Raw genomic sequence first — 57,671 nt, forward strand, 5'->3', positions numbered from 1 at the left:
ATCCGTTAACTGTACTAAATATTAATGATTCAAACTTCATTTATGTACATTTAGTGAAGTGTGGATATCAAAGTGAATAAAACGGGGAAAATCACGCCGAAACGAGTGGGTAATCTCTTTTTTCTCAAATTTTATTTCAAAATGAGTAATAATCATTCTAAATAAGAATGGTTTTTCGTCATTCATGACAAGAAATAGACATTTCATTACATTTTTGGTTATACATTCTATTTTCATGTTACACTTTTTTTGTTCGAAAAAGTTGATAAAAGCCATGATTTACTACGGGAAAATGATGGGTGATAGTGTCAGCTAAAAGTGAGGTGAATACAAAAAAGGGGTAGCTTTTCTAAGAGAATTATTTACTTTATCACAATATGTTTACGGTTTCACTTTATTATTTACAAAGAGGGGGAAGACAGAATGAAGAAGATTGTATCATTTGTAATCGCATTTGTATGTTTGTGGAGCGTTTTACTTCCAGGACAAGAAGCGAGTGCAACAGCAAAAATCAATAGCTGGGATTTGGTAGATTCTAGTAAACACCTAGATTATTCAGGGAATTCAAAGTATATGTCATTTATCCGATCTGGGGCTAATACTTGGAATGCTTATAAAAAAGGAGTTATTAGACCAGCTTCAGGAGCAAACAAATCAGACGTATATTGTAGTGATATTTCAGCAAATAATAATATCAACGCGACAACTTACAGTAACGGAAAAATCACTTTTAACAAGAAAAATATGGATAAAAAAAATAATGCTGGGAAACAAAATGTTGCTACACATGAGCTAGGACATGGTTTGCGATTAGGTCATAATGCATCTAGTGACGTAATGTACCAATATAGCACTTCTAAAACAACTTTATCTACGAATGATAAACAATCATATGATGCAGCATATAAAAAATATTAAAAAGGGGTACTTAAATTGAAAAAAACAACTATTGGCATTATCGCTTCAATAATTAGTATTTTAGGTATCGGCAGTATTTTAACAGTAAACACCCATGCCGAGAAGACTAAACCAGAGAAAAAAGAAGTACCAACATATGCTATTCATTCCGATTATACACTCGATGTAGACAATCCAAATGAAGTTGTTGGCGATGCGGATCATGTATTTGTAGGAAAAGTAACGAAAGAAACAGGAACAGATTACAAAAATAAAACACCAATGGAACAAGAAGATGGTTCAATCGAATATATTGGCGAAGCATATACAAATTATAAAGTAGAAGTCATTTCGAATTTAAAGAATGAATTAGCAATGGATAAAGAAATTGCACTTCAAAAACAAGGTGGAATTCGGGAAGATGGGTCGGCTTATGACGTTTTTGAAGATGATCAACTTCCAGAAGTAGGCAAAATCTACCTATTCAATGCTTACATACAAGATGATGGCTCTTTACTTGTAGCAGGAGGAAATTCTACTATTTCTTTCGATGAAAAAACAAAAAATATTGATACAGAAAAAGAAGTGAGCAAAACAGAGGAGTTTGAATTATATGAAGAGGCTGTTGAAAATCAAGTCACTTCAGAAGAAAATTAAATATTCTAATGATAAAGCATAACAATTCTTGGATATATTGTTATGCTTTTTTATATAACCAATTGATCCCGAGAGCAAGTATAATAAAAATAATTTTTAAACAATTTGCAATTATTTGTTGCGCTTTCAAAAAAAATCGGTTAAACTAATAACGTTGCATAATAAAACAAAGGAGGAATGGACGATGAATAATTATATGAAGGCTTCAAACAAGGCATTATTGCGCTTAAAAATAGAATTTATTTCACCGGACCATTTCAAAAACAAGGGAGCTCTCCTTTAATTTGGTTTTATTTTATACAAAGTGGTGACAAATAAATATATTTTTTCGGGTAATAATGGGCAGAAATAGGTCCATTATTTTTATTTGTCCAATTTTAAGGAGAAAAGGGAGGGATTGTTGTTTGAAAATTTATAAAGCATTAGGTTGGTTTTTTAAAGAAAATTGGAAACCTTATGCATTTGGGGTAACCATTTTGTTTACGATTGCGCTTTTACAGTTAGTTCCGCCACAAATTATTGGCTATACGGTTGATGCTGTAACGAATGACTCACTGACAAAAGACAAATTGATTAAATGGATGGTTATTCTAGTTGTAGCAGCAATTCTTGCATACGCTGGTCGCTATGTGTGGCGAATGTTAATTTTTGGTTCTGATAATAAATTACAACGAACTTTACGCTTGCGATTATTTGAACATTTTACAAAGATGTCGCCATTTTTCTTTCAACGTTATCGTACTGGGGATTTAATGGCCCATGCGACGAATGATATTACAGCCATTCAACAAGTAGCAGGAATTGGTGTTTTGACCCTATCAGATTCTGTTCTAACAGGCGGAACGGTTATTGCAACAATGGCGATTACAATTGATTGGCGCTTAACTTTGATTGCATTACTTCCAATGCCGTTTATGGTGCTCGGAAGTTCGATTCTAGGTAAAAAGTTACATGATCGCTTTCACGGGGCGCAAGCAGCTTTTTCGATGCTAAATGATAAAACGCAAGAAAGTATTTCTGGAATTAAAGTAACTCGGACATTTGGGCAAGAGAAAGAGGATATTCAAGATTTTGCGAAACAAACGAAAGAAGTTGTTCAAAAAAATATTTCTGTCGCTAAAGTGGATGCAATGTTCGATCCGATGATTTCTATTATTGTGGGGATTTCATTTGTTCTTTCATTAGGGTTTGGAGCGAAATTCGTTGTAGACGGAGAATTAACTATTGGGCAAGTAATTGCTTTTTCAAATTATTTATTCTTATTAATTTGGCCGATGTTAGCATTTGGGTTCTTATACAATATTATCCAGCGCGGGAATGCTTCTTATGATCGAGTGCAACATTTGCTCGCCGAAAAAGAAGATGTTGTTGACCATGAAGGTGCAGTAGATACGGTTCCAGTTGGGAACTTACAAGTAGCAATAGATAAATTTATTTATCCAGATGAAAGTGTTCCAGTTTTATCAGATATTCATTTTAATTTAAAAGCCGGGGAAACACTGGGGATAGTTGGTCGAACTGGTTCTGGGAAAACCTCCTTATTAAAACTGTTAATGCGGGAATATGATACGTATGAAGGTAAGATTGCTTTCGCTAACATGAAAATTCAAGACTACACAGTTCGAGCTTTACGAGAAGCAATTGGTTATGTGCCGCAAGATCAGTTTTTATTCTCAACAACGGTGCGAGATAATATTCGTTTTGGAAAACCAGAAGCATCACAAGAAGAAGTGAGTAATATTGCAAAACTTGTGTCTGTAGATGAAGACATTCTTGGTTTTGAAAATGGTTATGATACGATTGTCGGCGAGCGTGGAGTCTCACTTTCTGGTGGACAGAAGCAGCGTCTTGCCATCGCACGTGCGCTAATTATGAACCCTGAATTGCTTATATTAGATGATGCACTTTCGGCGGTAGATGCGAAAACAGAAGAACAAATTTTAGCTAATTTAAAAGAGAATCGTTCAGATAAAACGACGATTATCAGCGCACACAGATTAAGCTCTGTTGAACATGCGAATTTAATTATTGTCATTGATAAAGGCAGAATTGTGGAACGTGGAACCCATATGGAGCTAATGGATTTAGATGGCTGGTATAGAGAAATGTTTCAGGAGCAACAGCTGGAAGAAGCATTAGAAGAAGGGGGTGCAGCAGATGGAAGCGATGAATGAGCAAGATGAAATGTTAGTGATGTCCGGCAAAGAACATCGTGAGGTTTTAAAACGAATGCTTAGTTATACCAAATACCATATTCCAAGTTTGATTTGGACAGGTGTGCTTGTTCTTCTTGTGACACTTGCGGATGTGTTTGCGCCAATCTTGATTAAAATATTTTTGGATGATTATTTGACACCGATGAATTTGGAAATGCAAGCTTTGTTAATTCTTGGTGCGGGCTATTTGGGACTTACGATTGGGAAATCGGTTGTTTGGTATTTCCAACTGTTGTTCTTTCAAAAAATCGCGCTTGAAATTGTTCAACAAATGCGGATTGATATTTTTACAAAACTTCATTCACTAGGAATGCGTTACTTTGACAAAACGCCTGCAGGAAGTATTGTTTCGCGCGTGACAAATGATACCGAAGCTGTGAAAGATATGTTTATTAATGTGCTTTCAACAGCAATTCAAAGTTTGTTTATGCTTGTCGGGATTTATGCTGCAATGTTTGCGCTCAATGTTCAATTAGCGCTATATAGTTTACTGTTATTCCCACTTATTGTCTTTATTATTTTTGTTTACCGAAAATATAGTTCCCAATTTTACCGGGCGAGACGAGAAAAATTAAGCCAATTAAATGCGAAAATCGCTGAGTCGATTTCGGGGATGTCAATTGTTCAACAATTTAATCAAGAGCGTCGTTTAGTAAAAGAATTTGAGAAAATTAACAAAGATTACTATGACGTTGGGATGAAAAATATCAAATTTAATGCACTATTACTTGGACCAGCGATTGATTTAATTTATGCGTTAGCGGTTGTGATTATTCTTAGTTTCTTTGGGGCTGAATCATTAATTGGACCAGTAGCAATTGGGACGATTTATGCGTTTATTAGTTACTTTGACCGTTTTTTAGAGGCGATTTATAACGTAATGGAACGGCTGGCAATGTACCAAGAAGCAATTACAGCGGCTTCACGAGTATTTCGTATTATGGATGAAACAGAAGAAGTCCCAGCTCAATTAAATGATCCAGAAGCGAAAATCACGCGCGCCAAAATTGAATTTAAAGATGTTTCGTTTGCTTATGAAGGTGGACGAGATGTGCTTAAAAACATTAGCTTTACGGCAGAACCTGGGCAAACAGTGGCACTTGTTGGTCATACAGGGAGCGGGAAAAGTTCTATTATTAATTTAATGATGCGTTTTTATGAATTTGAACGTGGAGATATTTTAATTGATGGTAAGTCAATTAAGTCTCATGAAATTACTGAATTACGGAAGAAAACCGGGCTTGTCCTGCAAGATAGTTTTATGTTTTATGGCGATATTAATACAAATATTCGCTTGTATGATAAAAACATTACAGATGAACAAATTATAGATGCTGCGAAATTTGTTCAAGCGGACAGCTTTATTCAAACATTATCCGATGAGTACAAGCATAAAGTAATTGAGCGAGGTGCTTCATTTTCAAGTGGACAAAGACAATTGATTTCATTTGCAAGAACGGTCGTGACAAACCCACAAATTCTCGTTTTAGACGAAGCAACAGCGAATATTGATACCGAGACAGAAAGCTTAATTCAAACGGGATTAAAACGAATGAGAGAAGGACGTACAACAATTGCGATTGCGCATCGACTTTCGACAATTAAGGATGCCGATTTAATTTTAGTTTTATCCAAAGGAAGAATTATTGAACGTGGTACCCATGATACGTTAATTGCAGAACAAGGTGTATATCACTCGATGTATCAATTACAAAATAGCGGAATGGATTTAGACGAAGCGCTTTAAGCAGAGAAGTTTATTTCAGACGGTAAAAGGAATATAATGAGGAGCGAAGTGTTACAGCAGATTAGTAGGGGGAATTAAAAGTGTCATTAATCATTTCAATTATCATTACACTTGTTTTTGGGGCTGGAATTATCATGATAAGAATGAAAGCATCAAAGCGTCCAGCAAGTGTGAAAGGGATTATCATACCACCAATTATGATGTCAACAGGCGCTCTCATGTTTGTAATTCCTTTTTTCCGTGTTTCGTGGGTAGATATTTTAGAAGCTATAGCAATGGGGCTGGTGTTTTCTGTTATTTTAATTTGGACAACGAAATTTGAAGTTCGTCATAAATACGTATTTATTAAACGTACAAAAGCTTTTCCGGTTATTTTGATGGGACTGTTACTCATTCGGATCTTCATTAAGTACTGGATTAGTGGTAGTTTAGAAGTGGGCGAGTTGTCTGGTATGTTCTGGATAATGGCGTTTGCGATGATTGTGCCTTGGCGAATTGTGATGTATTTTCAATATAAAAATACCGAAAAAGAGCTTAATAAAGTAGAAGTTAGCGGAGAGTACGAATAATAGTGAAAGCATTTTCTAAAACAGCTTGAAAAATGCCGTTCGAATAGCTTATAATGAATAATGTTACATCGTGAGTAATGTTACTTGCCGGATGGGTGAAGCATATCCGAGACTGACGCGGCCAGTTACAAAAGGGCTTCCGAGTTTGGCTTGAAAAAAAGGAGGACATCATCTTGAAGAAATGGTTATTAGTAGTTTTAACTTTAGCACTAGGATTGTCGCTTGCGGCTTGTTCTGGTTCTAACAGTTCTGACAAAAAAGAAGACACAAAAAAAGAAACAACAAGTGATAAAGACAAAGTATTAAATTATTACATGGACTTAGTAGACGTTGTTAATGAAAACAATGGCGATTACAACGCTTATGTAGGAGCAGTTGGCGCAGATCCTAAACCATCTGAAGCAGAACTTGCATCTCTTGCAAAACCAGCTAGTGAATCAGCACTAAAAGTATCTGAAGCACTTGCGAGTGAAAAAACACCAGACCTTGGTAAATCCACAGATGATTTTAAAGCAGCTGTGAAACAATTAAGTGACGCTTACAAATTAGAAGCAGACGCACTTAAAGCTAGTGGTCGCGATACAACAAAAGCAGACGAAGCGATGGCAAAAGCGGACGAAGCAATTGCTGGCGTATTAAAAGATGCTGGACTTAATCCTTCAAGCATTACAACAGATACAGCTTCCTGATAATAAAGAAACCGAAATAAAAGACTATCAATTGAAAAGATAAAAGCGAAACATAATGTGTACGATATAACATTTGCTTGCTATTTTTCAGTTAAAAGCCCTTTTATTTCGGTTTTTTTGTTTAAGAAATGTCGCTTAATAGGAAAAATAAAGTAATATAGAGGTGAATTGCAATGGGCGCTTGGGGTTTTAATCCTTGGGATAGTGATGAAGCGGCAGATTGGTTTGGGGAGTTTATGAAACATGTGGATATCGATTTTATCATCCAGACTGTAGAAGAAGTTGAAAATAATGAATATGATTATGAACGCATTAGAGCGGTCTCATACATAGTAGAAATGCTTGGAAAATCATATATTTGGCCAGTTGACTATTATGAAGATCTAGATAAAATGGTGGAGAAACTAATTAATTTGTTAACGTTAATGATTGAACCAGATTCTGATTTTTTAGATATGTGGGGAAATGATCCTGAAATTATAATAGCTGTACAAAAACAAATAGATGTACTAAAAAAAAGACAGCAAGGAAAATAAATGTTACTTTCCTTGCTGTCTGAGACGGTTTCTAAAAAGAAGCTGTCTTTTTTATTATTTGTTTTTTGTTTGGTTAATTTCATTTTGAAGTTGTTCAAAAGTCGCCATTAATTCTTGAGACTTAACTTCTAGTAGCTCTTTTTGGTCAAGTTCGGTATCATTGAATAATACCGGATCGCCAAAACGAATAATGATTTTTTTGCGTTTCAAAATCTCTCCAAATGTTTTTGGTCCATCGTAAACGGCAGGTAGCATGGGAACTTTTGCTTTATGGGCAATCGTTACGGCACCACGTTTTAAATGAAGATTCGTTGTTTTTCTAGTACCACTCGGGAAAATACCAACTACTTTGCCAGATTTTAGCATTCGGATGGGCGCTTTAATGGCACTCGGTCCAGGGTTATCACGATTGACTGGAAAGGCATTAAGGTGCGTCATTAGCCAGTTAAGAAATTTACCTTTGAATAGCTCTTGTTTTGCCATATAATGTACTGGTGTTGGCGATAGGGCAAAACCCAGATATAAGATTTCAATCCAAGACGTGTGAGTGGAAACTACAACATAAGGCGCTTCGATAATTTTGTCTTTGTTTTGTACTTGAAATCGTCCACCAATAATAATTAAAATAAAATGAACGAGGTTTTTTGCGAAATGATAAAACAACTTCTTCACTCCCAATATTGCTAGTTATTTTTTTAAACTATATCTAGTATACTTAAAATTGACGAGTTTTGCATTAAAAATAAATAATCTCTGAGAAAAAGAAATGAGGTAACCGATGAAATTTTTACATACAGCTGATTTGCATTTAGGAAAAATTGTATCAGGCGTATCGATGCTTGCAGAACAAGAGTATATTTTGGCCCAAATAACAAAGATTGCAGAAGAAGAACAGGTCGACGCACTTATTTTAGCGGGAGACTTATATGATCGTGCTGTGCCACCTGCTGATGCGGTGAAAGTATTAAATGATATTTTAGTCAAGTGGAATGTAGAGCTTGGTATTCCGATATTTGCGATTAGTGGAAATCATGATAGCGCCGAACGGCTAGCATTTGGTAGCCAGTGGTATGAAAGCAGTAAATTATATATGAAAGGTAAATGCACTTCGGAGTTTGAAGGCATTCCTTTTATGGATGCGGAAGTGTGGCTTGTACCATATCACGAACCAGCAATTATTCGAGAAGCTTTGGCAGATAATTCGATTCGGAGTTTTGAAGATGCTATGCAAGCTGTGACGAAACAAATTCGGTCCAAATGGGATAAAAGTAAGGCGCAGATTTTGGTTGGACATGCCTTCGTTTCTGGTGGGATTCCAAGTGATTCTGAACGACAATTAGCAATCGGGAATGTAGACCGTGTTTCTACGGATTGTTTTGATGGTTTTACGTATACCGCCCTTGGGCATTTGCACCATCCGCATGCAATTCGCCACCCGTCTATCTTTTACAGTGGATCTCCGTTAAAGTATTCATTTTCAGAAGCAAATGATCATAAGAGTGTGCGAATTGTGGAGTTGGAGGGAAAAGAACTGCTTAGCGTGACTGAGCGCTTTCTAACGCCAAAACATGATATGCGCATTATTTCTGGAACACTAGCGGAACTGACGGAAAACTTAGTAGAAAAGCCAAACGACTTTTTTCAAGTGAATTTAATGGATGAAGGGGCTTTGATTGATCCAATGGGAAAATTGCGCCAATTTTATCCGAACATTTTACATTTAGAACGAAAAAAACAAACTTTAAAAGAAACACAAGATAGCTTTGAAGAGATAATGAAAAAAGATGATTTAGAGCTATTTGGCCAGTTTTTTGAATATGTCAATGGAACGGAATTAACGGAAACACAAAAACAAAAGTTGGCGGATGTTTTTGAACAAGCGAGAAAGGAGGAAGTGGAATGAGACCGATTAAATTAACGATGCAAGCTTTCGGAGCCTATGCAAAAAAAGAAGTTATCGATTTTGAAAAATTGGGAACGGAGCAGATTTTTGTGATTTCTGGTAAAACTGGGGCTGGGAAATCGACTATTTTTGATGCAATTAGTTTTGCGATTTTTGGGAAAGCGAACACATTTGACCGTGAGAGTTTTTCGATGCGAAGTCATTTTGCAACGGATAAAGAAATAACGGAAGTAACGCTTGTGTTTAGATTGAAAGACAAAATTTATCAGATTAGTCGCATTCCGCAACAAGAAATTGCTAAACAACGTGGAAATGGAACGACAACTTCCCCACAAAAAGCAGAATTATATGAGCTAGTTGGTAATGAAATGAAGTTACTCGCGAGTTCCGTTCGCGATGTCAATACAAAAATGGAAGAATTAATTCAACTTAATGTGGACCAATTTAGACAAATTTTGATGATTCCTCAAGGCGAATTTAGAGAGCTCCTCGTATCGGATAGTAAAGAAAAGGAAGTCATATTGCAAAGGTTAGCACATACCGTTTACTATGAAAAAGTGGAAAATTTGCTATGGGAAAAGCAAAAACAAGCAGAAGTTTTGGTCATAGAAGCGCGCAAAAAAGTGGCAGAACTTGCTGAACTTAGTTTGCCAGGAGTGGAAGTTTTGGGAAAGACAACGAGTGAAATTAGCGCTCTACAAACCGAGGCAATTCAAAAAGAACAAGTGATTTTAACAGAATTAGAAAGTGAATTAAGTGTTGTTCGCAAAAAAACAAGTGAAGCTGTCGAAAAAGTGACACTAGCTAAAGAACAACTGCTTGATTGGCAAAATTTAGATTTATATATAGAAGAAGTAGCTAAATTAGATGCTGAAAAAGACTTTTATCAAGTGATAGCAGACCGAATTGAAGCAGCTAAAAGAGCCAGTAATTTGCGTTCTCAGGATGCACTTTGTATCCGTTTAAAAGAACAATTAGAAACAGCGGTAAATACTGAAAAACAAGTAGCACATGAAGTAGAGTTAATAACAAATCAATTTTCAAATGCCAAAAAACAAAAAGAAGCACTCGCTGAACAAGAAGCAGCACTAGAAGCTAATAAACGCACACTTTTTCAATTAGAAGAAATGGAACCAAAAATCATTGAATTAGAAACAGTAACGATTCAACAAAGAGTGGCTGAAATTAATTGGAAAGAAGCAGCAGATTGTTTGGAAAAAGTGATGAAAACAGAGCAGGAAAACGTAGCAGAACTACAGTTAATGGAAACTCGTTTAGGAGAAATTAACCAAGCAGAACTAGCGATTTTAGAGGCTGTTAATAAACGAACAACTGCCGAAGCTCTCATTGAAAAAAATCAAGAACTTGTTAATAAACGAATGAAAATGGATCTATGGAATAAACAAAAACAAACAGAAGAACAAACACTAGCACAACTTTTAACAGAAAAATTAGCTATAGAAACAACTATTAAACAAGAAGAATCAAATTTACAACAAGAACAAGCTGCAACACTCGCAGCTCATTTGCACGAGGGGGACGCTTGTCCTGTCTGTGGTTCTGTGTCACATCCACTATTAGCAGAATACGGGGAGTCGGCCAGCCTCACAACTCTAGAAGAGGCAAAAGCCAAACTACGCGAAAAACAATTAGCGATTAATGAGGCTGAAAAATCAGTCAGTCAACTTGAATGGCAATTAGCTGAATGGGCAGATATAGCAGATGTGAATCTAGTTGCAGTAGAAAATTTATTAGTAGAAAATCGCCAATTAGCTAAAAACCTATCGGATCAAATAAATCAATTGCAAACTAATGTGGCGCAAAAAGAAAATATTCAAGGCGCACTTGAAACATTAAAAAACAAACAAAAAGAGCTAGAAACAGAAAAAAATAATACGGCTCTTCAAGTAGAAAGTTTTCACCAAGAAGTTCAACTTGCATCAGGAAAATTAAGCTATCTGGAACAAGCAATTCCAGCTGATTTACGAGATAAAACTATTTTTGATAAGCAAAAGAATGAATTAAGTAGCAGCATTAAAACACATCTGGAACAAGTCGAACAAGTGGATAAGGTGTTTAGAGAAGCTGAAAAAGAAACAACTAAGCTAGAATCAACATTGCAATCTGCCAAGAAAACAGCACTGGACGCTAAAGAAGCATTACAAGTCCAACGCGAAGTTTTTAAAGAGGCAATGAAACAAAATGATTTTCCTACTTATGAGGCTTATAAACAAGCTTTAATGTCAGTAGAAGAACTAAAAAGTAAAGAAGAACAACTAGCTGATTTTGAGCGGAAACGCCATTTAGCTATATCACGCCAAGCTGATTTGACAGAAAAACTGAAAAACAAACAAAAACCAAATATCGAACAACTAGAATCACTTATGAACGAAAAACAATTTGAACTTGCTCAGTCAGAAGAAAACACAATTAAGCAACGTGACTTTGTTTTGAAACGAAAAGAACTTGCCGAAAACTATCAAAACAGTATTCAAGCAGTAGAAAAAGCAGAAGAAAATTATGCTGACATTGGTTTATTAGCAGACTCAGCTCGTGGTAAAAATGCTAGACGGCTAACCTTTGAACGATATATTTTAGCGATGTTTTTAGACACGATTATCCACCGCGCCAACCACCGTTTATCCAAAATGACAAGCGGTCGTTTTGAACTCCAGCGAAAAATCGAAAAAGCAAAAGGAAATGTCCAAAGTGGCTTAGAACTTGAAGTTTTTGATGAATATACGGGATTAACACGCCACGTAAAAACACTTTCGGGAGGAGAAAGCTTTAAAACCTCTTTAGCTCTTGCTTTATCACTGGCAGAAGTTGTTCAAGAAATGGCTGGCGGGATTTCGCTTGAGACCATGTTTATTGATGAAGGGTTCGGCACACTTGATCCTGAATCACTTGAAGCTGCAGTGGAATGTTTATTAGAAACACAAGAAAATGGCCGCTTAGTTGGGATTATCTCTCATGTGCCGGAACTAAAAGAACGGATTTCAGCAAGACTCGAAGTAACAGCGACAAATCACGGAAGTACCACTAAATTTATTACTGCAAGTAGCTAAAAGACCGCATGCGTTGCCGTCCCTCGTCTTTTCCTATATAATAGTAGTTTAGAGTAATGGACGTTTTTGGGAGGAAGAAAGTAATGGAGCACTTTACAGCAATTCAAAATAAAATGATTCCATATAGTGTGAAGCAGGCTGGAAAGAAACTGATGGAAGACGGAGAAATCATTCAGTTTCGTGAAAAGGATTCAGCAGACCATTTTTTAACGTATTTTATTGATCAAAATGTCGTAGAAGATGCAGGCAGTGAAAATTATGCGTGTAGCTGTGCTGATTTTCAATTGAATGCTATTTGTAAACACATCTATGCAACACATTTAAAAATGGAAAAAGAAAAACAAAAGATAGCCAAGCAAGATTTTAAAAATCGAATTCTCACACAGGAATCAAATACACTTCTTTCCCTTTTTCAACAAAATATGGCCCAACAACTTGAAGTGGAAGAGGACAATACGAACAAAATGCCACTTCAAACCCAATATATCCTCCGTTTAAAGCCGGATGAGTCTAGTTATATAATGACTATTGAAGTCAAAGTAGGAACAGAACGAACTTATGTTGTAAAAAATATGAATACCTTTTTAGCCGCAATTCGTGACCGACAGTGGCTTGTTTTTACCAAGAATTTTGCTTATGATCCGAATGAGCATTTCTTTTTGGAGGAAGACAAACAAATTTTGGATAAATTACTGCAAATCAGCGAAATTGCAAAAATATACGATACAGATACTTTCTACTGGTCCAAGTCTTACGCAGAAGAGAAAAATTTAACGATACCACCTAGCATGGCGAGTGGGTTATTGGAGCTTCTCACTAAACGCGATACGACTTGTATTATTATGAAAGAACGCGTCGAAGATATTAAATACCGCGGTATCAATGTGCGCCACGACAACCTTGATTTCATTTTTGAACTCAAAAAAAGCGCAGATGACAAATACCAACTAGAAATGGAAGACTTACAACAAGCAATCTTTTTTGAAGCTTACCAACTTCTTTTCTTTGATGGCACTTTTTTCATCCCTGCAAAAGAAGTGTGGGAATCGTTAAAACCGTTAATGGAATTTCATAAAGTAACGAAAAATGAAGTGGTGCAATTTTCAGAGTCCCAGTTGAGTGAAGTTATTTCATACGTTTTGCCTGCTTTACAGAAAAGTGGCAAATTAAAACTGGATGATTCGATTGAAGACCGGATTACGCAACAACCGCTTGATTGTAAATTATTTATTGCACTCGAATACGGAGAGCACACATTACGTCTTGAATATCATTATGGCAATCAACTATTCGATCCATTTGCAACTTCAGAAGAAGAAAACGAAAAGATTATGATTCGCGATGTGGAAAAAGAAGCCCGTGTAATGAATATTATTGAAAGCGCACCTGTCCATTTTTCCGGAACAAAAATGGTCGTCAATAAACAAGAGAAAGATTTATATCAGTTTTACTATCGCACCATTCCAAAACTTGCTGAGTACGCAGAGATTTATATGGAAGACGGCTTAGAAGAAATGGTAGAAGAGAATGTGCGCCCAGTAACAACGTTAGATGTCTCTTCTGATAACGATTATCTTTCTGTTTCATTCGATTTCAAAGGTATTCCGGAAGAAGAAGTGCAAAATGTCCTAGAATCCTTGCGCGAAAAACGCAGCTATCATCGTCTTAAAAATGGTCGTTTCTTATCGCTCGAGTCAGAAAACTATAAACAAATGGAAGACGTACTCCAAATGTTAGAGGTGCGTAAAAAAGATGTGCAAGCAAATATGCAAGTGCCACTTTATCGTGGAATGCAAATTTATGATATCTTAGGAGCAGGAACACAAGACGAACATCATAAATTCAGCCGTTCGTTCCGCGAATTGCTTACAGATATTACGACGCAATCCGAAGACAGTTTTGCTTTACCAAAAGGATTAAAAGCAGAGTTGCGCGATTATCAACTAACTGGGTTTGAATGGATGAAATCACTTGCGAAATATAATCTTGGCGGCATTTTAGCAGATGACATGGGGCTTGGTAAAACGGTGCAAACAATTAGTTTTCTAGCATCTGAGTTAGAAGATAACCCTAACTTAAAACCAGTCTTAATTATTACGCCAGCATCACTACTTTATAACTGGCAAAGCGAATTAGAAAAATTTGCGCCAGCTATTCCAGTGACCGTTTTACATGGAACGAAACAATCCCGGATGGCTGAAATGGAAGAAATGAAGCATGGCCATGTATATTTAATTTCGTATCCATCGTTACGCCAAGATATTGTTCATTTTGCAGATGTCGCTTTTTCCAGCGTTATTATTGACGAGTCACAAGCTATCAAGAATTATCATACGAAGGCATCTCAGGCTGTGCGCGCTTTGAAACGCAATCATGTATTCGCGCTCAGTGGAACGCCGCTTGAAAACAGTATCGATGAACTATGGGCAATTTTCCAAACATTAATGCCAGGATTTTTCCCTTCATTACGCAAGTTTAAAGAAATACCTTACGACAACATTGCTAAAATGATTCGTCCATTCTTACTACGTCGACTAAAACAAGATGTTGTCAAAGAACTACCAGATAAAATTGAAACCAACCTTTATTCTGAATTAACCGATGAGCAAAAAACAATCTACTTAGCTTACTTAGAAAAAATTCAAGCTGATTTAGAAGAAAGTAATGGTAATGCTTCCGAAGAACGAATCAAATTACTCGCGGGATTAACCCGTTTACGCCAAATTTGCTGTGATCCGAGCCTTTTTGTCGAGAATTATCAAGGTGAATCTGGTAAATTACTACAATTATTTGATACAATACAGACAGCAAGAGAAAACGGTAAACGCATTCTCCTGTTTTCCCAATTCACGGGTATGCTTGGAATTATTCGCCGAAAACTAGAAGAAGATGGACAAACACTTTTCTATATGGATGGTAAAACACCATCGAAAACAAGATTAGATATGGTCAATGCTTTTAATGAAGGGGAGAATGATATTTTCTTAATTTCCTTGAAAGCGGGAGGAACTGGACTTAATCTTGTTGGCGCGGATACTGTAATTTTATATGATTTATGGTGGAATCCCGCCGTAGAAGAACAAGCAACCGGACGTGCACACCGAATCGGTCAAAAACGCATCGTCCAAGTGTTCCGAATGATTACAAAAGGTACGATTGAAGAACGAATTTTTGACTTACAAAAGAAAAAACAAGCGCTAGTGGATGAACTAATCCAACCAGGTGAACAAATGCTAGGAAAATTAAGCACAGAAGAAATAAAACAAATTTTACAATTGGATAATGGAAGGGATGACAAATAATGAAAAAATGGGAAGTATTCGCAGTTCAAAATGTCAAGGCAGCAGAGGAAATTATCAACAAGTTAGTAAGTGAGGGCTATGAAAAAGAAGACATTTCTGTTCTAGCTAAATCAAAACACAACAAAAACCTAGAAACACTAACAGAAAAAGAAAATATCGAAATCGAACGTCCTGTAAACGAAGAAGCTTTCGGTATTATTTCTGGAATCTTACAATCCCTAAGTGGAGCTATTGTTATTCCTCAAGCCTATAACCCTAAATACGGTGCATTATACGCGGCGGGGCCCTTTGCCAAATGGTTCTCGAAAACAGACGATAAATCTGTAAAAAGATTATTAGAAGACTTTGATTTAACAGAAGAACAAGTAGATAAAATGATTGAAAATTTACATGCAGATAACATCTTAATTTTTGCGAGATAATATCGGTGAAAAAAGGAGAAGTTTATGCAAATTAAGGAATTTTTGATTAGTCGTCGTTCAGAGTTAGTGAATATGTTTTACGAAAATTATTATATTGAAACAGATGAATTTAAACTAAGACTTCGTGGCGGGGAAGAGGAAGCAGCTATTCGCTCCTTAAGCAATGCGTCGTGTGGCATGATTATTGATGTAATTACTGGTGTGAAAGAACGAGACTTTGAAAGCATCGGTAAAAGACGCTTCAATGATAAGACTGATATTAGAAAAATTCATCAACATATGAGTCAAGTCGAAAAATATATCATTACTAGCTTAGTAAAATGGAAGGAAACAGAAAATGTTTTCTATACGGATGCTGACATTATCCAATTTATGCTTGATATAAAAGATACGCTTTCATCCATTCAACAACAATTGTTAGAAGGATTTATGCAAGAAAATAGAAATCAAGTAGCAGCTCAGCGAAAAGAAATCATTCAATTATCCACGCGAATTATTCCAATAAATGATTCTATTGGCGTTTTACCAATTGTTGGTAGTTTAGATGACGATAGAGGCTATTTTATGAAAGAGAAAGCAGTAGAATCTGCGGATAAGCTGAATTTGGATACGATTGTCATTGATTTTTCCAGTGCGGTATTAAAAGATGATTTTGCAACGAAACACATGGAAGATATGATTCAATCCTTTAAATTGATTGGGTTAGTACCAATACTTTCAGGTATGCAACCAAGCTTTGCCCAGCGCACCATTCAACTTGGTTCCAATATTTCTAAACTCGAATCATTTGGCTCTTTAGAACAAGCATTAACCAATATAGGTGTATAAAGTAAAAATGAATGGCGCACGTTGCCATTCATTTTTTGTTATAAGAAAAAGTTATCAAAATATAGCGGATTCTCTTTGTTTACTTATCGCTTGTTTTTAAGTACAATAGATGAGAGAGACCAATCGTTTCAAGAATTGAAGGAGGAAACGTGGATGACTAATTGGAAAGAAAAAGCAAAAGCATCATTTCAGTTGAACGACAAAACGTATCATTATTACAAACTTAAAACCTTAGAAGAGGACAAGCTTACAAACATCGAGAAATTACCTTATTCTGTACGTGTTTTGCTTGAATCGGTATTAAGACAAGCAGATGGCAGAGTAATTAAGGACTCACATGTAGAAGATTTAGCTCATTGGTCTAAAGATGGCAATGAAGGGGAAGTGCCATTCAAACCTGCCCGTGTTATTTTACAAGATTTCACAGGTGTTCCAGCAGTCGTTGATTTAGCTTCTTTACGTAAAGCAATGGCAGACCTTGGAGGCGATCCTGAAAAAATCAATCCGGAAATTCCGGTCGATTTAGTCGTCGATCACTCGGTGCAAGTGGATAGCTACGCGAATCCAGAAGCACTTAAAATCAACATGGAACTTGAATTCAAACGCAACATGGAACGTTACCAGTTTTTAAATTGGGCGCAAAAAGCATTTGATAACTACCGCGCTGTACCACCTGCAACAGGTATTGTTCACCAAGTTAACTTAGAGTATTTAGCAAACGTCGTCATTGCAAATGAAGTAGCAGACGGCGAATTTGTAGCGTTCCCAGATTCTCTTGTTGGAACAGATAGCCACACAACAATGATTAACGGTATTGGTGTTTTAGGTTGGGGTGTTGGAGGTATTGAAGCAGAAGCTGGCATGCTCGGTCAACCATCTTACTTTCCAATCCCAGAAGTTATTGGCGTAAAATTGCTAGGTGCACTACCAAACGGGGCAACTGCAACCGATTTTGCATTAAAAGTTACCCAAGTTTTACGGGAACAAAAAGTAGTAGGTAAATTTGTGGAGTTTTACGGTCCAGGCGTTGCAACACTGCCACTTGCTGACCGTGCAACTGTTGCAAATATGGCTCCAGAATACGGCGCAACTTGTGGCTTCTTCCCAGTGGATAAAGAAGCACTTAACTACTTAAAACTAACTGGCCGTGATAAAGAACAAATCGAATTAGTAGAAGCTTATTTAGAAGCAAATGATTTATTTTTCACACCAGAAAAAGTGGAACCAAACTACACGCAAATCGTGGAAATCGATCTTTCTGCGATAGAGCCAAACTTGGCAGGACCAAAACGTCCACAAGATTTAATCCCACTTTCAAAAATGAAAGAAACATTCCGCGAATCGATTACTGCCAAAGCAGGCAACCAAGGTTTCGGTCTTGATAAATCAGCTTTAGAGAAAGAAGTCACTGTAACCTTTGGTAATGGAGATCAATCTACTATGAAGACTGGTTCCGTTGCCATTGCGGCGATTACAAGTTGTACGAACACTTCTAACCCATATGTTATGTTAAGCGCTGGTTTAGTTGCTAAAAAAGCAGTTGAAAAAGGCTTAGAAGTACCAAAATTCGTAAAAACTTCCTTAGCACCTGGTTCCAAAGTCGTAACAGGCTACTTAGAAAAAGCGGGATTACTTCCATATTTAGAAAAACTTGGGTTTGACCTTGTTGGCTATGGTTGTACGACGTGTATCGGTAATTCTGGTCCATTAAAAAAAGAAATTGAAGAAGCAATACAAGACAGCGATTTGCTTGTTTCTGCGGTATTAAGTGGTAACCGTAACTTTGAAGGGCGTATTCATGCACTTGTGAAAGCAAACTTCCTAGCTTCACCACCACTAATCGTCGCCTATGCGCTTGCTGGGACAACAAATGTCGACATGCTAACAGAACCAATCGGACGCGGTAATAATGGCGAAGAAGTCTTCTTAAATGATATTTGGCCAAGTTCCGAAGAAGTGAAGGCACTAGTAGAAGAAACCGTAACACCAGAACTTTTCCGTGAACAATATGCTCATGTATTTGATGAAAACGAAGCTTGGAATGCGATCGAAACAACGGAAGACGCTTTGTACAAATGGGATGAAAATTCTACGTATATTGCCAACCCGCCATTCTTTGATAATTTAGCAAAAGAAGCTGGCAAAGTAGAAAGCTTATCTGGTCTCCGGGTTATTGGTAAATTTGGTGATTCTGTTACAACTGACCATATTTCACCAGCCGGAGCAATCGGTAAAGATACACCTGCTGGAAAATTCCTGCAAGAACAAGGCGTGGCCATTCGCGATTTTAACTCTTATGGTTCTCGTCGTGGCCATCATGATGTGATGATGCGCGGGACATTTGCGAATATCCGTATCAAAAATCAAATCGCACCAGGTACAGAAGGTGGCTATACAACTTACTGGCCAACTGGCGAAGTGATGTCCATTTATGATGCATCTAGAAAATATATCGAAAATAATACTGGTTTAGTCATTCTTGCTGGCGACGATTACGGAATGGGATCTTCCCGTGACTGGGCTGCCAAAGGAACGAACTTGCTAGGAATTAAAACAGTTATTGCGAAAAGCTATGAACGGATTCATCGTTCTAACCTTGTCATGATGGGCGTTTTACCACTTCAGTTCCAACCAGGCGAAGACGCAGAAACACTTGGCTTAACTGGCTCAGAAAGTTTACAAGTGGAAATCGGTGAAGAGGTAGCGCCGAGAGATATTGTCAAAGTGACAGCTGTTCGCGAAGATGGCTCTAGCTTCACATTTGATGCACTTGCGCGATTTGATTCAGAAGTAGAAATTGACTATTACCGTCATGGTGGAATTCTACCAATGGTCCTTCGTGGCAAATTAAAATAATTATCAAAAAAGAAGCGAACAATTAAGTTCGCTTCTTTTTATTTTCACTTGCAAAAAGAGAACGTATGTTTTATGATTGGTAAATAGGAGGCTTGAGCGAATGAGGTATCAAAAGATAAGTTTGGTTGTAACAGGAATAATTGCAGCTGCAGTTGGTTATCTTATTTTCAAAAGCGGCTACCACCCAGATGTTCCGAACTGGCTATTATTTTTATTTTTAGCATTAAGTATCGCAGTTGCAGTTAGTCAGTGGAAAGAGAGACGAATAATTTGGAGTTGTATTGGTTTGTTTGTGGCAGTTTTAATTAGTGTATATTACATTTTAACTATATAGGAGGAATTCCCTTTGTCTGAAGAATTACGTTGCCCTTGGTCAATAAATGATCCATTTGAGTTAGAATACCATGATAAAGAATGGTGTATCCCAAGTAAAGATGACACTTATTTATTTGAAATGCTAAATTTAGAAGGGGCGCAAGCTGGTTTGTCATGGAAATTAATTTTACATAAAAGAAAAGCCTATCAAGAAGCTTTTTTTCATTTTGATATTGATAAGTGCGCTCGGTTAACAGATGAAGATTTAGCGCGGATTGTTTCAGAAGCGGCCATTGTGAAGAACCGTTTAAAAGTCAAAGCAGTTCGCACCAATGCCCTAGCTACACAAAAAGTCCAAGCAGAATTTGGCTCATTCGCTAATCATATTTGGAGTTTTACAAATGGAGAGCGAGTCATTAATGAATGGCAGGGAATGGGAGAAGTTCCAGCTAAGACAGAACTATCCGAAAAAATAAGTAAGGATTTGAAGAAACGAGGCTTTAAGTTCGTTGGACCTGTGATTATCTATTCTTATTTACAAGCTATTGGCATTCTGGACGATCATTTGCGTTCATGTCCATTCCATACACTAAATAGGGAGGCGATGAAATGATGATTCCCGCAAAATTAAAACAAGGTGATGAAATTCGTATCATTGCTCCAAGTCGATCACTTGGTATACTAGCAGAAAATCAAGTTGATTTTGCTGTTAATCGCCTAAATGAGATGGGTTTTAAAGTCACTTTTGGAGAACATGTTTCAGAAATAGATTGTATGTTAAGCTCTAGTATTCACTCAAGAGTAGCTGATATCCATGAAGCGTTCAATGATTCGAATGTGAGGGCGATTTTAACTGTTATCGGTGGTTTTAATAGCAATCAGTTATTACCATATTTAGACTATGATTTAATTGCTGAGAACCCTAAGATTTTTTGCGGATTCTCTGATATTACAGCGCTAGGAACGGCTATTTATACGCAAACCGAACTCGTTACTTACTCTGGCGCTCATTTCTCTACCTTTTCAATGGAAAAGGGTCTAGACTATGTACTTGATTCATTTCACGCTTGCTTAGTAGATAAAGAACCATTTACGCTAACAGAAAGCACCTTGTGGAGTGATGATGAATGGTATTTGGATCAAGAGAATAGAGACTTTAGGCCCAATGAAGGATTAGTTGTTCTTCAAACAGGTGAAGCAGAAGGAACCATTATTGGCGGGAATCTCTGCACGCTTAATTTACTCCAAGGAACAGAATATATGCCTGATTTATCTGGTGCCATTTTATTTCTGGAAGATGATTTTATGACTATTCCAGAAACGTTTGATCGTGATTTGGAGTCGCTTCTTAATCAACCAGGTGCGGATGAAATAAAAGGTTTGGTCATTGGTCGCTTCCAAACAAAAACAGCAATGACGAGAGAGAAACTTGCTTTTATTATAGAAACAAAAACTGCTTTACAAAAAATTCCAGTTATTTCTGGTGCGGATTTTGGTCATACGCAACCACTTGCTACTTTCCCAATTGGCGGAACAGCAAGAATTGATACGAATGCAGTAAATAAAATTGAGATTATCAAACATTAAGAAAGAGGTTGTCCGTTATGGACAACCTCTTTTTTGGAATTAACTTAATGCGACATCTCGTTTTTTGAATATGAAGAAGGTAAAGAAAAGGATAATCGCTGTATATACACCTAAGCCAGCAATAATTTGCCAATCTGCTAAACCGCCAGCGATTTTTTGACCGCCAACTGTATCATTTAAGCTAAGCAAGTTGAAAATAATCCATTTCATCCAGTCATATTTTTCGATAGCGAGTGGTAGTAGTTGACGAATAATTCCACCAGAGAATAGTACGCCGACACCAACACCAACTGCTAATGCTTGTGAACGAACAACAGATGAGAAGAAGAATGCGATAGTTGCATACACGATCATCAGTAAGAAGTTTGTTCCAAGCAGCATCCAAGCATGATCCCACGCTGTCATTGCGCCTGTTGAAGGGGAGAGCGGCATGAAAATCGATTGCTTCGGAAGAATAAACGAGAAGATAAAACTAGCTAAGAATAGCGTGATGGAACTAATGATGCTATAAACAATACACATAAAATATTTAGAGAAGAGAATTTGACTTCTAGAATAAGGTCGAGCAAGTAATAACTTAATTGTTCCGCCAGAAAACTCTGTTGCAACAATAATACTTGCGACAATTACTACTAGCATCGTTGCGACTGCACCAGAGCTACCGAGTGATGCAAAGAAGTCAGCACTTGAAATTCCCGCTGTATTGCTAGCAGGTTTTTCATCTGCATCTACATAAGCTTGATAGAAATCAATTTGATTTTGAACTGATTCTTTTTCAGCTTTCGTTTGAGCAGCTTGTTTTTGGGTTTTTAAGTAAGCAACGGAATCTGTTAGTGATAGTGTTTCGGTTTTATAGGTTGGGTTACCATCTTTATCTGCTGAATTCCAATATTCCTCCTCACTAACCGGAGTTCCTTTATCATCGTAATAAGCTGTAATTCCAGCATTACTTGCATTGCCACCTTCAACGCCGCTTGTATCAATCTTACTTACGAAAAACATAAGTAGTGCCAACGCTAAAACTGCTGCAAATAAAACAATTTGCATAATCCAACTAGACTTTCTAGAAAATAATTTAGTAAATTCATTTTTTATTAATGCTATCATGCTTTTACACCTCCGCCATTTGTTAATTCTAGGAATCGTTCTTCGAGGGAGGCTTGAAGTGGGACCATTTCCAATAAATCGATATTTGCTTGAATAATCGCGCGGGCAATTAAATGCACATCTTCATGAGCTACTTCAATTTTAAATAAATTTTCTTTTTCAGCAATAAGTTTTACTGGAAGTGTAGCAAGAACAGGTTTTGTTGCTTCCGAATCCGTGACTTTAAGTTGATAAACAGCCACGTGATTTTCAAGAACATCACTCATTTTTTCTGTATGAGTTAAGACGCCCTTATTGATAATAGCAAAGCGATCGGTAATTTGTTGAATTTCGCTAAGCAAATGGCTAGAAATTAAAACAGAAGTACCGTTAGTTGCTAAATCACGAATTAAAGTTCTAAATTCTGCCATCCCTTGTGGATCAAGTCCATTGGTTGGCTCATCTAAAATAAGTAGGGCGGGGTTGTGAAGTAAGGCTTGTGCAACGCCTAAACGTTGGCGCATACCTAAGGAATATGTTTTTACTTTTTGATTGATGGCATCTGAAAGTTTTACAAGTTCTACAATTTCACGAATATGATCATCTGTAATATTTTTTTGGCTCATTCGTGCAAATTGCTTTAAGTTAGCCCATCCAGACATATACATATAAAATTCCGGATTTTCAATAATTGCTCCTACTTCAGAAATTGCAGCCTTAAAGTCGGTATCAATATTTTTACCATTAATATAAACTGTCCCTTCTGAGCGGCGAATTAAGCCTACAATTGAGCGGATAATAGTTGTTTTACCGGCGCCATTTGGACCAAGTAAGCCAAATACTTCTCCTTTATGTATGTCAAAGCTGATATCGTGGACAATGTTTTTTTGTCCGATTTTTTTCGTGACATGTTCTAATTTTAAAACTGTCTCAGTCATGAACTCACTCCTTTTTTCTCTCACTACTAAAATTGTACTATTTTTTAGTTCTAATTACATTCGGCTAGAGGACGGGAAAAAATCAGTCTTTAGTAGTAGACTCGTTTTCTAAGTTAAGATGCCAATCGATGCTATAATGATCAATAACTTTTGCGTATTTGGCATCCCAAAAAGTTTTTTGAATAGGGATTTCAACGGTTCCTGTTTTAGAAAGTAGTACGAAAGCATGTACAAAACTTTCTTCAGTTTCAAAATTAACTGCAAGTGATAAACGATTTCCCGCATCTGTTTCGCCTTCTAGTGTATCTGAGAAGTAAAACAAATCTTTATCGTCTTTCGTAAGCCTAGCATGAAGGATGCGTTCGCCTAATTTTTCATCTCCAGAGAATCCTTCCATCTCGTGAAAAAAACGAGTTTTTGTAATTTCTGCTTGAAACACTTTTTTATAAAATTCTAGCGATTCTTGGGCTTCCCCGTTAAAAGTGAAGTAGGGCACAGTTGCTCGTATCATTAAATCAACTCCATTCTTGTTTCATTATACTAATTTTAGTACTAAAGCGAAAGCGCAAGCCCTGGGATGGACTTGCGCTTTCTTCTAACTTTATATATTAATGGTGGACAAGTTAGCTAGTTTTTAGACACCTTTGTAAGCTTCGAGATAGATTTCTTTTAGTTCGCTTACAAGTGGTTGTTTAGGGTTGGCAGTAGTACATTGGTCCATGAATGCGCGATCTGCAAGTGTATCTACAACCGCATCCAAGTCTTTTTTAGCAACATTTTGTCCTTTAAGACTCATATCGATACCAACATCTTTACCAAGTTTAATGATTTCATCTACAAGTGATTTAACGCCTTCTTCTGTAGTTGCAGCAGGGAAGCCGATAATACGAGAGATACGAGCATAATCTTCATCTGCACGGAAGCTTTCATATCTTGGGAATAACGCATGTTTTTTAGGTTTAAGTGCGTTATAACGGATAACATGTGGCATAAGGATTGCATTCGCACGACCATGAGGAATGTGGAATTCAGGTCCAATTTTGTGTGCCAAGCTGTGGTTAATTCCTAGGAACGCATTCGCAAATGCCATACCAGCTAGGGCAGAAGCATTATGCATTTTTTCACGCGCGTCAGGATCACCAGTAAGAACAGATTCACGTAAGTTTTCAAATACAAGTTCGATTGCACGGATAGATAATCCACGTGTATAATCGCTTGCCATTACGGATACATAAGATTCAATTGCATGAGTTAGAACGTCCATACCTGTATCAGCAGTAATGTGTGCTGGAACAGTAGTTACATATTGTGCATCGACAATCGCAACGTCTGGAGTTAATTCGTAGTCAGCAAGAGGGTATTTAATGTTGTTTTCTTTGTCTGTAATAACCGCAAATGGAGTTACTTCAGAACCTGTACCACTTGTTGTTGGAATTGCAACGAATTTCGCTTTTCCACCAAGTTTAGGATATTTGAAAGTACGTTTACGGATATCTAAGAATTTTTGTTTCAAGCCGAAGAATGAAGCTTCTGGGTGTTCATAGAATAACCACATACCTTTGGCAGCATCCATTGCGGAACCACCACCAAGAGCGATAATTGTGTCGGGTTTGAAGTCTTTCATTAGTTCTGCACCTTTATAAACTGTTACGTCCGATGGATCTGGTTCAACGTCAGCAAATACTTGGTAAGATACATCATTGCCACGTTTTTTCAGGTGTTCGATTACTACATCTACGTATTTGAATTGAACCATTCCTGGGTCAGTTACGATAAATACACGTTCAACGCCTTCCATTTTTTGAAGGTATTGAGTGGAATATTTTTCAAAGAAAATTTTTGGTGGAAGTTTGAACCATTGCATATTATTTCTCCGATCCGCGATACGTTTAACGTTCAGCAAGTTAGTCGCACTTACATTTTGTGATACAGAGTTTTTACCATAAGATCCACAACCAAGTGTTAGGGAAGGGATGAAACCGTTATAAATGTCACCGATACCGCCTTGAGCGCTTGGTGCATTTACGATGATACGGCAAGCTTTCATACGGATACCAAATGCTTTTTGAACTTCTTTATCAGTAGAGTGTATAACTGCTGAGTGTCCAAGTCCGCCGTATACTAACATTTCTTCACAACGATTGAATGCTTCTGCTTGGTTAGCAGCTTCGATAAATGCAAGAACTGGGCTTAGTTTTTCGTGAGATAGTGGGTATTTGTCGCCAACACCTTTAATTTCAGCTACAAGGATTTTTGTATCTTCTGGAACTTTGAAGCCAGCTTGATTTGCAATCCATGCAGGGGATTTACCAACTACATCTGGGTTAAGTGTTCCTTTTTCAGGGTTGATTACATAGCTTTCTAGTTTTTTGAATTCAGCGCCTTTTACGAAGTAGCATTTATTAGCTTCCATTTCTGCTTTTACTTCTTTAGCAACTTCTTTGTCCACGATAACTGCTTGTTCAGAAGCACAAATCATACCTTGGTCAAAAGATTTAGAAAGAATGATGTCATTAACAGAACGTTTGATTTTAGCTGTTTTGTCAATGTAAGCTGGTACGTTACCTGGTCCAACACCTAGTGCAGGTTTACCAGTAGAGTATGCTGATTTAACCATTCCAGCACCACCAGTTGCAAGTACAAGTGCAACTTTATCGTGGTTCATTAATTGTTTTGTTGCTTCTAGGGAAGGTTTTTCTACCCATTGAATACAATGTTCTGGTGCTCCAGCTGCAACTGCTGCATCGTAAACAACTTTTGCTGCTGCAGATGAACAACGTTGCGCACTTGGATGGAAAGCGAAGATGATTGGGTTACGTGTTTTGATTGCGATAATTGCTTTGAAAAGTGTTGTTGAAGTTGGGTTAGTTACTGGTGTAACCCCGGCAACTACTCCGACTGGTTCAGCAATTTCGATAACACCAGTTTGAGTATCTTCGTTAATAACTCCGACTGTTTTGTTATTTTTAATGTTGTTCCAAATATATTCTGTTGCGAAGATATTTTTAATACATTTATCTTCGTATAATCCACGTCCTGTTTCTTCTACTGCTAATTTTGCAAGGGGCATATGTTGGTCAAGTCCGGCAAGCGCCATTGCGTGTACGATATTATCTACTTGTTCTTGGTTGTAACTTTCAAATGCTTTCAATGCTTTTTGTCCATTGTCTGCTAATCTGTCAATCACTTTTTGAACTTCTAATACTTCTTGGGCCGCATTTTCTTTAATTGCCATTTTCCAGAACCTCCTAATATTTGTTCGGGACTTAAAATGTCCATAGTAGACTTTTAACGTCCCTGATAATCCAAAAAAATTTGGCTTGTTGCTTTGCCGTATTCTTCTGTTTTATTTGATTACACCGTTAGTATAATCCATCAATAAAAGTTTGTCCAGTGTTTCACGTGAAAAACTTCACAAATTAATAAAGATGGTTGAAAAGTCCTTTTGGAAAAGCCTTTTTTAGTTAATTAGACATGGTTTATATGAGTGTTTTTATCATTGGAATTTAAGCTGATTATCATTTGAGAACCTATATTTATGTGTGTTTTAGGGGAAGTGATATTTATTATAATAGAGAAAATAGCATACTTTTTCTGGGATGAAATATTTTATAGGAAGATAGTTCTTTTTTCTTACTTGTTTATTAATTATCGTTTTGCAACCTTTTTAGTATAAAATAGTTTTATTTTCTTGACTTTCAAGGTTTTCTTATGTAAGATGAACACAAGTAAAAAATGATAGCATTGAAGAAGAGTAAGTAGCATGATGAAAGTTTTTAGAGAGCTGACGGTTGGTGAAAGTCAGTAGCGGACATGATGTGAATGGACTTCTGAGCTCTGGTTTGAAAAGGAACTTCCTTAGTAGGATGCAGCGATTAGGCCTTATCGTTACACAAGGCACCCATTCGGAATTTGGATGGATTAAGTGAACTGTTTTTGCAGTTAATCAAGGTGGTACCACGGGTCTCTCGTCCTTGTCTAGTATATTTGCTAGGCTTGGAGAGAGGCCCTTTTTTAATTTTATAAAACGAAAACATGAAACAAGAATAGTACTTTTCATCGATTTTTAAAGAGAGTTAGCGGTTGGTGCGAGCTAATAAATAGATGAAATAGGAATGGGCCTTGTGCGTGATGCCTTGAAATGGAGTAGGGGTGAACGGGAGCTCCCGTTATAGAGCAGCTGCAAAAAAGCAGCACTGAGATAGGGAGAATTCCCTAAAATGAGGTGGCACCGCGATAACTCGTCCTCTGAAAAAGCATGATAGTAGGCTTTTTCAGAGGGCTTTTTTTATTTTAATGAAGAAGGGATGATTTAAATGAGAAAAATGAAAAGAATGGATGCAGATACTTTAACCGCGATTTTAGCCTTTCAACGTCTTTCCGGAACAGGCAAAAGCTTACTTGAAGGAGCTACAAAAGATGCAGAGGCAGGGAGATATTCTATTATTGCTATCAATCCTGTGCATGAAATTAAAGTATATCAACATGAATATTATATAGACGGGGCACTTCAATTAGTGGCAGATCCTTTAAAGGAAATTGAACTATTTATTGAAAAAGCAAAGACGGAGGAAGAAAGCTTACCTTTAGATTCAGGGGCAATTGGTTATGTTGGGTATGACGTTATTGCACTTTATGAAAATTTAGGTGATATACCAGTCGAAACGCGGGACATGCCAGATATTCGCTTTTATATATATGAAAGCTTTGTCATCATAGATCATCAAGCGGAAGAACTTATTTTAGTGCAAGATAATTGCTACTCTGGGAGAAGTGAAGCAGAACTAGATAAGGCGCTTGAAGCGATGTTTTTAGAACTTACAACGCCAAAAAAAGACGAACACAAAGCAGTTCAAGTTCCCAAAATGACTTACAAAAGCAATTATACAAAAGAGGAGTATATGAACTTAGTCAAAAAAGCGAAAACCTATATTCAAGATGGCGATTTTTTTCAAATAGTACTTTCTCAGCGATTAGAGGCAGATTTTACAGTGAAGCCGTTTGATTATTACCGGAAATTACGGTTATTAAATCCTTCTCCTTATCTCTTTTTCATTGATTTTGGCGATACAGTCTTAATTGGTTCTTCACCAGAGAGTTTAATTAAAACGAAAGGACGGACTGTTACGACGAATCCAATTGCTGGTACAAGGCGACGCGGGGCAACAAAGCAAGAAGATGAAATGTTGGCAACGGAATTATTATCCGATGAAAAAGAACTTGCAGAGCATCGAATGTTAGTGGATTTAGGACGAAATGATATTGGGAAAATTGCAGAAACGGGTTCGGTGCATGTACCAGTATATTTGACTATTGAACGTTACCGATTCTTGATGCATTTAGTTTCCGTTGTCGAAGGTACATTAAAACCAGGGTTAAGCGCGATGGATGCTCTTCGGTCGACGCTTCCGGCTGGTACAGTTAGCGGAGCACCGAAAATAAGAGCCATGGAGCGAATCTATGAATGGGAAAATGTAAAACGTGGCCCATATGCTGGTGCGGTTGGTTATTTAACTAAAAATGGTGATTCGGATTTCGCGCTTTCTATTAGAACAATGGTACTTCATAACGGAAAAGCTTATGTTCAAGCTGGTGCGGGAATTGTCTATGATTCCGATCCAGAAAGCGAATACTTAGAAACATTACAAAAAGCGAAGGCACTTTTGGAGGTGGGAGAATGATTTTATTAATTGATAACTATGATTCTTTTACATTTAATTTAGAACAGTATTTAGCAGAATTTAGTGAAGTGGTTGTGAAACGGAATGATGCGGCTGATTTAATGGAAATGGCGGCTTTAGCTGATGGGATAGTTCTTTCACCGGGACCAGGAAAACCAAGTGATGCTGGTCTTTTAGAAGAAGTAGTTGCAAAATTTGCGAAAGAAAAGCCTTTGCTTGGGATTTGTTTGGGACACCAAGCGATTGGCGAAGTATTCGGCGGAGAAGTAAAAAGAGCGGCGAAAATTCGACATGGGAAAGTTTCCACTATGCGTCAAACCGCTGGAGCAATCTTTGCTAATTTGCCAGAAGAAATGCCTGTGATGCGTTATCATTCTTTAATAGTAGATAAAAACACGTTGCCACAAGTTTTGGAGGTGTTAGCAGTAGCGACGGACGATACAGAAGTGATGGCAATGAAAGTAAAAAATTATCCGGTTTATGGTTTGCAATTTCATCCTGAATCAATTGGTACGAATGATGGAAAACAAATGATGGAAAACTTTATTCATATAGTGGAAGGGGCGCGAACAAATGGAAATCTTACTACAAAAAGTATATGACCAAGAAAATTTATCCAAAGAAGAAATGAATATTGTTGCAACAGAAATTTTTGAAGGACGACTTTCAAAAACGAAAATCGCTGCTTTCCTAATGGCACTTAAAGTCAAAGGAGAAACAGCGGAAGAAATGACTGGAATAGCAGAAGCGATGCAGCAAGTTGCGGTTCAAGTAGATTTCCCAGCTGGAACTGCGATGGATAATTGCGGAACTGGCGGAGATAAATCGAATAGTTTTAATATCAGTACAACGTCGGCATTCGTCCTGGCAGCAGCAGGGATTCCAGTGGCAAAACATGGGAATAGAAGTATTTCTAGCCGTTCAGGTAGTGCGGATGTTTGTCAGGAATTAGGAATTGATATTAATATGCGTCCTGAAGATATGACTTATTTACTTGAAAAAGTAGGGATCGCCTTTTTATTCGCGCCCCATGTTCACCCTAATATGAAATACGTGATGGATGTTCGGAAAGAGCTTGGAACGCCAACTATTTTTAATTTGATTGGACCTTTAACTAACCCGGTTCATCTCGAAACACAATTAATGGGTATTTATCGTCGTGATTTAATTAGACAAACTGCGGAAGTTTTAGGACAACTTGGACGAAAACGAGCAGTCGTTTTAAATGGCGCTGGTTTTATGGATGAAGCTTCTCTAGCCGGCGAAAATCATTACGCATTATATGACAGTGGGGAAGTTCACTTATATACACTAAAACCTGAAGAAGTTGGTTTAACTAGCTATCCGCTAGAAGCAATTAGGGGCGGAGATGCAAAAGAAAATGCAGCCATTCTTCGTAGTATACTTGCCGGCGAACCGGGAGCCTATTTAGACACTGTTTTGCTAAATGCCGGATTTGGTTTATTCGCAAATGGCAAGGTAAAAACAGTAAAAGAAGGCGTTGATTTAGCCCGCGACCTAGTTAGAAGTGGTTTAGCTAAACAAAAATTGCAAGATTTAATAACTTATCAAAAAGAGGTGCTAGCGAAATGACATTTTTGGAAAAAATTTTAGCTCAAAAAGCAGTAGAGGTTGCTGAAATGCCATTAGAACAAGTAGCAGAAAAACGGAAAACTTATTCGTTTTATGAATTTTTAAAAGAAAATACAGATAAGGTGCAACTTATTGCGGAAGTAAAACGTGCCTCGCCTTCAAAAGGTGAAATAAATATGGATGTAAACCCAGTCGCTCAAGCAAAATCGTATGAGGCAGCTGGAGCAGGTATGATTTCCGTTTTGACAGATCCTATTTTTTTCAAAGGTTCGATTGAAGACTTGCGAGAAGTAGCGAGAAATGTGGGAATTCCTGTACTTTGTAAAGATTTTATTATCAGTGAAAAACAATTAATTCGTGCTCGAAATGCAGGAGCAACGGTTGTATTGCTAATTATTTCGGCGCTTAAAGAAGAGAAGCTAATCACATTATTTAAACAAGCTCTGGCGCTTGATTTGGAAGTGTTAGTGGAAGTGCATGACCAGAAAGAATTAGCTGTGGCTCAAAAGATTGGGGCTAAACTCATTGGCGTAAACAACCGGAACTTGCACACGTTTGAAGTGGATATTGCAATAAGTGAGATACTTTCAAGTGAGTTTTCATCGGATGCTTGTTTCATAAGTGAATCAGGTTTTAAAACAGCAGACGATGTTAATCGAGTTAGTAAAGAATATAATGCGGTACTTGTTGGAGAAGCGCTTATGCGAGACAAAACTCCCCAAAATGCAGCAGAAAGTTTGAAGGTGAAACGATGATTGTAAAAATTTGTGGATTGAAAAAAAGTGTCGATGTAAAAGCAGCAGTCGAGAATGGTGCGGATATGATTGGTTTCGTTTTTGCGAAAAGTAAACGCCAAGTTACGATTGAACAAGCACACCAATTAGCTAAAAATATTCCACCTAATATTAAGAAAGTGGGCGTTTTTGTTAACCCGACTGAAGAAGAGTTAACGGCTGCTATTAAAGGTGTACCACTAGACATTGTGCAACTCCATGGTCAAGAATCGACCGAGCAAACAGACCGTACCGATGTCGAAGTAATTAAAGCTTTTCCAGTTAAAGAGGGTAAACTTCCTAACAATATAAATGATTATTCAAATGCCTATATCTTACTTGATGCTCCAGCAGAAGAATACGAGGGTGGCAGTGGGAAAACTTTTGATTGGGATAAAATAAATAGTAATCTACTAATAAAAAATAAATTGATTATTGCTGGTGGGTTAAATGCCGAAAACGTGAAAGAAGCTATTAGCCGCTTTGAACCATATGCCGTCGATATTTCCTCTGGCGTAGAAACAAATGGTGAAAAAGATCCTGGAAAAATTAAAATCTTCATTAAAACAGCAAAAGGAGTTGGAAAATAATGACATATCAAGCACCTGATAAAAATGGTTTTTACGGAAAATTCGGTGGCAGATTTGTGCCAGAAACCTTAATGAAAGCAGTGAAAGAATTAGATGAAGCGTACCGAGCTTCCAAAACAGATGCAGCTTTTCAAAAAGAATTAAACTACTATTTAAAAGAATATGTAGGCCGGGAAACGCCGCTTTATTTTGCGGAACAACTTACTGCCTATGCTGGCGGGGCTAAAATCTATTTAAAACGAGAAGATTTAAACCATACTGGAGCGCATAAAATTAATAATACGATTGGTCAAGCGTTACTTGCTAGGCAAATGGGCAAGCAAAAAGTAGTGGCAGAAACCGGAGCGGGTCAACATGGTGTGGCTACAGCGACAGTAGCAGCACTTTTTAACATGGAATGTACTATTTTCATGGGAGAAGAAGATGTGAAACGTCAATCGCTCAATGTATTTAGAATGGAGCTGCTTGGTGCAAAAGTTGTCAGCGTGAAAGCGGGTAGTCGTACGTTGAAAGATGCCGTAAATGAAGCGCTGCGGTTCTGGGTGGCGAATGTGGAAGATACGCATTATATTATGGGATCTGTTCTAGGACCTCATCCGTTCCCAGAAATTGTTCGTGACTACCAAAGTGTCATCGGAACAGAAGCACGTAAACAACATCTCGAGAAAGAAGGTAAGTTACCTGAAGCAATTGTGGCTTGTGTAGGTGGTGGCAGTAACGCGATGGGCTTATTTTATCCATTTGTGGATGATTCTTCTGTTCAAATGCACGGTGTGGAGGCAGCTGGTCATGGTCTTGAAACAGAATTCCATGCAGCCACGATTTCTAAAGGTGAAATTGGCATTTTGCACGGGGCCATGATGGATGTTTTACAAGACGAAAATGGACAAATTTTGGAAGCTTTCTCCATTTCTGCGGGATTAGATTATCCAGGTATTGGTCCGGAGCATAGCTTTTTCCGTGACTTAGGTCGTGCAGCGTACCATTCTGTTACCGATGATGAAGCCGTTGAAGCATTTCAACTTTTATGTCGTACAGAAGGAATCATTCCTGCACTCGAAAGCTCGCACGCGATTAGTTATGCAGTCAAACTTGCAAGCCAGATGCGTCCAGAAGAAAGTATGGTCGTTTGTTTATCTGGTCGCGGAGATAAAGATGTTAATCAACTAAAGGAACGCTTGGAGGGACAAATAAATGACTAAAACATTAACGAATAAACTAGCGAAAAAAGATCACGCTGCCGTAGTTACTTACATTATGGGTGGCGATGGTGGCTTAGATAATTTAGAAGAACAGTTATTGTTTCTCGAAAAATCTGGTGTAAGCGCGATTGAAATTGGTATTCCTTTTTCTGATCCGGTTGCCGACGGTCCGATTATTCAACTTGCTGGGTTACGTGCTTTAAAGGAGCAAGTGAGTTTAGAAGCCATTTTAAATAAATTGGCTAGGAGTAAAGTGCAAATTCCGCTAATTATTATGAGTTATATTAATCCGATTTTTCATTTAGGTATCCCGAAATTTGTTGAATTGGTGCAGAAAACGCCGGTGAAAGGGCTTATTATTCCTGATTTACCTTATGAGCACCAAACACTGATTACGCCAGAACTTCAAGGGACAGATATCGCACTTATTCCGCTTGTTTCATTGACAAGTCCGAAAGAGCGCCTCGAAGAAATTGCGAAACAGGCAGAAGGGTTTATTTATGCAGTAACAGTTAACGGAACTACTGGTGTGAGAAATGAATTTGATACCCATATTGATAGTCACTTAGCTTACTTAAAAAGTATTAGTCCTGTTCCTGTTCTTGCAGGTTTTGGAGTTTCTTCTATTGAACATGTCGAAAAATTTGCGCGTGTTTGTGATGGCGTGATTATTGGAAGTAAGGTCGTACAAATGTTGCATGATGGGGAAACGAGTGAATTAGGTGCATTTTTACAAAATGCAGCGGAAGTTCCAATCGAAAACTAATTACTACTTACAATTTCTCTTTAAATATGGTAAAGTCTGGTGTATAGAATGTTAAAGAGGTGTTGTAAGGATGTCTGTTGAGGTAAAACCAGAGCATGCAAGAATGCTCAATAATACAAAAAATGTAACACTTGGAATAGCGATTGTATCTACTATTCAAGCCGTTTTAAGTACAGTTTCTATTGTGGGGCTTTTTGCACTACAACAAAGAAAAGAAGTACTTGCAAATGCAAATGCAACCGCTGTCGTTCAAAATACGATTATGACGACAACGATTATGGCGGTTATTTGTATCGCATTTACGATAATGTTATTTCTTTCTTATAACAAACTTAGAAAAGGCATTATAATTACTCCGCTTGTTTTTTATTTATATGGTGCGTTTACCATTCTTGGTGTCGTTTTATCAATGATTAATAGTGGTGTGAACTTTGTTTCGCTTGTTTTACCAGCAGTACTACTTGCTCTTAGTGTAACTTGTATTTTAAATCTTAGAAGAATGCGTTAAAAGTAGTAATGTAAGAATGATTTTTACATAATCCACCTAAAGACAGACTTAAAAGAAAAAATCAATTGAGGTAATGGAAATTATGAGTTCAAAATTAATGCGAGGAACGGCCGTACTTACTGCTGGGACATTATTATCCAAAATTTTAGGGATTTTGTATGTCATTCCATTTTACTGGATTGCTGGCGGGGAAGAGGCAACTATTCTCTATCAATATGGGTATGTTCCTTACCAAATTTTCTTAAATATCGCGACTGCTGGAGTTCCATTAGCAGTTGCTAAGTACATTTCTAAATATAATTCGTTAAATGAATATGCTTTAAGTCAAAGATTGTATAGGTCTAGTACGTATTTGATGATATTTACCGGGATTGTTAGTTTTTTAATTATGTATATTTTTGCACCGCTACTCGCTGGGATGCAAGAGGTTAGTGGCGGAACGAGTATTGAAGATATTACAACGGTTATTCGTGCAGTGAGTTTTGCGTTACTGATTATTCCTGTAATGAGCTTACTCCGCGGTTATTTCCAAGGATTTCATTCAATGGGACCTTCTGCTGTATCACAAGTAATTGAACAAGTAGCAAGAATTGTTTTCCTACTTGCAAGTACGTATATTGTGCTTCATCTTATTGGTGGAAGCCTTGTAACAGCGATGAGTTTAGCAACTTTTGCGGCTTTTGTTGGAGCTTTTTTCAGTTTAATTTGTTTACTTTGGTATTACCGAAAACGTAAATCAGGTATTCAAAAAATGATTGCTGGCAGTGAAAATAAATTACAAGTGTCGACGTTACATTTATTAAAAGAAATTTCTATCTCTGCCGTGCCTTTCATTATAGTAGGAATGGCGATGTCATTATATCAACAAATTGATTTATTCACCTTTGCGCGTGTTTTAACATACGATGGTATGCCTGGAAAAGCAGCGGAAGATTTACTTTCAATTTTCAACTTTTCTGTCCAAAAAATCATTATGATTCCGGGGACATTGGCGTTGGCGTTTTCGATGACACTCGTTCCACTTGTGGCTGCTTCTTTTCATAAAGGACATATTCGCGAAGTACACCGTCATCTAACTGCTGTTTTTCAAGTATTACTATTTTTAATCGTGCCCGCTTGTTTAGGGATAGCGCTCTTAGCTGATCCACTCTATACGATATTTTATGGTTATAATGCTGATGGATCTATGTTGCTTAGTTTTTTCGCGCCATTTGCAATTTTTTTCTCCTTATTTAGTGTTACAGCTGCGATTCTGCAAGGTATTGACGAACAACGTTATACGGTACTTAGTTTACTTCTCGGGTTACTAACAAAATCAGTGCTACAAATGCCACTAATATTACTTCTTGGTGCAAAAGGTGGCGCTCTTGCGACGGGACTTGGCTACATCGTTTCCGTACTTTTCACCATTTTTATTATTAAAAAATATGCTCATTATTCATTTAAGTATATTATTAGACGCCTAGTGTTAATTCTTGGAATAAGTTTTGTGATGTTAGTTAGTGTTTGGCTCATTTATCATGGGCTTGCATTATTCTTAAATCCGCATGCAAGATTAACTGCATTAGTTATTGTTTTTATATCAGCTGGAACAGGGGTTTACATTTATGCCTTTTTAGCTGCAAAAGCAGGGCTACTAAACTATATTCTAGGTGACCGGATGTATAAAATTCGCAAAAAACTTCATTTAATTTAAACTTTTTGTAAAGAACAAGCCGATATTTATTTGGGTTTGTTCTTTTTTTTTAAAAGAGTTAATGGTAAAGTAAACAAGGATGTATAATTTAATGTAAAGGAAGTTAGACGATGGGTTCAAAACTGCTCAGAGGAACATTTATTCTGACGCTAGGGACATTAATTTCTAAAGTGCTCGGAATATTGTATGTGATTCCGTTTTATGCAATTATTGGAGGAGATGAACCAGCGCTTCTATATAATTTCGGTTATGTGCCGTATCAATTATTCTTAAGCATTGCAACTGCTGGGATTCCGCTGGCTGTTGCTAAATATATAGCAAAGTATAATGCGATGGAAGAATATGCTGTAGGTAGACGTTTATTTAAAACCGGGGTATATTTAATGATTTTCTCCGGCATTGTCTGTTTCCTAGCAATGTATGGACTTGCTCCAACGCTTGCTCGTATGCAACAACTAGAGGGCGGCTATAGTTTAGCAGATGGCATTCAAGTTATTCGTGCCGTTAGTTTTGCCTTACTAATTATTCCAGTAATGAGTTTACTTCGAGGCTTTTTCCAAGGATATAATTCGATGGGGCCTTCTGCTGTATCCCAAGTATTAGAACAAGTTGTTCGGATTATGTTTTTACTTGCCGGGACTTTTATTGTCATGTATGTACTTGATGGGAATGTGGTAACAGCTATTAGTATCGCTACTTTTTCCGCTTTTGTCGGCGCTTTTGCAAGTCTGCTTTTACTGCTTTGGTATTTTTATAAACGAAAACCTGGACTTGATCGAATGCTTTTAGAAGATAGAGGGACAGTGAAAATTTCTATCCCAACACTTTATAAAGATATTATTCTTTCGGCCATTCCTTTTATTATTGTTGGTTCAGCTACATCGCTTTATCAATTGATTGACCAGTTTACACTAGGACGAGTATTAGAATATATAGGTATTTCTCCAGAACTAGTGAATTCTTATGTGGCAATTATTAACTTTGATGTACAAAAATTAATTATGATACCTGGTACACTAGCAATTGCATTTTCGATGGCGCTTGTTCCACTTGTTACAGGTGCTTATGTAAGAAAAGAATATGCACAAGTGAAACGTCAACTTAATGATGTTTTTCAAATTTTGTTATTTTTAACAATACCTGCTTGTTTTGGAATTGCGATGCTAGCAAGACCACTATTTACGGTGTTTTTCTCACCTAGTGATAATGGTACAGCGCTTCTACAGCTTTTTGCGCCGATTGCTATTTTGTTTTCATTATTTAGCGTATCAGCTGCAGTTCTTCAAGGGATTGATGAACAAAGATTTACTGTGCTTGGTTTGTTACTAGGTTTACTAGCTAAATCAGTTCTTCAAATGCCGCTTATTATGTTATTTGAGGCAAAAGGCTCCATTATTGCAACAGGAATTGGCTATGCTGTATCTTGTGTTTTCATGCTTCTTATTATTAAGAAATATGTTCGTTTTTCCTTTAAAGTTATTTTGCGGCGAACGGTTCTTTTCTTAGTGATGACGGCTCTAATGGGAGTCGCGGTTATTACACTTTATATTATAATGTCTCACTTTGTAACGACGGACCGGAAAATCCCTGCATTAATGATTACAATCGTTTGCGGCGGAATTGGGGCAATTTTCTACGGTTATATGGCGTTTAAACTCCATTTATCTGATAAATTATTTGGACCACGTGGAACAAGGTTACGTGAAAAATTAAGAATTCGCTAGGAGGTTTATATGAAAAAAACACCATTTATTATTAGCGGTATCGCCCTCCTTGGATTTATTTTCTTTATGAGTGGGGTTATGACCGGAGCAAAGTGGATTCAACGTTTTGACTATTATTGGAATAGTGTTATCCGTGTGGGTATTACGGATGCTAAAACTACCTTGATTTCTTATCTAACGGATATTGGTGGGGTAGCTACCATTTGTATTTTAACGGCAATCCTTATCGTTATATTTGTATTTATGCGAAAAGTGGATATGGCGATTTGGTTTGGCGGTATTGTTTTAATTGGTGGAGCACTCATTCCTTCGATTATTAAAAATATCGTCCAACGTCCAAGGCCTACCTATAAATTAATCGAACAAGGTGGATTTAGTTTTCCAAGTGGACATTCAACTGGTTCAACAGTATTTTATGGAATGCTTGCTTTCTTGTTAATTCTATACGTGAGCCGCAGATGGCTTCGATTTACAATTGGTATTCTAGCGTTAGGTCTTGTTATTTTCATCATGTATTCGCGTGTTTACTTAGGGGTTCATTTTCCAAGTGATGTGGTTGCTGGGTTCTTAATTGGTAATGCAGCGCTTTTCAGCGGAATCGGATGTTACTTCATTTGGAATGAAAAATTAGCATTATGGGCGAGTAGATTTAAAAAAGCATAGAAAAAATCCTCTCTTTTAAAAAGGGAGGATTTTTTATTAAGCATGTTCATCTGTTTCACTAAAAATTTTCAAGTAAGTTGGTAATTCTTCGGCGATTTCGGTTGGAAGTACCACATAGCGTTTTTTTGCTAAAATTTCGCCGATATAGCTGTGAAGGAAGACTGCGGCTAGTGTGCCGGTAATTGGCTTTTCGGTTTGCGCCATTAATCCACAAATTGTGCCCGCAAGCGTATCCCCCATACCGCCAGTCGCCATCGCTGGCGTTCCATACATGTTTTGCCAAGCGGACTCACCGGAATACACTTTCGTACGATGACCTTTAAGTACGATTGTTGCGTCAATAGCAAGGGCTACATCAGTTGGCGTAACAGCATCTGGTGCTAGTACTCTAAGTCGTTCCCATTCTCCAGCATGAGGCGTAAAAGTTAGTTTCGCGGCAGGATGGGGATTTTCTCCTTTTGCATAAATAGTAATCCCATCACCATCAATAATTACTTGCTGATGTTCGGTTGAATTTTGTAATACTAATCGAAAAATTTCTTCCGCATAAGCGCCTAGTCCAAGTCCAGGGCCAATTAATATCGTATCAAATTGGCTGATTTGTTCGCTGAGACTCGAGATATTTTCATAATCAATAAACATGCATTCAGGTATTCTTGTTTGAAGAGCAGGACGGTTAACACTATCGGAGGCCACGGTTGTTAAACCAGCACCACTTTTGACACAAGCTTCAGCCGCCATAATAGCAGCGCCACCAAATTGTTTATTTCCAGCGACGATTAAAACACGCCCGTAATCACCCTTATGTGTTTCATCTTCACGTTTAGGAATCCAAGCGCACATTGCTTTTGGTGTTATTTTTTTCATTTTTGTAAAACCTCCTTATGACACTGGCTTTTATCTACTCAACCGGGTAAAATAAAGAACAGATAAATCATGTTTATCTTAAATGATAAGGAGGCTTTTGTAAAATGAAACCTATATATCCTGCAGTGAAAGCAGTTATCGTAAAAGACGGGAAATTTTTAGCATTAAAGAAAAAAGGGGTAGAAGGAGAAGTTTTTGAACTTCCTGGAGGCCGAATGAATTACGGTGAAACACATGGGGAAGCTCTTTTTAGAGAAGTTTATGAGGAAACTAAATTACAAGTACAGCCATTTATTTTATATGATACATGGGAATTTTTTCATAAGGACTTCCAAATTACCGGTGTTATTTATTTAGTGGAAATGCCAGAAGGTGGCAAAATCGAATTATCCGATGAACACGAAGAATATCGCTTTTTACCACTAGAAAAAGAAAGTTTAAACATAATGGATATCGTTTTTTCTGCACGCATGGAACGCTGGGATTTTGAAGCAATTAAAGGTTTTATGAGAAAATAGGGAGTTCCGGCTTCCAAGCTACGTAAAAACAGTTTACAATAGAGAAGATAAGTTTGAAGGAGGGAATAACAATTATGACAGAAATTAATTGGCAAAAAGAAGTGGAATCACGCAAAGATGATTTCTTAGAAGATTTAAAAGGGCTTCTTCGCATTCCGAGTGTTCGCGATGACAGTAAAAAAACAGAGGATGCGCCGTTTGGACCGGACGTGAAACGCGCGCTCGACTATATGATTGAGCTTGGTAAAAAAGACGGCTTCACAGCGAAAGAAGTTGGAAACGTAGCAGGACACCTTGAATATGGCCAAGGAGAAGAACTAGTTGGCGTTTTAGGCCACGTAGATGTAGTACCAGTTGGTGATGGTTGGACGAACGGACCATTCGAACCAACTTTACGCGACGGCAAATTATACGCTCGTGGGGTTGCGGACGATAAAGGCCCAACAATCGCAGGTTACTATGCACTGAAAATCATTAAAGAGCTAGGTTTACCACTTTCTCGCCGTGTTAGAATCATTGTTGGTTCTGATGAAGAAAGCGGTATGAGCTGTGTGGAACGTTATTTTGAAACAGAAGAACAACCAACACTTGGTTTTGTTCCTGATGCAGAATTCCCAATCATTCACGCAGAAAAAGGTATCTCAGAACTAGATGTATCTTTTAAAGATGGTGAAGCAAGCGGGGAAGCGGCTTTCCGTTTACTTAGCGTTGAATCAGGCGAGCGTTACAATATGGTTCCTGATCATGCGACAGCTATTTTAGAAGACGTAAAAGACTTTGATAAAGTAGCAAGTGCATTCAAAAACTTCCTAGCAAACCATCCAGTAGAAGGAACATTAGAAGAAAACGGCAAATCCGTTAAAATTAATATTGTCGGTAAATCTGCGCATGCGATGGAACCGAATAACGGAGTAAATGCTGGTCTTCATTTAGTAGCTTTCCTTGGTAAATTCAAGCTGACTGGTGCGGCAAATGATTTCGTAACATTTGGTCGTGACTATCTATTTGGCGATTCCCGCGCAGTTAAATTAGGTATTAGCTATGAAGACGAAGAAAGCGGCGAACTAACAATGAACGTTGGCGTTATCCGTTATGATGTTGCAGAAGGCGGCAAATATGGACTTAATTTCCGTTACCCAGTTACTGCTAGCATGGATAAACTTAAAAATAAAATGCAAACAGTCGTATATGAGTATAATGCGCAGTATACACATTACGATGATTCCAAACCGCTTTTCGTACCAAAGGATCATCCACTTATTCAAACTCTACAAGAAGTGTATACAAAACAAACAGGGGAAGAAGCTACCTTGCTCGCGATTGGTGGCGGAACTTATGCACGTCATATGGAGACTGGTGTTGCGTTCGGAGCACTATTCCCAGGCCGTGAAGACACGATGCACCAAAAAGATGAATTCAGTTATTTTGATGATTTATTAAAAGCTACTGCAATTTATGCAGAAGCGCTTTACAAATTAGCAAAGTAAGGGGTATAATTGAAAAAATTAACTGCTGCAAGGCTTAGTTTTGCGGCAGTTTCTTTGTTTCATTAAGTTTTTAGATAGTTCCAAAAATTAACTATGCAAGGAGAGACTCCAGATGAAAGTATTAGTAAATAACCATTTAGTGGAAAGAGAAGATGCCACAGTTGACATCGAAGACCGCGGATATCAGTTTGGTGATGGTGTATATGAAGTAGTTCGTCTATATAATGGAAAATTCTTTACTTATAATGAACACATTGATCGCTTATATGCTAGTGCAGCAAAAATTGACTTAGTTATTCCTTATTCCAAAGAAGCATTACGTGAGTTATTAGAAAAATTAGTTGTTGAAAATAACATTCATACAGGGAATGTCTATTTACAAGTGACTCGTGGTGTTCAAAATCCACGTAATCATGTAATGCCTGATGATTTCCCATTAGAAGGTGTATTAACAGCAGCCGCTCGTGAAGTACCGAGAAATGAGCGTCAATTCATTGAAGGTGGAACAGCGATTACAGAAGAAGATGTACGCTGGTTACGCTGCGATATTAAGAGCTTAAATCTACTAGGAAATATTCTAGCAAAAAATAAAGCACACCAACAAAATGCTTTGGAAGCTATCCTGCACCGCGGGGAACAAGTTACGGAATGTTCTGCTTCTAACGTTTCTATTATTAAAGATGGAGTTCTATGGACCCATGCGGCAGATAACTTAATTTTAAATGGTATTACTCGTCAAGTTATCATCGATGTTGCGAAAAAGAATGGTATTCCTGTTAAAGAAGCTGATTTCACTTTAACAGATCTTCGTGAAGCGGATGAAGTGTTCATTTCAAGTACAACTATTGAAATTACACCTATTACGCATATTGACGGAATTCAAGTAGCTGACGGAAAACGTGGACCAATTACCGCGCAACTTCATCAATATTTTGTAGAAGAAATCACTCGTGCGTGTGGCGAATTAGAATTTGCAAAATAATAAACTAAAACCTTCCTTTTTTAGGGAGGTTTTTTTAGATTTAGTTACCTATGTAAAAAATTATATAACTTTTTTTAGTCGTTGAAGCTTCTTATTTGGCTCCGCTTTCAAACTAAAACTTACGCTTTAAAGCAATTGACAAATTTTTTTGAAGGTGTATAATTCAAAAGGCTAATAGTTCGTATGCGAAATATTTGGAGGCGAACGATACGGAGGGAAGTTAATGGACGAGAAATTAGTAAAAGAGGTAATTTTCTCTTTTCGTGAAGTGCAACGAAAAACGCATCATGTGTTAGCAGAAGAGGCTGCTAATCGTGAAATCACTACAACACAATTACTTGCAATTAGAGAACTACAAAAAGAGTCGGATTTGACACTTGGTGAACTGGCAGAACGCATGAAACTGGGGAAAAGTACTGTGTCTGGCATTGTTGATCGATTAGTAAAAGCTGGATTTTTAAAAAGAACAAGAAATGAAAGCAACCGTCGTGCGCTTAGTTTGGAATTAACTGAAAAAGGAGCGACGAAAGCTGCAGAAACCTATCATGTGTTTTTTAACCGCTTAGAACCTATTCTGGAAATTGGCGAAGATAGGTTAAAAGAAATGTTAGATATACATCAAGAGATAATTACAATTTTAGAAAGGGAAGGTGCAAGAAATTGAATATGAAAGCAGCAAGTACATCAGTGAAGCGTAACGGAATTTTAATTGTTATGCTGATGGGCGCCTTTGTTACGATTCTCAACCAAACGTTGATGAATGTCGCTCTACCAAGTATTATGAAAGATTTTGGAATTACCGCCAGTCAAGGACAATGGTTATCGACTGGTTTTATGTTAGTAAATGGTGTTATGATTCCAATGACAGCCTTTTTAATTGAAAGGTTTACGACTCGTCAACTTTACTTATTTGCGATGATTACTTTTGCAATTGGTACTGCGATTGGTGGATTTGCAACTGATTACACAATGCTTATAGCTGGTCGTATGGTACAAGCAATTGGCGCTGGTATTGTCATGCCGCTTCTAACGGTGGTTGTATTAAACTTATTCCCGATGGAACGAAGAGGACGAGCAATGGGCTTAATTGGTCTAGCTATGAACTTTGCCCCAGCAATTGGTCCGACACTCTCAGGTTGGATTGTTCAGCAATATGATTGGCGTAATTTATTCTTTATTATTATTCCATTTGCAATACTTGATATTGTAGTAGCAATCTTCTTACTTAAAAATGTCGGTAAAAGAACTTTCCCGAAACTCGATATACTCGGAGTAATTATGTCAACTGTTGGGTTCGGTAGTTTATTACTTGGATTTAGTAACGCCGGAGATCACGACTGGTTAACTTGGAAAGTAGCCGGATTTATTATTCTTGGTTTAGTGGTATTAGGTATCTTTATCCGTTATCAATCAAGCAACAAAGCGCCACTTCTTAATTTTAAAGTATTTAAATATCCAACATTTGCACTTACAACAGCAATTAGTTTCTTTGTTGTGATGGGACTTTTTGGCGGTATGTTGTTACTACCGATTTTCTTACAAACTGTTCGAGGATTTTCACCGCTTGAATCTGGTTTAGTTCTTTTACCTGGTGCGCTTGTTACCGCTATACTTTCGCCGGTGACTGGAGTTATGTTTGACCGGTTTGGAGCGAAGTATTTATCTTTAGTAGGATTAGTTATTATGGCAGGATCAACGTTTATGTTTACAAATCTAGATGAATCAACAACTTTAACTTTTATTATTATCATTCAAACTATTCGTTCAGCAGGTATGGCGATGGTAATGATGCCACTTCAAACAGCTGCACTCAATTCGCTACCACTAAAACTAGCATCTCACGGTTCGGCGATGTTTAATACGATGAGACAAGTAGCTGGCTCGATTGGTACAGCGGCACTTATTACTGTAATGTCAAAAAGTGCTGCAAGTTTTGCAGATAAACTAGGCCCAGCAGATGTAATAGGAAAAACAAAAGCAGAAGTTGCTAATCATGTGCTTATTCACGGAATTGAAACAGCCTTTTTAGTCGCAGGAATTCTTTCTGTAGTAGCTTGTATTTTAGCTTTATTTATTCAAAAAAATAGAAGTGCAATGGATCCAATTGTCACTAAAACAGAAGAAGTAAAAAATTAATAAAAAGCGCATTCCATTTTAATGAGAATGCGCTTTTTTCATGCAAAATAGTCCGCTATATAAAAAAATACGCAGAACGAACATATGTTGACTTGACGAGAGCGCTTAAGAGAAGTAAAATCATGAATAGTTACCAATTTGTTCGGAAGTGAAATAAACAGGGGATAATGAAGTTGCAAAGAGCTAATAAAAGGTGTGCATGTAAATGAAAGATAATTTTTTTGGGAGAGAATATGACATAGCGCCGGCCGGTGGAGAAACTGGTCAAGCATTTGTTGCAACACATGAAGACGAAAAATTCTTTTTAAAAAGAAATTCTTCGCCTTTTTTAGCGGCGCTTTCAGTAGAGAACATTGTTCCAAAGCTCGTCTGGACAAGGAGAGTAGAAAACGGAGATGTTATCACTGCGCAAAAATGGGTAAATTGTCATATTTTAACTCGGGAGGAAATGATTGGTCCAAGAGTAGCAAAACTCTTGGCGAAAATTCACCACTCGGAAAACTTGCGTCATATGCTCGGGAAAATCGAAAACTGTTATTTTTCTGCTCACCAATTACTTGCTCGTTTAAAAGCAGAAGTTGAAGTAAAAAATGAAGCTACGAAATCAATGCAAACAGCGATTGAGTATTTAGAACAAAATATTATAGCTGTTGAGAATGTGGATTATGTTGTTTGTCACGGGGATGTAAACCATAATAATTGGATTATATCGGAAGAAAATGAATTATTCCTTGTTGATTGGGACGGTGCAATGCTTGCTGATGCTGCAAACGATTTAGGAATGATATTATACCAATATATCCCGCGTAAAGATTGGGAAGATTGGCTTTCTAACTATGGAACGACATTAACTAACGAATTACATCGTAAATTAAAATGGTATACACTTTGCCAAACGGTCATGCAACTTACTACTAACCACTCTGAAGAAGCATGCGAACGAGCAAAACAAATTTTTCAAAATGCAATAGAAGATGATGAGGTGTAAAGAAAGATGCGTGTAAAACATAAACCATGGGCAAAAGATCGATTAGAAGAATTTCCAGCGATCTATATTAAAAACCCAGAAGATTTCAAGGGAAGCTGGCACGAAGTATTTGGCAATAATAATCCTATCCATATTGAAATTGGTTCTGGTAAAGGCCAGTTTATTAGCGGGATGGCAAAAGCAAATCCTGAAATTAACTATATCGGCATTGAAATGATTGAAAGCGTCCTAGTTTCTGCACTTGATAAAGCAATTGAAGCAGAAGTACCTAATTTGCGACTTGTAGCAAGAGATGCCAAAATGCTGGAAGAATCTTTTGAAAAAGGAGAAATAGCGCAAATTTATTTAAATTTCTCTGATCCGTGGCCCAAAAAACGGCACACAAAACGCAGACTAACGAATCCAAGCTTTTTAACCATTTATGAGCGATTATTACCAAAAGCAGGGGAGATTCATTTCAAAACGGATAATCGCAGCTTGTTCGAATATTCGTTAGTGGCTTTTTCTGAATATAATATGTTACTAACTTTTGTATCACTTGATTTGCATAATAGCGATTACGAGGGGAATATAAAAACTGAATACGAAGAAAAATTTTCAGCTAAAGGATTCCCAATCTATCGTCTTGAAGCAAAATTTGATAGAAATTAACTAGGATAAACCAGGTGCATTTGCTGCATCTGGTTTTTATTATTAATTGGAGGCGTTAAAAATGGATTCCATTCAAATTGGAGAAATAAAAGTTTATTGGTTGCGTGGAGGCTATACTCATTTTGATGGCGGAGCAATGTTTGGAGTTGTCCCAAAACCTTTATGGGAGAAAAAATATCCGGCAAACGAAAAAAATCAAGTAGCTAATGTAACTGATCCGATGTTTTTTCAGTATTTAGGGAAAAATTATCTAATTGATAGCGGGTTAGGGAACGGGCGATTAACTGAAAAACAAAAGCGTAATTATGGGGTAACTGAAGAGTCTTTTGTATTAGAAGATTTAGCAAAACTAAATATTGCCCCTGAGGATATAGACTACTGTTTAATGACACATTTACATTTTGATCACGTTCTAGGTTTGACAGGTTGTTCAGAAGAGGGTTATTATTCTATTTTCCCAAATGCGGAGATTTGGACTTCTGAAATTGAATGGGACGAAATGCAACACCCGAATATTCGTTCAAAAGCAACTTATTGGCAAGAAAACTGGCAAGCAATAAAAGGGCAAGTCCGCACATTTACAAAAGAAAAGCATTTTAATGATGCAATTAAAATGGCCCACACTGGAGGACATAGTGCTGGACATTCGGTTGTTTGGTTTGAATCAAACGGAGAACGAGCGATTCATATGGCAGATATTTTTCCGACATTTGCTCACCAAAATATTTTATGGGTAACGGCATATGATGATTATCCTATGACATCCATCGCGGCAAAACAAGATATTTTCGAGCAAATTTTTGGGAAAAATTATTGGTTTTTATCGTATCATGATGCTAGATTTCGAGCAGTTAGAATTGGTGCAAATGGGGAAACTGACGCTGAACTAAAAATAGAAAATCGAAATTAAGAAGTGGAATTCCGCTTCTTTTTTTGAGGGTATTTTTATTTTGTGTTATTATATAACTTATAAAGCTTTATTCAAAGCCGAAAACATAACCTGGGGAGGGGGTTGTTTTCTGTTATACTATAAGGGGGTATATATGAAAAACGAACAAAAGAAAGCGCTAGTAACAAGGTTCGCGAAGATTGAAGGTCATGTGCGTTCAATCAAAAATATGACAGAGGAAGATCGTGATTTAGAAACAATTATGCAACAAATAGCAGCCGTTAAAAAAGCAATGGATGCAGCTGCAAAAGTGATTTATACAGAACAAATGAAAGAACTGATTGAGCAAGGCGTGGTGGACGAAGCTGTTATTAAAAAGAAAATTGACAGTTTTATTCGTTAAAAAAACGACTACCCACTTGGGTAGTCGTTTTAATTTTTAGGCTAAATACACATCAATGATTGTTCCTGTGTTAGCGTCTGCGATAAATTCGAATTGTTTTTTCTCGCCTTCACGAATGCAAGTGATACCACCGTGGTATACGAATGTATCAATAGCGAATTTTTTGTAGTGTTGCTTTTTTAGTTGAATCCAAGAACCTTCAATAGGTCCTTCTTGTTTGAATGCATTTTTTACATTTTCTAAGATGACGTCTCCTGAAATTGTTTTATCGCTAAGTAAATAATGATAAACAAGGTGTCCAGCTGCTGCTCCTGCTCCAACGCCGGCAATGAAAGCTTTCCAGTTCATCGCTTTTCCTCCCTAGTGTTGTCTATTCTATTTAAAGACGTTTTTGAACATCTCTTTTAACCATTATACTACAAATTTTTGATTATAAAAGGATTTTTGAACGCGCTTTCGATAAAAGGGAGAAGTAAGGCGAGCGGAAACATATTTTATTTGCTATAATAAAAGAGATTTCAGATGGAAAGAGATGATTATTAATGGAAAAAGAAACGTTAGCAATGTTTAAAGAATTAACGGAACTTCAAGGTACTTCAGGTGATGAACATAGAATTCGTGCGTTTATGCGAAAAGAACTTGAACCGGTTTCCGATGAAATTATCCAAGATGGCTTAGGTGGCATTTTTGGTGTGCGACACGGAGCTGCTGATGGTCCGCGCGTATTAGTTGCGGCCCATATGGATGAAGTTGGCTTTATGGTAACACAAATTACAGAAAATGGTTTGATTCGTTTCCAAACAATTGGTGGTTGGAATCCGCAAGTTTTACAAGCGCAACGTGTGCAAATTATGGCGCCAAGTGGTCCTGTAATTGGGGTTGTGGCTTCTGTTCCTCCGCATTTGTTATCAGAAGCGGAACGTAGCAAACCGACTGACCCGAAAAACTTACTTATTGATATTGGTGCGGATGATAAAGCGGATGCGGAAAAAATCGGTATTAAACCAGGGCAATTTATTGTTCCTGTAGCTGAATTCACTCCACTTGCGAATCCAAAGAAAATTTTAGCTAAAGCGTGGGATAACCGTTATGGTGTCGGTCTTGCAATTGAGCTTATGAAAGAATTAAAAGGGGAATCTTTACCGAATACGCTTTTTGCTGGTGCAAATGTGCAAGAAGAAGTTGGACTTCGCGGTGCAGGTGTTAGTGCCAATATGGTTCAACCAGATTTGTTTTTTGCGCTAGATGCTAGTCCTGCCAATGATACAACTGGGAATAAATCGCAATTCGGTCAAATTGGCCAAGGTTTCTTATTACGTATTTTTGACCGGACAATGATTATGCACCGTGGTATGCGTGAATTTTTACTTGATACTGCGGAAACAAATAAAATTCCATATCAATATTTTGTTTCGCCTGGTGGAACGGATGCTGGAAAAGTGCACACGTCACTTAGTGGTATTCCGAGTGCGGTAATTGGTGTTCCAGCTAGATATATTCACTCATCTAACTCGATTTTACACGTGGATGACTATGCGGCGGCGAAAGAAATGATTACAACGCTTATCCGCGGTCTGGATAAAACAACTTTTGAAACCATTAAAAACAATGCGTAAAATAATCAAAAGACCAGTATTTTTGGTTGGATTTCTACTTTTGGTAGCAAGTCTAGTGTTCTTAGTAGGTTACGCTACAGGGATACCTTACCTTCGCGATGCTGAAATTGGCTGGATTATTACCACCCTAATTGCGGGAGTGATGACGTTAATCGTTGGTTATTTTAATCATTATATAGAAAAGAAAAAAACGCAATCTAAAGTCCGGTGAAAAGTTTGGCTCTTATAACAGAGCCGGACTTTTTTCATGAGCGTTATTCTGGACGAAAGTTAGCTAAGGCGTTAGGATTTAACTAGTATGAAAGAAGAAGGAGCGAACAAAAAATGAAAAACTTAGAATCAGTAGAACAATTTAATGAGATAAAAGTGGAAGGCAAATCTGTTTTTATGTTTAGCGCTGATTGGTGCGGCGATTGTAAATATATTGAACCTGTAATGCCAGAAATTGAAGCTGAAAACGAGGATTTCGTTTTTTATCATGTAGATCGTGATGAGTTTATTGATTTATGTGCTGATTTAGCGATTTTTGGAATCCCTAGTTTCCTTGCTTTTGAAGATGGTGAAGAAGTAGGGCGTTTTGTTAGTAAGGATAGAAAAACAAAAGAAGAAATTAATGATTTTCTAGCTGCAATATAAAAAGTGACTGCTTTTTATGGAAGGGGAGGCACCTATGGCAAAAATGACCACATTAAAAATGAAAGAACGACTAGAGAAGGAGCTGGATAAACCTAACCGGCAGTTTGCTTACGATCGAGATAGTGACACGCTTTCGGTTACTCAAAATGGCAAAAAAGTAACTTTGGCTATCCCGCAAATCATCGCAAATTATGAAAACGATGGTGAAGCTGCGATTGAAAAGATTATTTACTATGTCGAAGAAGGTTTTCTGGCTACATCCGGAAATATTGAACTTAAAAACAATACAGCGAATATTTTCCCTGTTGTTAGAGCGACTTCTTTTCCGAATACCACCAAAGCGGGAGAGGCGCTATTAACAGATGAACATACCGCCGAAACGAAAATTTTCTATGCATTTGATTTAGGAAAATCCTACCGTTTCATCGAAAAAAATATGCTGGAAAAAGAAGGATTATCCCATGAAGAGGTCAGAAAAGTAGCCTTCGATAATCTAAGAAAACTGGAAATTCCGCTAAAAAAAGATTCGGTTAATGGAAATGATTTTTATTTCGTGCGTACAAATGACGGCTATGATGCGAGTCGTTTGCTAAATGTTGATTTTCTTCAGCAAATGCGCGAAAAGCTAACTGGAGAAATGGTGCTTGCTGTGCCGCATCAAGATGTTTTAATTATTGGTGCTATTAAAGATAATACCGGCTATGACGTTTTGGCTCACATGACGATGGACTTTTTCGCAGATGGTCTTGTGCCGATTACCTCTTTGCCATTTGTATATAATAATGGTAAACTTGAACCGATATTTATAATGGCAAAAAACAGATTAAAGGAGTAGAAAACGTGATAGTTAATGCATTTTATAATGAAAAAGGGGTAGGGGACACTCTACTAATTGAAACAGGCGAAGTAACATTTGAAAATCGTGAGTGGGAGCGCCGTGGTGATGTAGCGCGAATTTTTGACCGCGAAACAAAAGAAGTAGCTGGTTTCAATATTTTTAACAGCTCGAAATACTTTGATATTACTGCAAATGGCAAAGTAGATTTAACGGAAGAACTTGTTGCGTTAATGAACCAAGTTATCGAAAAAGCGGGATTTGAACCTGAAATCGTAGCTGATTTAACTCCAAAATTTGTGGTTGGATATGTGGAGTCGAAAGAAAAACACCCGAATGCGGATAAATTAAATGTATGCCAGATTAATGTAGGTGGGGAAGTGTTGCAAATTGTTTGTGGCGCCCCGAATATCGAAGCTGGACAAAAAGTAGTCGTTGCGAAAATCGGAGCAGTAATGCCTAGTGGTTTAATTATTAAACCATCTAATTTGCGAGGCGAAGATTCTTTTGGTATGGTATGTGCCGCGCGTGAATTAGCAATTCCTAATGCGCCAACTGAAAAAGGTATCCTTGTTTTAGAAGATTCCGCTACTCCGGGAGAAGAATTTCCGGTAAATTTTTAAATAATTGATTTTTTTAAGCGCCTGATGCTATATCGGGCGCTTTTTTTGCTTGCTAAATCCGCCACTTTGTGAAGATAAGTAAAATGTAGAACAATACACCTTTTATTGTATACAAAATATACATAAATCGTACAAAATAAAGATAATTTTCAAGGGATAACAAAAACTTATATCGGGTTTAAACCTAGTTGTATCAAGGTATTATAACGAATATGGCTCGAAAAATAGCGAATTCACAATTTTGTCATAGATTATTTTGATTTTGTCTGTTAAAATCAAACAAGAAAATTAAATTTAGGGTGATAATGAATGGGATGGTTTAAAGATTTTTTCTTTGGCGATATGGATGAAGAAGTAGATACATATGAAAATACGCCTACTAAGAAAGTAGAAAAGAAAGTAACATATGCTCCTGAAGTAGAACCGAAATCAAAAGTTACAGCAATTAAAACAAAAGAACGAAATATAAGAAACGTAAGACCTGCACCAAAAAGTGTAGTACCAAAGCAAAAACAACTGCAGCCAGTGAAACGGCAAGTAAAAGCACAAATGGTATATCAATATCCAAAAGGCGAATTTCGTTTTCCACTAATACCTGATAAGCCAGTCAGCCAACCATTTCAAACAAAGCAACAACCAACTAGAACTTTCCATCAAACGAGCGAAAAGCCTGTTGTAAAAGAAGAGACAAGAAAACGACCTTTTGCCGCGACAGATGTTCCGTCTCCTGTTTATGCATTTAATAAAAGACCGAGTAAATATGAGTTTGCGGTGTCTGAACCAGATGAAATTGCAGAAATTCAAGAAGATTTAACTATTCCTCCAGTAGACTTACCAGAGTTAGCAGAAGCAGAAACAATTGCTTTTGATACAGAAATTGAAAGACAAATAGAAGATACTTACCCAGAAGAAGTTGGGATTGAAGAAGTAGTAGAGGAACCAATTTTGGCTAGTAATGAAACTACTCCAGTTGAAACAGCTCCAAAACGTGTGACACTTATTCAAGAAGAAGCGACACAAATACCTAAACCAAAAAAACAAGTTGAAGCAAGCAGACAAGAACAAATGTTGAAAAGCAGAATCCCATTTAACGTTATGATGGTTAAAAAAGATAAACAAGCACTTCAAAAAGAACCAATAGCTGAAGTTATCCAAGAGAAAGAAGTAATTAGTGAAAATATTCACCCTACTACCACAACACAAGAAAAACAAGTAGCACCAGAATATCCAAACAATTACCAATTTCCGTCATTTAGACTTCTGCATCCGCCCGTATCGAAACGAGAAGATGATTCTTGGTTACAAATGCAACAAGAAATGCTAGATGAAACATTAGAAAATTTCAATGTTCATGCGAGTGTTGTTAATAGAACACAAGGTCCTGCTGTAACTAGATTTGAAGTCCAACCAGAAAAAGGGGTCAAAGTAAGTAAAATCACTAATTTAACAGACGATATTAAGCTAAACTTAGCTGCAAAAGATATACGAATAGAAGCGCCAATACCTGGTAAGAGCACGGTTGGTATTGAGATTCCAAATCAAACGAGTCGCCCAGTGATGCTTTCTGAGTTAATGAATACAGAAGCGTTTCAATCATCTAAGTCGCCGTTAACAGCCGCACTTGGTCTTGACATTTCAGGGACCCCGATTATTACTGACCTTCAAAAAATGCCTCATGGCTTAATTGCCGGGGCTACAGGGTCAGGTAAAAGTGTTTGTATCAACTCACTACTTGTGAGTTTGCTCTATAAAGCGACTCCTGACCAATTGAAGTTGCTTTTAATTGATCCGAAAATGGTCGAACTAGCTCCGTATAATCGTATTCCACATCTTGTGAGCCCAGTAATTACAGATGCAAAAGCAGCAACTGTTGCACTTAAATGGGCTGTCGAAGAAATGGAGCGTCGCTATCAACTCTTTAGTCATACCGGAGTTAGAAACATGGAAAAATATAATGAATATGCAAGTCATCCCGACCATACTGGGGAAAAATTACCTTATATTTTAATTGTTATTGATGAATTGGCTGATTTAATGATGGTTGCACCGAATGATGTAGAAGAATCTATTAGCCGTATTGCACAAAAAGCTCGGGCATGTGGTATCCATATGATTGTAGCGACGCAGAGACCATCTGTAGACGTAATTACCGGTCTTATTAAAGCTAACATCCCGACACGTGTTTCTTTCTCTGTGTCTTCGCAAATCGATTCTAGAACTATCCTTGATGCAAGTGGTGCTGAAAAACTTCTTGGAAAAGGAGATATGCTTTTCTTACCAAGTGGTGCAAGTAAACCAGTACGCCTGCAAGGTACTTTTGTTAGTGATGAAGAAATCGATGCAGTTGTAGCTCATGTTCGAAGTCAAGGTGAAGCTGACTACATCTTTGAAGAACAAGAATTACTTGTAAAAGAATCAGTTAAAGAAAACACTGATGAATTATTTGAAGAGGCCTGTGACTTTGTTTTAAGTCAAAATGCTGCATCTACTTCATTACTACAAAGACATTTCAGGATTGGTTACAACCGAGCGGCTAGATTAATGGAATCTCTTGAAAATCATCAAATAGTTTCAGGAATTAATGGATCAAAGCCACGCGACGTTATTATCACAAAAGATCAATTAGCTAAACTTAGAAACAAAGAAACTTAATTTTATAGTACTAAAATAACACGTTACTTAATTAGTTTTACAAATTACTTCTCTTTTCATGAGTAATTTCGCTTATATTCGCTGAAAGATTTTTCTAATTACATGGAAAGTGATATAATAAGCTGGTGAATTATTGACTCAACTATGAAATCAAACAAAAAACACAATTGGAACGTAAGATGATGTCTAGAAAACGGAGACTTTATACTGTTTTCAAAGTTAAGACTTGGTGCTTAACAGTTAACATGTTTTTTTTAGGCACCCTCTTCAAGATAAATTAATGGGGGTTCAAATAATGACTATCTATCATTTTGTTGGAATAAAAGGGTCGGGGATGAGTGCACTTGCTCAAATCCTGCATGATAAAGGTTTTCAAGTGCAAGGTAGCGATGTAGACAAATATTTTTTCACACAGAAGGCATTAGAAGAAAAGCAAATACCAATTATGACGTTTTCAGCAGATAATATAAAAGAAGGCCTAACAATTATTGCTGGTAATGCTTTTCCAGATACACATGAAGAAATTAAGCGTGCTAATGAGCTTAATCTTCCCGTGATTCGATATCATAAATTTTTAGGTCAATTAATAGATGGCTATACAAGTATTGCAATAACTGGTTCTCATGGTAAAACATCGACAACTGGTCTTCTTTCTCATGTAGTCGGTGCAATTCGTCCCACTTCTTATTTGATTGGCGATGGAACTGGTAGCGGCACAAAAGATGCTAAATATTTTGCATTAGAAGCTTGTGAGTATCAACGCCATTTCTTAGCTTACAAACCAACTTATGCAATTATGACAAACATTGACTGGGATCATCCAGACTATTTCAAGAGTGTAGATGATGTATTTAATGCATTTGAAACGCTTGGTAAACAAGTGAAAAAAGCAGTCTTTGCCTTAGGAGACGATGTTGAACTACGCAAATTATCATTAGACATACCGATTGTTTATTTTGGCTTTGGTTCTGAAAATGAATTTCAAGCTAAGAATGTTAATAAAGAAACTACTGGAACTAAATTTGATGTCTATCATCGTGATGAGTTTTTAGCTTCATTTGAAATTCCTGCTTATGGGGACCATAATGTTTTAAATGCTTTAAGTGTTATTGCGCTTTGTGACTATGAAGGATTACCAGTTGACGAAGTAAAAAAAGAATTAAAAACTTTCGAAGGCGTAAAAAGAAGATTTAGCATTACTGAAAAAGGAAATCAAGTTTTAGTAGATGACTATGCGCACCATCCTTCAGAAATTCGTGCGACTGTTAATGCTGCTAGACAAAAATATCCAACTAAAAAAATCGTCGCTGTATTTCAGCCGCATACATTTACAAGAACACGCACCTTCTTACAAGGTTTTGCGGATAGCTTGAATTTAGCAGATGAAGTTTATCTTTGTGACATTTTTGGCTCTGCGCGCGAAAAAACCGGTAATTTAACTATTGCTGATTTAGCGCATAAAACCAAAGGAAATCACATTATTAAAGAAGAACACACAGAAGAATTATTACAGTACTCAGAAGCTGTTATTTTGTTTATGGGAGCAGGAGATGTTCAAAAATTCCAAGCTGCCTATGAAAAAGTTCTTGATAATGAAAATATAACTAATGAAGTTCTAAAAAAAAGTGCGATTAATTAACTTTGAATAAAGCATGTCATTTATTTGGCATGCTTTTTGCTTGTTTGTAATTAGTATAAATAAAGCTTTACAGTATTTCTTAGGTGTATTAAAATATACCATGTGAGACAAAATACAACTACATAAATTAATGGAGGGATAAAAGTGGCAGAACGTTTAGTAGGCACCCAAGCTCCAAGATTTGAAATGGAAGCTGTTATGCCAAATCAGACTTTCGGAAAAGTTAGTCTAGAGAAAAATATAGAAGACGATAAATGGACAGTTCTCTTTTTCTATCCAATGGACTTTACATTTGTTTGTCCGACAGAAATCGTTGCAATTTCCGCTCGGTCAGATGAATTTGATGCATTAAATGCGCGGATAATTGGTGTTTCAACAGATACGATTCATTCGCATCTTGCTTGGACAAATACACCAATTAAAGAAGGCGGAATTGGGAAATTAACCTATCCGCTTGCTGCTGATACAAATCATCAAGTAGCTAGTGATTACGGGGTTCTAATTGAAGAAGAAGGTGTGGCATTACGTGGGCTTTTTATTATTAATCCAAAAGGTGAAATCCAGTACGAAGTGGTGCACCATAATAATATTGGACGTGAAGTCGATGAAGTGTTAAGAGTACTTCAAGCCTTGCAAACTGGTGGACTTTGCCCGATAAACTGGCAACCTGGTGAAAAAACAATTGTTTAAAATAAAAAGTGCTTAGGATTTACTCCTAAGCACTTTTCTTATACTAAGTTTTCTGGATTAAGAGGAGTTAATTCAGGAAGTACGAAAATGCCATCTTTACGAATAAGCACATCATCAAAATAAATTTCGCCGCCGCCATAATCAGCGCGCTGAATATTTACTAAATCCCAATGAATAGCTGATTGATTGCCATTAAACGCTTCATCATAGCATTGCCCGGGAGTAAAATGAAAACTTCCTTCAATTTTTTCATCAAAAAGAATATCTTGCATTGGTTCATGAATAAACGGATTGACACCGATAGCAAATTCTCCAACATAACGAGCGCCTTCATCAGTATCTAAAACTTTATTAAGACGATCCGTATCATTTGCAGTCGCTTTGACAATTTTTCCATCTTTAAAAGTGAAAGAGACATTTTCAAATGTAAAGCCTTGGTACGGTGAAGGAGTGTTATAAGTAAGCGTTCCATTGATAGAATCGCGAACTGGAGCAGTAAATACTTCGCCATCTGGAATGTTCATTTCGCCAGCACATTTAATTGCTGGAATACCTTTAATACTAAATGTTAAATCTGTTCCTGGTCCAACTAAGTGAACTTTATCTGTTTTATTCATAAGATCTACTAAGCCGTCCATTGCAGTGCTCATTTTACCGTAATCTAGATTACATACATCAAAATAGAAATCTTCAAAACCAACTGTACTCATTTTTGCAAGTTGTGCCATGGAGGAGCTTGGGTAGCGAAGTACAACCCATTTAGTTTGTTTTACGCGAATATCTGAATGCATTTTACCAACAGTCTCGCCTTGGATTTTTAATTTATCTGCTGGAACATCAGAGGATTCATTGATATTTTCACCAGCGCGTAACCCTATGTAGGCATCCATTTCTTTCATAACATTGCCTTCGAATTCAGCAATTTTTGCATATTGTGCACTATCTGCACCGAGCATCATTGCGCGGTCGATTTGTGGTTCTTTTAATGAAACGAATGGAAAACCGCCAACTTTATACGCTTCTTCCACTAAAGCCATCACTAGTTCTTTTTGCACTCCGAAGTTTTCAATTAACACTTTTTCTCCAGCACCAAGTTTGACGGAATAGTTAATCAAATTATGCGCTAATTTTTCGATTCTTGCATCTCTCATATTGTAACCTCCCTAGTTTTAATTAAAAATAGGCAAAAAGCAGCCTGTATCCATTTTACTCCAAATTACACCAAAAGCAACCTTCTGTAACAAATT

General features: G+C 37.2%; 51 protein-coding genes, 1 pseudogene and 2 other annotated features. Of the genes and pseudogenes, 44 read left to right on the top strand and 8 right to left on the bottom strand.

Annotation, left to right across the window (positions count from 1 at the left end):
* The first annotated feature begins 423 nt into the window (after positions 1 to 423).
* The 7 genes from HCB45_RS03175 (at position 424) to HCB45_RS03205 (ending at position 7,311) form a co-directional block, all read left to right on the top strand.
* A complete protein-coding gene (locus tag HCB45_RS03175) occupies positions 424 to 918 on the top strand; it encodes a matrixin family metalloprotease (RefSeq protein WP_185318953.1) in 495 nt (164 codons plus the stop codon).
* A gap of 15 nt (positions 919 to 933) precedes the next feature.
* A complete protein-coding gene (locus HCB45_RS03180) occupies positions 934 to 1,554 on the top strand; it encodes a cell surface protein (protein WP_185318952.1) in 621 nt (206 codons plus the stop codon).
* Between the two features lie 404 nt (positions 1,555 to 1,958).
* Entirely contained in the window at positions 1,959 to 3,728 is a 1,770-nt protein-coding gene (locus HCB45_RS03185) for an ABC transporter ATP-binding protein (RefSeq protein WP_185618762.1), read from the top strand.
* Positions 3,712 to 5,517, top strand: coding sequence for an ABC transporter ATP-binding protein (locus HCB45_RS03190; RefSeq protein WP_185318950.1), 1,806 nt, complete (start codon positions 3,712 to 3,714; stop codon positions 5,515 to 5,517). Before HCB45_RS03185 ends, HCB45_RS03190 begins: the two co-directional genes overlap by 17 nt.
* A gap of 80 nt (positions 5,518 to 5,597) precedes the next feature.
* Positions 5,598 to 6,086, top strand: coding sequence for a CcdC family protein (locus HCB45_RS03195; RefSeq protein ID WP_003736784.1), 489 nt, complete (start codon positions 5,598 to 5,600; stop codon positions 6,084 to 6,086).
* Positions 6,087 to 6,259: 173 nt separating this feature from the next.
* Positions 6,260 to 6,775 (top strand): hypothetical protein, encoded by a 516-nt coding sequence (locus tag HCB45_RS03200; protein ID WP_185318949.1) that lies wholly within the window; start codon positions 6,260 to 6,262, stop codon positions 6,773 to 6,775.
* Between the two features lie 173 nt (positions 6,776 to 6,948).
* The gene (locus HCB45_RS03205; RefSeq protein ID WP_185618765.1) at positions 6,949 to 7,311 is read left to right on the top strand and encodes a DUF4259 domain-containing protein; all 363 of its coding nucleotides are present in this window, start codon (positions 6,949 to 6,951) and stop codon (positions 7,309 to 7,311) included.
* Between the two features lie 54 nt (positions 7,312 to 7,365).
* Here the strand turns inward: HCB45_RS03205 and HCB45_RS03210 are convergent, their stop codons facing one another.
* Entirely contained in the window at positions 7,366 to 7,974 is a 609-nt protein-coding gene (locus tag HCB45_RS03210; RefSeq protein ID WP_003727338.1) for a lysophospholipid acyltransferase family protein, read from the bottom strand.
* A gap of 115 nt (positions 7,975 to 8,089) precedes the next feature.
* Between HCB45_RS03210 and HCB45_RS03215 the strand changes: the two genes are divergently transcribed.
* From HCB45_RS03215 to HCB45_RS03255, 9 genes are all read left to right on the top strand, one after another.
* A complete protein-coding gene (locus HCB45_RS03215) occupies positions 8,090 to 9,214 on the top strand; it encodes an exonuclease SbcCD subunit D (RefSeq protein WP_185318948.1) in 1,125 nt (374 codons plus the stop codon).
* Entirely contained in the window at positions 9,211 to 12,282 is a 3,072-nt protein-coding gene (locus HCB45_RS03220) for an AAA family ATPase (RefSeq protein ID WP_185618768.1), read from the top strand. Before HCB45_RS03215 ends, HCB45_RS03220 begins: the two co-directional genes overlap by 4 nt.
* Positions 12,283 to 12,365: 83 nt before the next feature.
* Entirely contained in the window at positions 12,366 to 15,584 is a 3,219-nt protein-coding gene (locus HCB45_RS03225) for a DEAD/DEAH box helicase (RefSeq protein ID WP_185318946.1), read from the top strand.
* The gene (locus HCB45_RS03230; protein WP_185618771.1) at positions 15,584 to 16,006 is read left to right on the top strand and encodes a general stress protein; all 423 of its coding nucleotides are present in this window, start codon (positions 15,584 to 15,586) and stop codon (positions 16,004 to 16,006) included. The genes HCB45_RS03225 and HCB45_RS03230 overlap by 1 nt, the downstream gene beginning before the upstream one ends.
* A 24-nt stretch (positions 16,007 to 16,030) precedes the next feature.
* A complete protein-coding gene (locus HCB45_RS03235) occupies positions 16,031 to 16,834 on the top strand; it encodes an STAS domain-containing protein (RefSeq protein WP_185618774.1) in 804 nt (267 codons plus the stop codon).
* Between the two features lie 153 nt (positions 16,835 to 16,987).
* Positions 16,988 to 19,690 carry an aconitate hydratase AcnA gene (acnA, locus tag HCB45_RS03240; protein ID WP_185618777.1) on the top strand — a complete coding sequence of 901 codons (2,703 nt, stop codon included), beginning with the start codon at positions 16,988 to 16,990 and terminating at the stop codon, positions 19,688 to 19,690.
* Positions 19,691 to 19,790: 100 nt separating this feature from the next.
* The gene (locus tag HCB45_RS03245; RefSeq protein WP_185318942.1) at positions 19,791 to 20,024 is read left to right on the top strand and encodes a hypothetical protein; all 234 of its coding nucleotides are present in this window, start codon (positions 19,791 to 19,793) and stop codon (positions 20,022 to 20,024) included.
* A gap of 12 nt (positions 20,025 to 20,036) precedes the next feature.
* Entirely contained in the window at positions 20,037 to 20,618 is a 582-nt protein-coding gene (locus tag HCB45_RS03250; RefSeq protein ID WP_185618780.1) for a DNA-3-methyladenine glycosylase I, read from the top strand.
* Complete coding sequence (locus HCB45_RS03255; RefSeq protein ID WP_185319019.1) at positions 20,618 to 21,592, top strand: S66 family peptidase; 975 nt, start codon at positions 20,618 to 20,620, stop codon at positions 21,590 to 21,592. Before HCB45_RS03250 ends, HCB45_RS03255 begins: the two co-directional genes overlap by 1 nt.
* Before the next feature lie 39 nt (positions 21,593 to 21,631).
* Here the strand turns inward: HCB45_RS03255 and HCB45_RS03260 are convergent, their stop codons facing one another.
* The 4 genes from HCB45_RS03260 to lap form a co-directional block, all read right to left on the bottom strand.
* Positions 21,632 to 22,699 carry an ABC transporter permease gene (locus HCB45_RS03260; protein ID WP_185323084.1) on the bottom strand — a complete coding sequence of 356 codons (1,068 nt, stop codon included), beginning with the start codon at positions 22,697 to 22,699 and terminating at the stop codon, positions 21,632 to 21,634.
* Positions 22,696 to 23,616, bottom strand: a complete 921-nt coding sequence (locus tag HCB45_RS03265) for an ABC transporter ATP-binding protein (RefSeq protein ID WP_185618784.1) — start codon at positions 23,614 to 23,616, stop codon at positions 22,696 to 22,698. Before HCB45_RS03265 ends, HCB45_RS03260 begins: the two co-directional genes overlap by 4 nt.
* A gap of 82 nt (positions 23,617 to 23,698) precedes the next feature.
* Positions 23,699 to 24,127, bottom strand: a complete 429-nt coding sequence (locus HCB45_RS03270) for a VOC family protein (protein WP_185618787.1) — start codon at positions 24,125 to 24,127, stop codon at positions 23,699 to 23,701.
* A 123-nt stretch (positions 24,128 to 24,250) separates the two neighbouring features.
* Positions 24,251 to 26,851, bottom strand: coding sequence for an adhesion-mediating acetaldehyde/alcohol dehydrogenase LAP (gene lap, locus HCB45_RS03275; RefSeq protein WP_185618790.1), 2,601 nt, complete (start codon positions 26,849 to 26,851; stop codon positions 24,251 to 24,253).
* A 500-nt stretch (positions 26,852 to 27,351) separates the two neighbouring features.
* Positions 27,352 to 27,595, top strand: a binding site (T-box leader).
* Between the two features lie 48 nt (positions 27,596 to 27,643).
* Positions 27,644 to 27,868 (top strand) — a binding site (T-box leader).
* A 64-nt stretch (positions 27,869 to 27,932) separates the two neighbouring features.
* Here lap and trpE point away from each other — a divergent pair.
* The 11 genes from trpE to HCB45_RS03330 all read left to right on the top strand — a co-directional run bounded on the left by trpE (position 27,933) and on the right by HCB45_RS03330 (position 38,812).
* On the top strand, positions 27,933 to 29,297 hold the full coding sequence (gene trpE, locus HCB45_RS03280) for an anthranilate synthase component I (protein ID WP_185618791.1): 1,365 nt from the start codon (positions 27,933 to 27,935) through the stop codon (positions 29,295 to 29,297).
* Entirely contained in the window at positions 29,294 to 29,899 is a 606-nt protein-coding gene (locus HCB45_RS03285) for an aminodeoxychorismate/anthranilate synthase component II (RefSeq protein WP_185618793.1), read from the top strand. Before trpE ends, HCB45_RS03285 begins: the two co-directional genes overlap by 4 nt.
* Entirely contained in the window at positions 29,871 to 30,890 is a 1,020-nt protein-coding gene (gene trpD / locus HCB45_RS03290; protein ID WP_185618795.1) for an anthranilate phosphoribosyltransferase, read from the top strand. Before HCB45_RS03285 ends, trpD begins: the two co-directional genes overlap by 29 nt.
* Positions 30,887 to 31,645: an indole-3-glycerol phosphate synthase TrpC gene (gene trpC, locus HCB45_RS03295; RefSeq protein ID WP_185618797.1), complete on the top strand. Its 759-nt coding sequence runs from the start codon at positions 30,887 to 30,889 to the stop codon at positions 31,643 to 31,645. The genes trpD and trpC overlap by 4 nt, the downstream gene beginning before the upstream one ends.
* Entirely contained in the window at positions 31,642 to 32,253 is a 612-nt protein-coding gene (locus HCB45_RS03300; protein ID WP_185618799.1) for a phosphoribosylanthranilate isomerase, read from the top strand. Before trpC ends, HCB45_RS03300 begins: the two co-directional genes overlap by 4 nt.
* Positions 32,253 to 33,455, top strand: a complete 1,203-nt coding sequence (gene trpB, locus HCB45_RS03305; protein ID WP_185618801.1) for a tryptophan synthase subunit beta — start codon at positions 32,253 to 32,255, stop codon at positions 33,453 to 33,455. The genes HCB45_RS03300 and trpB overlap by 1 nt, the downstream gene beginning before the upstream one ends.
* The gene (gene trpA, locus HCB45_RS03310) at positions 33,448 to 34,221 is read left to right on the top strand and encodes a tryptophan synthase subunit alpha (protein ID WP_185318930.1); all 774 of its coding nucleotides are present in this window, start codon (positions 33,448 to 33,450) and stop codon (positions 34,219 to 34,221) included. The genes trpB and trpA overlap by 8 nt, the downstream gene beginning before the upstream one ends.
* 70 nt (positions 34,222 to 34,291) lie before the next feature.
* The gene (locus HCB45_RS03315) at positions 34,292 to 34,729 is read left to right on the top strand and encodes a hypothetical protein (protein ID WP_185318929.1); all 438 of its coding nucleotides are present in this window, start codon (positions 34,292 to 34,294) and stop codon (positions 34,727 to 34,729) included.
* An 82-nt stretch (positions 34,730 to 34,811) separates the two neighbouring features.
* A complete protein-coding gene (locus tag HCB45_RS03320; RefSeq protein ID WP_185318928.1) occupies positions 34,812 to 36,425 on the top strand; it encodes a putative polysaccharide biosynthesis protein in 1,614 nt (537 codons plus the stop codon).
* Between the two features lie 110 nt (positions 36,426 to 36,535).
* A complete protein-coding gene (locus HCB45_RS03325; RefSeq protein WP_185607789.1) occupies positions 36,536 to 38,149 on the top strand; it encodes a putative polysaccharide biosynthesis protein in 1,614 nt (537 codons plus the stop codon).
* Positions 38,150 to 38,158: 9 nt separating this feature from the next.
* On the top strand, positions 38,159 to 38,812 hold the full coding sequence (locus HCB45_RS03330) for a phosphatase PAP2 family protein (RefSeq protein WP_185318926.1): 654 nt from the start codon (positions 38,159 to 38,161) through the stop codon (positions 38,810 to 38,812).
* A 36-nt stretch (positions 38,813 to 38,848) separates the two neighbouring features.
* Here HCB45_RS03330 and HCB45_RS03335 read toward each other — a convergent pair whose 3' ends face one another.
* Positions 38,849 to 39,679: an NAD(P)H-hydrate dehydratase gene (locus HCB45_RS03335; RefSeq protein ID WP_185607788.1), complete on the bottom strand. Its 831-nt coding sequence runs from the start codon at positions 39,677 to 39,679 to the stop codon at positions 38,849 to 38,851.
* Between the two features lie 104 nt (positions 39,680 to 39,783).
* Here HCB45_RS03335 and HCB45_RS03340 point away from each other — a divergent pair, with 104 nt between their 5' ends.
* The 9 genes from HCB45_RS03340 (at position 39,784) to HCB45_RS03380 (ending at position 47,733) form a co-directional block, all read left to right on the top strand.
* Complete coding sequence (locus HCB45_RS03340; protein ID WP_185618804.1) at positions 39,784 to 40,197, top strand: NUDIX hydrolase; 414 nt, start codon at positions 39,784 to 39,786, stop codon at positions 40,195 to 40,197.
* A gap of 74 nt (positions 40,198 to 40,271) precedes the next feature.
* Positions 40,272 to 41,684 (top strand): dipeptidase PepV, encoded by a 1,413-nt coding sequence (pepV, locus tag HCB45_RS03345; RefSeq protein ID WP_185618808.1) that lies wholly within the window; start codon positions 40,272 to 40,274, stop codon positions 41,682 to 41,684.
* 112 nt (positions 41,685 to 41,796) lie between these two features.
* Positions 41,797 to 42,666 carry a D-amino-acid transaminase gene (dat, locus tag HCB45_RS03350; protein ID WP_185318922.1) on the top strand — a complete coding sequence of 290 codons (870 nt, stop codon included), beginning with the start codon at positions 41,797 to 41,799 and terminating at the stop codon, positions 42,664 to 42,666.
* Positions 42,667 to 42,889: 223 nt separating this feature from the next.
* Positions 42,890 to 43,330 (top strand): MarR family winged helix-turn-helix transcriptional regulator, encoded by a 441-nt coding sequence (locus HCB45_RS03355; RefSeq protein ID WP_185318921.1) that lies wholly within the window; start codon positions 42,890 to 42,892, stop codon positions 43,328 to 43,330.
* Entirely contained in the window at positions 43,327 to 44,802 is a 1,476-nt protein-coding gene (gene mdrM / locus HCB45_RS03360) for a multidrug efflux MFS transporter MdrM (protein ID WP_185318920.1), read from the top strand. Before HCB45_RS03355 ends, mdrM begins: the two co-directional genes overlap by 4 nt.
* Before the next feature lie 205 nt (positions 44,803 to 45,007).
* The gene (locus HCB45_RS03365; RefSeq protein ID WP_185618811.1) at positions 45,008 to 45,790 is read left to right on the top strand and encodes a phosphotransferase family protein; all 783 of its coding nucleotides are present in this window, start codon (positions 45,008 to 45,010) and stop codon (positions 45,788 to 45,790) included.
* 6 nt (positions 45,791 to 45,796) lie between these two features.
* Entirely contained in the window at positions 45,797 to 46,441 is a 645-nt protein-coding gene (gene trmB / locus HCB45_RS03370; RefSeq protein WP_185607785.1) for a tRNA (guanosine(46)-N7)-methyltransferase TrmB, read from the top strand.
* Positions 46,442 to 46,502: 61 nt separating this feature from the next.
* Entirely contained in the window at positions 46,503 to 47,351 is an 849-nt protein-coding gene (locus HCB45_RS03375) for a YtnP family quorum-quenching lactonase (protein WP_185607784.1), read from the top strand.
* Positions 47,352 to 47,484: 133 nt separating this feature from the next.
* A complete protein-coding gene (locus HCB45_RS03380; RefSeq protein ID WP_003762493.1) occupies positions 47,485 to 47,733 on the top strand; it encodes a metal-sensitive transcriptional regulator in 249 nt (82 codons plus the stop codon).
* Positions 47,734 to 47,769: 36 nt separating this feature from the next.
* Here the strand turns inward: HCB45_RS03380 and HCB45_RS03385 are convergent, their stop codons facing one another.
* On the bottom strand, positions 47,770 to 48,081 hold the full coding sequence (locus tag HCB45_RS03385; protein ID WP_003762492.1) for a PepSY domain-containing protein: 312 nt from the start codon (positions 48,079 to 48,081) through the stop codon (positions 47,770 to 47,772).
* A gap of 194 nt (positions 48,082 to 48,275) precedes the next feature.
* Here HCB45_RS03385 and HCB45_RS03390 point away from each other — a divergent pair, with 194 nt between their 5' ends.
* The 8 genes and pseudogenes from HCB45_RS03390 to HCB45_RS03425 all read left to right on the top strand — a co-directional run bounded on the left by HCB45_RS03390 (position 48,276) and on the right by HCB45_RS03425 (position 56,424).
* Positions 48,276 to 49,349 carry a M42 family metallopeptidase gene (locus HCB45_RS03390; RefSeq protein WP_185318916.1) on the top strand — a complete coding sequence of 358 codons (1,074 nt, stop codon included), beginning with the start codon at positions 48,276 to 48,278 and terminating at the stop codon, positions 49,347 to 49,349.
* Complete coding sequence (locus HCB45_RS03395) at positions 49,342 to 49,560, top strand: hypothetical protein (RefSeq protein WP_185607782.1); 219 nt, start codon at positions 49,342 to 49,344, stop codon at positions 49,558 to 49,560. Before HCB45_RS03390 ends, HCB45_RS03395 begins: the two co-directional genes overlap by 8 nt.
* Positions 49,561 to 49,670: 110 nt before the next feature.
* Positions 49,671 to 49,985: pseudogene (locus HCB45_RS03400) on the top strand (thioredoxin family protein); the annotation flags it as partial.
* Between the two features lie 34 nt (positions 49,986 to 50,019).
* Positions 50,020 to 50,820, top strand: coding sequence for a DUF1444 domain-containing protein (locus HCB45_RS03405; RefSeq protein WP_185618817.1), 801 nt, complete (start codon positions 50,020 to 50,022; stop codon positions 50,818 to 50,820).
* Positions 50,821 to 50,825: 5 nt separating this feature from the next.
* Positions 50,826 to 51,443 (top strand): YtpR family tRNA-binding protein, encoded by a 618-nt coding sequence (gene ytpR, locus HCB45_RS03410; RefSeq protein ID WP_185318912.1) that lies wholly within the window; start codon positions 50,826 to 50,828, stop codon positions 51,441 to 51,443.
* Positions 51,444 to 51,752: 309 nt separating this feature from the next.
* Positions 51,753 to 54,095, top strand: coding sequence for a DNA translocase FtsK (locus tag HCB45_RS03415; RefSeq protein WP_185618822.1), 2,343 nt, complete (start codon positions 51,753 to 51,755; stop codon positions 54,093 to 54,095).
* A 295-nt stretch (positions 54,096 to 54,390) separates the two neighbouring features.
* Positions 54,391 to 55,734 carry a UDP-N-acetylmuramate--L-alanine ligase gene (gene murC / locus HCB45_RS03420; RefSeq protein WP_185618825.1) on the top strand — a complete coding sequence of 448 codons (1,344 nt, stop codon included), beginning with the start codon at positions 54,391 to 54,393 and terminating at the stop codon, positions 55,732 to 55,734.
* Positions 55,735 to 55,878: 144 nt separating this feature from the next.
* Positions 55,879 to 56,424, top strand: coding sequence for a peroxiredoxin (locus HCB45_RS03425; RefSeq protein ID WP_185318909.1), 546 nt, complete (start codon positions 55,879 to 55,881; stop codon positions 56,422 to 56,424).
* 38 nt (positions 56,425 to 56,462) lie between these two features.
* Here HCB45_RS03425 and HCB45_RS03430 read toward each other — a convergent pair whose 3' ends face one another.
* Entirely contained in the window at positions 56,463 to 57,575 is a 1,113-nt protein-coding gene (locus HCB45_RS03430) for a M29 family aminopeptidase T (protein ID WP_185318908.1), read from the bottom strand.
* Positions 57,576 to 57,671: the final 96 nt, after the last annotated feature.

The organism is Listeria farberi (assembly GCF_014229245.1).
GTDB lineage: Bacteria > Bacillota > Bacilli > Lactobacillales > Listeriaceae > Listeria > Listeria farberi.

Excerpts from the sequence above, each read along its gene's own strand:
- HCB45_RS03320 (WP_185318928.1), top strand. The coding sequence starts at position 34,812 with ATGAGTTCAAAATTAATGCGAGGAACGGCCGTACTTACTGCTGGGACA.
- HCB45_RS03315 (WP_185318929.1), top strand. The coding sequence starts at position 34,292 with ATGTCTGTTGAGGTAAAACCAGAGCATGCAAGAATGCTCAATAATACA.
- trpB (WP_185618801.1), top strand. The coding sequence starts at position 32,253 with ATGACATATCAAGCACCTGATAAAAATGGTTTTTACGGAAAATTCGGT.
- pepV (WP_185618808.1), top strand. The coding sequence starts at position 40,272 with ATGACAGAAATTAATTGGCAAAAAGAAGTGGAATCACGCAAAGATGAT.
- HCB45_RS03270 (WP_185618787.1), bottom strand. The coding sequence starts at position 24,127 with ATGATACGAGCAACTGTGCCCTACTTCACTTTTAACGGGGAAGCCCAA.
- HCB45_RS03220 (WP_185618768.1), top strand. The coding sequence starts at position 9,211 with ATGAGACCGATTAAATTAACGATGCAAGCTTTCGGAGCCTATGCAAAA.
- HCB45_RS03215 (WP_185318948.1), top strand. The coding sequence starts at position 8,090 with ATGAAATTTTTACATACAGCTGATTTGCATTTAGGAAAAATTGTATCA.
- HCB45_RS03235 (WP_185618774.1), top strand. The coding sequence starts at position 16,031 with ATGCAAATTAAGGAATTTTTGATTAGTCGTCGTTCAGAGTTAGTGAAT.
- HCB45_RS03255 (WP_185319019.1), top strand. The coding sequence starts at position 20,618 with ATGATTCCCGCAAAATTAAAACAAGGTGATGAAATTCGTATCATTGCT.
- HCB45_RS03375 (WP_185607784.1), top strand. The coding sequence starts at position 46,503 with ATGGATTCCATTCAAATTGGAGAAATAAAAGTTTATTGGTTGCGTGGA.
- lap (WP_185618790.1), bottom strand. The coding sequence starts at position 26,851 with ATGGCAATTAAAGAAAATGCGGCCCAAGAAGTATTAGAAGTTCAAAAA.
- HCB45_RS03355 (WP_185318921.1), top strand. The coding sequence starts at position 42,890 with ATGGACGAGAAATTAGTAAAAGAGGTAATTTTCTCTTTTCGTGAAGTG.
- HCB45_RS03415 (WP_185618822.1), top strand. The coding sequence starts at position 51,753 with ATGGGATGGTTTAAAGATTTTTTCTTTGGCGATATGGATGAAGAAGTA.
- HCB45_RS03335 (WP_185607788.1), bottom strand. The coding sequence starts at position 39,679 with ATGAAAAAAATAACACCAAAAGCAATGTGCGCTTGGATTCCTAAACGT.
- HCB45_RS03175 (WP_185318953.1), top strand. The coding sequence starts at position 424 with ATGAAGAAGATTGTATCATTTGTAATCGCATTTGTATGTTTGTGGAGC.
- HCB45_RS03325 (WP_185607789.1), top strand. The coding sequence starts at position 36,536 with ATGGGTTCAAAACTGCTCAGAGGAACATTTATTCTGACGCTAGGGACA.
- dat (WP_185318922.1), top strand. The coding sequence starts at position 41,797 with ATGAAAGTATTAGTAAATAACCATTTAGTGGAAAGAGAAGATGCCACA.
- murC (WP_185618825.1), top strand. The coding sequence starts at position 54,391 with ATGACTATCTATCATTTTGTTGGAATAAAAGGGTCGGGGATGAGTGCA.
- HCB45_RS03405 (WP_185618817.1), top strand. The coding sequence starts at position 50,020 with ATGGCAAAAATGACCACATTAAAAATGAAAGAACGACTAGAGAAGGAG.
- HCB45_RS03285 (WP_185618793.1), top strand. The coding sequence starts at position 29,294 with ATGATTTTATTAATTGATAACTATGATTCTTTTACATTTAATTTAGAA.
- HCB45_RS03395 (WP_185607782.1), top strand. The coding sequence starts at position 49,342 with ATGCGTAAAATAATCAAAAGACCAGTATTTTTGGTTGGATTTCTACTT.
- HCB45_RS03225 (WP_185318946.1), top strand. The coding sequence starts at position 12,366 with ATGGAGCACTTTACAGCAATTCAAAATAAAATGATTCCATATAGTGTG.
- trpC (WP_185618797.1), top strand. The coding sequence starts at position 30,887 with ATGACATTTTTGGAAAAAATTTTAGCTCAAAAAGCAGTAGAGGTTGCT.
- HCB45_RS03190 (WP_185318950.1), top strand. The coding sequence starts at position 3,712 with ATGGAAGCGATGAATGAGCAAGATGAAATGTTAGTGATGTCCGGCAAA.
- trpA (WP_185318930.1), top strand. The coding sequence starts at position 33,448 with ATGACTAAAACATTAACGAATAAACTAGCGAAAAAAGATCACGCTGCC.
- HCB45_RS03385 (WP_003762492.1), bottom strand. The coding sequence starts at position 48,081 with ATGAACTGGAAAGCTTTCATTGCCGGCGTTGGAGCAGGAGCAGCAGCT.
- HCB45_RS03265 (WP_185618784.1), bottom strand. The coding sequence starts at position 23,616 with ATGACTGAGACAGTTTTAAAATTAGAACATGTCACGAAAAAAATCGGA.
- HCB45_RS03260 (WP_185323084.1), bottom strand. The coding sequence starts at position 22,699 with ATGATAGCATTAATAAAAAATGAATTTACTAAATTATTTTCTAGAAAG.
- HCB45_RS03390 (WP_185318916.1), top strand. The coding sequence starts at position 48,276 with ATGGAAAAAGAAACGTTAGCAATGTTTAAAGAATTAACGGAACTTCAA.
- HCB45_RS03245 (WP_185318942.1), top strand. The coding sequence starts at position 19,791 with ATGAGGTATCAAAAGATAAGTTTGGTTGTAACAGGAATAATTGCAGCT.
- HCB45_RS03330 (WP_185318926.1), top strand. The coding sequence starts at position 38,159 with ATGAAAAAAACACCATTTATTATTAGCGGTATCGCCCTCCTTGGATTT.
- HCB45_RS03340 (WP_185618804.1), top strand. The coding sequence starts at position 39,784 with ATGAAACCTATATATCCTGCAGTGAAAGCAGTTATCGTAAAAGACGGG.
- HCB45_RS03205 (WP_185618765.1), top strand. The coding sequence starts at position 6,949 with ATGGGCGCTTGGGGTTTTAATCCTTGGGATAGTGATGAAGCGGCAGAT.
- HCB45_RS03380 (WP_003762493.1), top strand. The coding sequence starts at position 47,485 with ATGAAAAACGAACAAAAGAAAGCGCTAGTAACAAGGTTCGCGAAGATT.
- acnA (WP_185618777.1), top strand. The coding sequence starts at position 16,988 with ATGACTAATTGGAAAGAAAAAGCAAAAGCATCATTTCAGTTGAACGAC.
- HCB45_RS03300 (WP_185618799.1), top strand. The coding sequence starts at position 31,642 with ATGATTGTAAAAATTTGTGGATTGAAAAAAAGTGTCGATGTAAAAGCA.
- HCB45_RS03365 (WP_185618811.1), top strand. The coding sequence starts at position 45,008 with ATGAAAGATAATTTTTTTGGGAGAGAATATGACATAGCGCCGGCCGGT.
- trpD (WP_185618795.1), top strand. The coding sequence starts at position 29,871 with ATGGAAATCTTACTACAAAAAGTATATGACCAAGAAAATTTATCCAAA.
- trpE (WP_185618791.1), top strand. The coding sequence starts at position 27,933 with ATGAGAAAAATGAAAAGAATGGATGCAGATACTTTAACCGCGATTTTA.
- trmB (WP_185607785.1), top strand. The coding sequence starts at position 45,797 with ATGCGTGTAAAACATAAACCATGGGCAAAAGATCGATTAGAAGAATTT.
- HCB45_RS03230 (WP_185618771.1), top strand. The coding sequence starts at position 15,584 with ATGAAAAAATGGGAAGTATTCGCAGTTCAAAATGTCAAGGCAGCAGAG.
- HCB45_RS03430 (WP_185318908.1), bottom strand. The coding sequence starts at position 57,575 with ATGAGAGATGCAAGAATCGAAAAATTAGCGCATAATTTGATTAACTAT.